Consider the following 56,982-nt stretch of genomic DNA (forward strand, 5'->3'; position numbering starts at 1 on the left):
CCTTCATGCTGTTTGGCCGCGACATCACCGTCATCCCGGTCACCCTGGGCACCGGCATCGACTTCGGCCCCTTTATTCTGGGAGTTGTCGCCATCGCGCTGGTTGCCACCGTCACCAAGCTCATCACCCTGGGTAGCGCCCGCTTCGCCAAAGTGGCGGCCATCGGCGGTCTCTCCGTGGTGGCACTCAACGTGTTGCTGCTGGTCGGCGGCGTCTTCACCTTCGCGGTGAGCGGCATGACTCTGCAGGAGCCCTTCACCCAGGCATCGCTGACGGCTTCTCCCAATGCCGCTTTCAACGACATCATCCCCTTCCTCGGCTTTATGGTGTTCGCCATCTTCGCCTACGGCGGGGTCGAGGCGATGGCCGGGGTGGCTGACGAGCTGGAAGATCCCGAGCGCGACCTCAAGCGCGGCATCTTCCTCTCCGGCGCCTTCATCGTGCTCTGCTACATCATCGGCTTTCTGGCGGTCGGCTCCATCATGCGCTGGAGCGACTTCCCGGCCGAGGGGATCACCTCTCTCTCCGCCCTCTTCATCATCATGCTGGAGCTGGGGCGCCATCTCGGTGGCGAGTGGCTGGGACAGGTGTTCATGCGCTTTGCTGGCCTTGGCATGTTCCTGAGCTATCTGGGTGCCTTTATCGCCCTCTCCTACGCGCCACTGCGCCAGTTCATCACCGGCACCCCGAGTTACTTCTGGCCGGAGCGTTTCCAACGCGAAAACGAGAATGGCGTGCGCATTGAAGCCCTCAAGGTGCAAGCCTGGGTGGTCTGTCTGTTCATTGCCGCCAAGTCCATCTTTACCCTGATCAACCCGGAAGGGGCCGCCACCCTCTATGAGCTGATCATCACCATGACCAACGTCGGCATGACCCTGCCCTACATGTTCCTCATCTACGCCTGGTATCGCTATCGCAACAACCCGGCGCTGGGCAAGGACCTGATCTTCTTCAAGAGCGCGGGCTCGGTACTGCTGGCCACCATCATCAGCCTGATCCTGGTCGCCTTCGGCAACGTCTTTACCGTGGTCGCCCCCTTTATCTCCGGCGATATCTCCACCGGCGTCTGGACCATCATTGGCCCGCTGCTGTTCGTGGTGATCGCCATGCGCTTCAAGATCAAGCAGGAAGATACCCACTAAACGGCAAGCAATGCTCCATGCCAATCGGGACCGTTCTGGTCCCGATTTTTTAGCGCCGGCTTCCGCTCGCCATCACGGCCAGCCCATAGTTTCAATGTAAAAAAAGACTCTATGGAGACCTGTTTTACGCTCTCCTCGCCGTCAGAGCGCGCTCAACGCCGTAAATTATCAATATCAAGGTGAGAATGATTGTGAAGCGCCAGTTCACGACATATAACTTAGCGAGATATCCCTGTATTTCGTCCGGTAGAGCTGATCATGATGATGCGTTCCCTTCTTCCCCTGTTGCTTGGCGCAGTAATGCTGCCGGCCACTATGGACAGTGCCCATGCCAACCCCTTTGCCGCCAGCAGCAAGAGCAGCGGCTTTCTCGAGCGACGGGATGTGCCCAACCTCAGCTCGGCTGCCTTCGTGGTGGCCAACCACAGAACCGGCGAGGTGATCTCCGAGCGCAACGGCAACCGGGTAATGCCCATCGCCTCACTCACCAAGCTGATGACGGCGCTGGTGGTGCTGGATGCCAACCTGCGCCTCAACGAAATGCTCACCGTGACCAATGCCGACATCGACCGCATCAAGGGAACCGGTTCACGACTGGCCATCGGCTCCAGGCTCAGCCGCGCCGAAATGCTCCATATCGCCCTGATGTCCTCTGAAAACCGCGCCGCCTCGGCGCTGGCCCGCCACTATCCCGGCGGCCAGCGTGCCTTTGTCGAGGCGATGAACGCCAAAGCCCGCATGCTGGGGATGTGGAATACCCGCTACGCCGACAGCACCGGGCTCAACCCGCGCAATGTCTCCACCGCGCAGGATCTCGCCAAACTCGCCGCCGCAGCGGCCTCCTATCCACTGATCCGCCAGTACTCCACCGACGAGCAGAGTTATGTGCGCACCAACAAGCGTCAGCTGCACTACCTCAACTCCAACCGGCTGATCCGCGAAGGGCAATGGGAGTTCACCCTCTCCAAGACCGGCTATATCCGCGAAGCGGGCCGCTGTCTGGTGCTGGGCACCAAGGTCAATCGTGAGCCGGTGATCATGGTGCTGCTCAATGCCGAGACCACCAACGATCGGGTCGCCGATGCCAAGCGGATCAAAACCTGGCTGGAGAGCTCGGGCAGAACCACCCTTGCAGCCAACCAGAGCAGCATGCTGACTCACCAGTAAGCTCGAGATCCCCAACCAAGCGAGGCACCTGCCTCGCTTTTTTTATCTGCATGAGCGCGCCCAAAAAATGGGATCCAGTTCCCGTTACAGGTAACACCTTCCGCCATCCCGTTACAAAACGTAACTACTCAACAGTGTGATTCACACTAATAGAATCAATTGGTTGTAAGTTTTCGGCAAGAATTTTAGCGTGCCATCACAACCCCTGTAACGACGAGCCACCATGCGTATTTCCAGTATCGAGTGCGGGCGGGTACTGGCCATTCTGGCCGTGATGACCATTCACGTATCCCCCTTCGCCAATCCGTTCAATCCCGCCCTGTGGGGAAGTGGATCCTGGCTCTGGCTGAGCGGCACCATCAACCAGTTATGCCGCTTTGCCGTGCCGCTGTTTTTCCTCTGTGCCGGTTACTTTCTGCAGCCGAGACTGAGCCGCGAAGCGCCACTGACCGTTGCCTGGCGCTACTGCCACCCCTTGCTGCTGCTCTGGCTGGTATGGAGTCTGGTCTACCTGCTGGTGCCGTTCAATCCGCTGGATGCCGTGCAGCAAGGCTATCTGGCCTCCCTGCGCGGGCAGTGGCAATTCCAGCTCGGCGACCCCCTCAATGGCTGGCTGGTGGGCGGCATGATCCACCTCTGGTTCCTGCCAGCCCTGGTGATGGCGGTGGCCCTGCTGGCACTCTGCTATCGGCTTGGCAGACCATCGCTCGCCCTCTGGCTGGGTCTTGGCCTTTACCTGCTGGCGCTGCTGGGGGGCTCCTATGCCAAGCCGCTGCTGGGCACCGAGTGGCCACTACTCACCCGTAACGGCCCCTTCTTCTCCCTGCTGTTTGTGGCGCTCGGGGCCCTGCTGCGCCAGCGTCAGTGGCAGCCCGATGCCCGCACCGGCTGGCAACTGCTGCTGGCGGGCGTGGCGCTCTATGGCTGTGAAGCCTGGGCGCTGCAGCACTTCGCCGCAGTGCCGCTCACCCGCCACGACTTCCTGCTTGGCTCCCTTCCCTGGGCTATCGGTCTGTTTGGACTACTGCTGGCCAACCCCGAGTGGGGCAAGGGCAGCTGGCTTGAGCGCCAGGCCCCCAAAGTGCTCGGGATCTACTGCCTGCACATGATGCTGGTGGTCTGGCTCTTCGTGTTCGGCCCGCAGGGCGCATCCATCCTGTGGGAGATTGCCAAAGTGCCGCTGCTGCTGGGATCGTCTCTGCTGGCCTATCGCCTGCTGGCGGCCCAACCCCTCACCCGCCGACTGCTGCGCACCCACTGAGTCCGATATCCGGCCCGTCCTATCGGGCCGGATGCCTCTTCACGTTTTGTCCCTTTCTCTTCCGCTACGCCCTTTTTCCCTCGCTTCGTTCGCGCGGTTTGCTGCAATGGCTCTGCTTTTCAGCCGAGCTCCCCCGACCGCACAACCCGCCTCCAATACCCCTATCCATTTTCACCTTGCCAGACAAATGAAAATCAATATCATTGGCATCCCGCTTTGGCGGGTCAGGCTAATTATAATTAAATCAATATGTTCGAGCCGTCAGGTCGACATCCAAAGAGTCAATATTGAATATGCAGCACCCTCACTTTCGCAGAACGCTGGTCTCGCTGGCACTGCTGGGCACCGGCTTCACAGCCCAGGCCGCCGATGAAACCATGACTGTGGTTGGCAAACGATCCCAGCATCAGGAAGTTGCCACCGCAACCCGTACCAATACGCCAGCCAAGCTGGTTCCCCAGACCATCGACAGCGTCAAGGTCAGCGAGCTGACCGCCTTCGGCCAACCCACATTGAGCGAAGCTCTGGTCGGCATTCCAGGTGTTGATGCAAGCGGTGATACCCGCTTCGACGGCGTCACAATCCGCGGCTTTAGCGCAGGCACGGATTTCTATCTCGACGGATTCCGCGACGACATGCAGTACACCCGGGATCTCGGCAATATCGAACGGGTAGAAGTGCTAAAGGGCCCGGCAGCAGTACTCTACGGACGTGGTAGCAGCGGCGGCATCATCAACCGCATCAGCAAAAAACCGCAGAAAGGGCAGGAGTCCAGCGTCACAGTACGCGTGGGCAGTTACGATTACCAACGCATGGCCGCAGACCTGAGCGCCGAGCCGAGCGAGGCGGTGCAACTACGACTCAACGTCGCTCAGGAAGACAACGACAGCTTCCGTAATGGCGTACACGGCAGACGTACTATGGTGGCACCAGCCATGAACTGGGATATCACTGATCGATTGAGCTGGCTGCTGCAATACGAACGCAATGAATCGCACCGCACGCCGGACCGCGGTATCCCCGGCCTTAACGGTCGTCCAGCAGATGTGCCACGTGACGCCGTCTATAGCGATTTACGGCGCGACTACATCAACGATCTGGCACAATCGGCACGTTCTCGCTTCACTTGGGATGTAAACGACGACTGGCAGGTGCGCCAGCAACTGAGCCTGATCGATCTCTCGAGCCAGTTCGACAATACCTACATCACCAAAATGGAAGGTGAGCAAATAACTCGAACTCGCTGGCAGCAAGATTTACAAACCCGTAATCTCGCCTCCAGTCTTGAGGTCGAAGGACACCTGCAGAGTGGCCCCATTGCCCACACCCTATTGGTCGGCACCGATCAGGGGTGGCAGGAACGTTATCCCAAACTATGGAAAAGTCCTGATCTTAAATCTTTCAACCTTTACAACCCTGAGGCCCTACCGACCTACGACGGCAAGATGTCCCTTTCCTCTGACAAGCAACATAAAATCCGCAGTATCGGGACTTATGTACAAGATCAGCTCTCAATGGGCGACTGGACACTGCTGCTAGGACTGCGTTATGACCAATTCGAGGTCAACAGTCGTGACAATAAAAACCCGGCTGAGGAGACAATCTCAAACCACAGCCTGAGCCCGCGCGCAGGATTGGTATGGAATCCGATAGAAGAACACTCTTTCTATCTCTCTTACAGCAAAAGCTTTATGCCCAATGGCGGTGGCGTGACAGGCCTTAACCAGATCGGTGATAAAAACAACACTCTAGACCCAGAGCTGACCCGTCAATATGAGACCGGCGTCAAGAGCGACTGGCTAGATGGCAAACTGGCAACCACCCTCTCCATCTACCGGCTGGAGATGTATAACAAGCGAACCAAAGATCCACTCGATCCCAGCAAGATACTCCTCACTGGCCTGCAACGTACCGACGGTATCGAACTCAGTACACGAGCTCAGCTGAACGACGAGGTTTATCTCCGCGGCGGCATAGCTCTGCAAGATGCAGAAATGGTGGAAGACTCCATCAATAAGGGCAATCGCCCAAGCAGCGTATCACGCCTAAATGGCGAACTGTTTGCCGGTTATCAGCAAGGAAAGCTCGGCTGGTTCGGCGAGAGCGGTGTTACCGCTGTGGGTGATCGCTTTGCTGACAATGCCAATACCACGTTGCTCCCCGGCTATGCACGCGTTGATGCCAGAGCGGGCTATCGCTGGCAACATTGGGAAGCGCAGTTCGGTATGGAGAACCTGTTTGACACTCACTACTACGTAAGTGCTACCGGCGCCTCTCAGATCATGCCCGGCTCCCCACGGCAGGTTAATTTGACTACGTCCTACCGTTTTTGATCCAGTGACAACCACCCCGACTGGCCAGCCCCTGCTGGCCAGTTTTTTTATGAAGCAACCACGATGAAACGCAGAAGAGTTCCCCTTCACAACAACAAATGGGTACGCCGCCTCCATGCCTGGGCCGGTTTTTTTACCCTTGCCCTGATGCTGATGTACGGCATCACCGGTCTCTGGCTGCAACACCGTGCTGTGTTGCCCATCCCCGGCCCCCACACCGACAAATCGAGTGAAGAGATAGTGCTCAAGGCGCCGCTCGCCAGCCCGGAGCAGCTGAAAATCCTGCTGCAACAGCGCTATCCCGATACTTTTGCCGACGGGCGAACCATGCTCACCCCGGCCCAGACCCTGCCCACCCCGAACGGCCCGCTCACCCTGCCCGCCAAGTGGGAGATGCGCGGCGTTACCCTCAGCCAGAGCGTGGCCGCCAGCTATGTTGAGGGTACCTTGCTGGTACGTACCGACCTGCAACTGGCCAACTTTGCCGCCAGCCTCAACCGGCTGCACCGCGGTATGGGCACCGGCCTCGGCTGGCAGCTGTTTGGCGATATCGCCGCCCTGGCCCTGCTGCTGCTCGCCCTCACCAGCCTGTTTATGTGGACCAAGCTGCACGGCACACCCAGAGCCATCATCGCGCTGACACTCGCTGGCAGCCTCGGCACCCTGCTGTTTGCCCTGCTGGGATAGCACGGCAACCATGTTCTGATGCAGCAAGGTTTGGAAAAAAAACCGCAATAGAAACAGGCCGCTGGCGGTGATGCCGTCAGCAGCCACATCAAGAAAAGGAAATAACGGAGAGCGGAAAAAGAGAAGGGATACCAAGAGGTAACGGGAAGTACTGCCAGCTCAACAGCAACGCTCCAACACGCAGGAACGCCAAAAAACAAAAGGCCATCATTACTGATGGCCTTTTGTCATAAATTTGATGGTGCCGGGATCTCTATCGAATCAAGCAGATAACTCATTGTTTTTGATGATTAAACAAATCAAGGCATTGTCTTTATACCCCCATAAGTACCCCCATCTCTCTCACTCTGGGTACCCTGTCGCGGATAACTTCAATTGCTCACTTCCGTCTGCCCATCGCCTGCTTTCCTCGTCATGCCCATTGCTTTTCGTTTTTGGCTGGATTGCGCAATTTGCGCAGTTCCCTAACCAGCTAAATCCACCGCAATCCCTTGTGCTGCTTAGGCTGCCAGCTAATTAGCAACAGTTTTGCGCAGCCCGCAGTTGTTATTCGTTTTTGGATGAATTGCGCAATTTGCGCAGAATGAAGATCAGCAAGATGCCATCCAGATGAGAGGGGGCCCTTGGTCGGCTGGGTTTGTAGCTGGTTCAGCTACGTTGTAGCCATTGTGGTTCCCCGGTTGGATGAGGGTAGAGCTTAGAAGCGGGAATGCCCGTTTTCATCTGGCTCGTATGCCGGTTTAACTGCGGAGTTTGCGGCCAGTAGTGGCGAGGGGTGTGGCGGTTTACTGCCGATTTGGGCGCGGAGTTACTGTCATGGTTACCCGGACACTGTCCGGGAAACCGTGACTCGGTGGCTACCTGGTTAATCGGCTTGAATCTCAGCCAATTGGTGCGCTCTAACCAGGAAGATTTGCGGCCAGTGGTCGCGCGGGAAATCCAATGTTGGAGTTGTCGAAGCTGTGAATGGGGTGAAACCTTCCCCAATTCGGGGAGGCTGGATGCTCACAACCTGAGTATTCTGCCCTTGGTCAGGATCTCCGTGCGCTCGTCCTGTTCCCGATAGGGATCTTCCCATGGCTTCACGTAGATGACTTGATACGCATCCCCCACCTCCTCCTTAAGCAGCCTGGCCAGATACAGGCCGCGCTCATGGAAGGCAGGCCAGTCCCAGCCGTTGGGATCAACGCAATCCCCTTCAAACCTTGTGCGGTCAAAGGCTATGGCCCAGTAGGAGAACTGCCGCCACAGCTCCTCAGACATGAGGCAACTCTCGTGCCAGTGCGTCCCATCGCATAAGTTGCCACCAACCCCACACATAACTGACGGGTCTCTGTTGATCCACAAAAACGGCGCATTCCCGTAGTCAGGCATGACTGTCAGGATCGGCACAGCGGTCTGTTGGCTGGTCATGTTCTGTTTCTCCTACGAAGGTGTCTCACCCTCTGCTTCACTGGGTATCAGGTGGGAGAGATCCATCGTCTCGAGCGCTTTCATGTTCGCCTCGTGCCGGCGCCGCATATCCTGCCGCAGTGACTCGATCTCTTCCGGTGTGAGGTGCCTGGGTGTAAATGGTGGCGTCTTTGGTTTAGCCATAATGTGCTCTTATCCACTGGCGTAACCGTGTCCAGGCCGTAGCGGCCCAACACTTCATGACATAACGTGGCGAGGCGATCCGCTTTCGCTCCAGCGCCGCCAGTCGAGCGCGCTCCCGCGCGGCCTGCTCCTCTTCCATCTCGGCTGACCTCTCGGCCTGCCTCCTGTCCAGCTCAGCCCGTACCGCCTCGTCCATCAACGTCAGGCTGTGGGGCCAAGGTAGCGGCAGATACCCCTGCGCGTAGGTTGTCAGCCTCTCGAACAGATATGTTTCGAACGGGTGCGGCGGCGGAAATATCGGTGCCATCCTAAGTTCGGCATCGGGCCTTCCCTGAGACGATGGCGAAGCGGCCTCTTGAATGGGGGCGGGCTCCTTTGATTTGGTCATGGTATTTCCTCAATCGCACATGCTGGCAGGCGTCTGGGTTGGCGTACCGGTTGGAGGGATATCATACACAACCCAAGTCAGCAGCAGCGCGGCTTTCAGCGTACCGGTCGGCGTACCGGTCGGCATACCGCCTACCACGCAGACATGACGGAGTTGGTTTTCGTCTGCCCACACTTGTTCCTGTTGGTAAGAGTGTCTCGCTAGCTGGGCAAAACTGCCCTGTTTTCTGGGTAAAACTACCCGGATTCGCGGGCAGAGCTAGCCGACCAGGTTATCCAGGATCCGCTCAGCCTCTGGGGCGTCGTCCCGCTCACTGCCCATCAGATAACGCAGGGTTGCCCGCGCCTCTTCCCTGTTTCTCGGTCGCAGTTCAGCCAGCAGACCAAACACAAACCAGTCGCGGGCGTGCGCCTCTATGCTGTTCTCGTAATAGCCCTGGGTGTCGCAAGAATGTCGAAGCCGGTACAGCTCGTTCCAATAGGCCAGCTCGTGAAGGCAGTCGCTTAGGGTGTGCGGCATCAATTCCGGCACTGCCTTGAACCGCTCCGCGACCTGTTCAGGTGGCAGTTGCCAACTGTCTTGCTCCAGCCCTCTCAGTACCTCCTGACAAAACGCCTCCGCCTGGGTGTCGTCCCACAGCGCATCCCCGAACCGGCCGATGGCTTCGGCCTCATTGGCTCGCCGTTCAATGGAACGTTTGGCGAGGCCATCGAGGTTAGCAAACCCTATGCTGCCCAGTCCGGCCAGCACATGCCCACCTTTGGCCACCAGCCATTTGCCGTAGCGCTTCTCCAACTCATCTGATGGGGTGGTGATCCGCCCTGCTGCCTCTCTGGCTTGTTCAATACGCGTCGGCTCTCCGGTCTCTATCACCTGGCGCAACCAGAGTAAGGCATCTATCTCCCTGTCCCCTGTAACAACCTGCTGGGGTGGCAGATCTTGAACCGCTGGCAACCTCTCCCCGCTGCTCCCGATGGGCGGCAAGGTGAACATGGCCCGATGTCTCGGGTTATCGGTGAACAGTCCTGATCGGCTGACAATGGCTTTCACCGTTCCCAGAGAGAGGCCAGCCAGAGAAGCTACCTCACTCAATGAATGCTGGCGACGCAGTTCAATCACCTGCTCGCGCTGTTCGTTGGTCAATCTCAATGCAACCCCCTGTTGCGGCAAAAGAGTGATCTTGATCGGCTCGTACCGCTCTATAGATGAAAAAAAACAGTGGTTCCGGTGGTTCTGTGGTTCCAACTCCTCGCCAGCCCGCGCCATAGCAGGGTTTATTGGTGAACCACTTGTGACTTACCCACTGGTTCTTAGACCCCCGTCACTGGTTCTGACCTAATATCGACCCCATTTAGGAACCAGTGGAACCAATGCGGAACCAGTCGATTCTTATACAGTGGTTCCGTCTCTATCCCTTATGTCGTAAGGGTTTGAGGATGTTAGGAACCAGTGAACCAGTAGAACCACTGTTTTTCCTTTGTGCTCGCGCATGAGGCTGGCAAGAAAAGGGCGCACTCGGCAGCCCATTGCTTACCTCTGGCTGGCTTAGTCGCCCTGTTGCCCTTCGGCATCGTCGGCCAATACCAGATCGGTCAGCACATAGACCCGTGCCCTCTTTCCGGTCGGGAGCCGCCTCAAAAGCTGATAACGCCCCTCACCGCCGAGCAAGTATCCCGCTTTGGCTGACAGCTTGGCGGCCTTCTTAGCATCGCGTCCGCTGGTGATCTCAACCCAGCCCGATGGGTCAACCCAAAACTCCAGTTCATCATCGGTACCATGCCTAGGGTTACGCCTGTAACCAACCACATTTGCCGGTCGGTGGTTCGGGTCGCTCACATCCACAAAGCGGGTGTACTGGTGAGCCCGCATAAAGGCCCGGATCTGCGCCAAGGTTGCAGCGTCCTCCTTATTGCCGAGGTGACCACGCTCCGCCAGCCACGCCTTGAGGCAGACCCGCACCGCTCGCAGCGCCTCCCCATCGGGCCAGCCAGTGACCCCCAGCCGGGTTGCCAGCTCACCGGCAGCCGCCACCAGCGCGAACCGGTTGATGGCGCGGCCTACCTGATTGCCCGCCTCCTTCGGCGTCAGTTCGGCGGCAAGGCGCTTTATCTCGCCCCGCAGGCGCTCTCTGTGCGTATCCAGACCCCCGGCCAATGCCTCGGCATAGGTTCGAAACGCGCTGCCGTGCTGGCTATCGCTGTTAGCTTTGAGCGTGTCGGCGAAGGTGCGCCCGCTCTCCATACCATGAAGCCACTCAAACGCCCCATGGTGGCCTGTATCGCTCGGGATCTGGATTGTGCGTACCTCCATCCCCGCCTGGGTACGCTGGCCCGCGCTGGCGGCGTGATCTTCAAGGCTCAATTCCCCGGTGGAGAGGAACAGCAAGCGCCACGCCTTGCGCTCTCTAAGCTCCCCATCCTGCTTGCTACGGCCTTTGCCTTGCCCGTTGGCCAACATGTAGGCCACTTGCCCAGCCTCTTTGCCGTCCAGCTCTCCCAGCTCATCCAGACAGAGCAAGGCATCATTGCGCCGGCTGGCGATCCCCTCGATGGCATTACCGGTTGCCCGCCATGTCTGGCTGTAGCGATCCGGGTTACCGTAGACACTGGCCGCGGCCTTCATGATGGTGGTCTTGCCATCAGTGCTCTCACCTTTTAGGTGAAAGCCTCCCCCTTCCATGCCTACCAGAGAGAGAAGGGGAGCAGCAAAGGCCAATGACAGGGCAAAGCAGAGGCGGGAGTTACCCACGGCCAACGCCGCAACCCCCTGTTGCCACTCGGCCAGGGTACCCCGCTCGGTGAAGTCGCTGGCGGCATACCCGGCCGTTTGCAGGATCACCCCTTCGGCATCAGGTCCGATAGCGCACTGAGGCAATACATAGGCCCGCCCATGCCAGCCGGTGCGCTCCACACAGGTGATCCGCTTGTCGGGCCGACAGGTCATCAGGTAGTCGGCCAGCTTGCGCTTGTGGCCCAGTTCAATAAACGGCAGACCCGCATCCAGCAGGGTTGCAAATACCTCTTCGCAATTACGGTATGCAAGCTCCTTCATTGGCATTGTCCAGCTACGTTTGCGCCCAATGGTGTCTTGCCACTCCAATAGGCGGCCATAGCTACGCCCATGCTCATCACTGGTTTCAGCCAGTACCCGTACCGGGCTGGATATGGGTACCAGCTCTTGCCGAGCATCGTCTCCCTTTCCTATCAATTCCCAGACACAGAGGCGATCACCCCGGATCTCGTATCCTACCGGCAGGTCTTGCCCTTTATCTGTCTCGTCATCACGAACCGGGTGAAGCGGTACCACTTCGGCCTGCCAGGGAGCCCCTTCCTTCTGGCTGGCGCCTTGGGCCTGCTGTGCGGTTTCGCCAAGGGTCTGCTCAATGGACAGACCCTTTTCGCTCATCTGATTGCTGGTGACTGGTGCTGTGCTGGCGCTCATGATGGCCTCTTTGGTTGCGGTCAGCCCGTGGGCTTGGTGGTAGTCGTTCCAATCTCCTGAAAACTCAGGCGGTAGCGCCACCAGCCCGCCCACGGCTGCGGCGGCGTGCTCGGCCTTGGCCTTACCGGGGTTGCCCTTGGTGCCTTCGTCATTGTCGCCACAGAGCAGGAGCCGGGCCTTCGGGTGCTGGCGGCGGGCAATCTGGGCCACGGCCAGCAGGTTACCGGCATCCATGGCGCAATAGACGGTCGCCCCGATAGCTAGGTGAACAGATAGCCCGGTTGCGTACCCCTCCACCACGGCCACCAGCTCCCCACCATCGATACGGTGGAAAGCCCCGGCCTTCTGCCCACCAGCCAGATAACGCTTGCTGCCGTCATGGCCGATCAGCTGTACGTTCACCAGTTCGCCCGCCTCATTGGTCAGCGGGATCACCAGGCTGCCGGCTGGGTAGTTCTCACCCCCTTCACGGATCAGGGTTCGATTCACTGCGTTCAGGTGCGAGCCAAAGCCCTTACGCTCAACATAGGGGGTGTTCCCCTGCTCACAGTCGCTGATGATGGCAGCAGCACGACGGGCAGCCTTCTGGCGCTGTTGCTCCTCCTGTTTGCGTTCTTGCTCTGCCCTAGCCTGTTGCTGCTGGTGGATACGCTCCCGCTCTACAGGGTCAAGCCCACCGGCAGACAGGCCCACCAAAGGGGCAACCAGTTCGGCGGCCTCCTTGGGGTTCTTGCTTGTCACCCGGCACACCAGATCCAACCCATCCCCAGCACCGCATTGCCCACAAATGAAAGTGCCGCGACCTCCTTTGTCATCCAATCGGAATCGGTCTTTGCCACCACAGGCAGGGCAGGGGCCATGTTTGCCGCGGCACGGGGTCTCGATACCAAGACCCGCAAGCACATCAGGCCAGTGGCCGGCAGCCGCCGCAACTACGTCAGAAACAAATCGGGGGCTTGCGCCCCCTGTTGTTTTCATCATTGTGTGGCCCTCCGCTCGCGCTCTCTCGCCAGCTCCACCATGGGGTCCTTGCCCTCATCCAGCATCTGCCGCACATCGGCACAAAAGGCACGGTTCATTTCGTCCAGCACCAGACTACCCAGCGGCGTTAACTCATCGCCAGCCAACATATGGCGCAGCATCAGCAAGGCATCATCGCGCCCTTGCTTACCACCGGCATGTTCCAGGTGGGCGCCCACGATTTGGTTACTGATCGCGATGGTCAGCACCTCCTCACCCATCGGCAGACGCACCCCCAGGTGCGTGAAGCTATCACCACGCACCGCCAGATATGCCCGTGCCACCGCCTTCACCAACTTATCGATCTCGGTCATGGCAACCCCCTATTGCATGGTGTTCACCTGGCTGTTTCTGTGCCTTGGATGCCCGCTTGAACAGTTCTCGCAATACCGAGGGACGCAGAGGGTTGCGTGATAGCTCACCCCAGATCCGGCTGCGTAGCACAGTAATAAGGTAATGGCTCATGCTGCTACCTCCAGAGAGATGCCGACCTCAGTCCGCATTGCCCCCAGCAAGACACAGAATTGAGCCCTTTCCTCAACGCTCAGATCAGTCTGTTCCAGGATGTCGGCAAGCTGTTCAAGTAGCGCATTCATCTTGGGTTGATTGGTCGGGTTCATGCGGCGGCCCTCCCAGTCGGAGTGCGGGACAGGAACACCAGAGGCAGGCCAGCCAGAGCAATACGGGCTTGGGCTTCGGTGTCAGCAACGGCGGTAACGGTGCGGATACGGCGCAGGTCTGCCAGTCGGCAGGCGCTCGAGGCGATCAGGAAGGTGAAGATCATGGTATGAATCCTTGGTTTTGATGGACCAAGGCGGATCGGGTAGCCGCAAAGCAGTGCCAAACCAAGGAAGGCACAGTGGGGGCGTTTTCTTTGGCTCCCGACCCATGCCCCCAAAACTGGATAGATCCCCGGCAGGGAGCCGGAGACGGGGGAAGAGGTGCGAATTGTCCTTGGTTTAGTCACAGCCTGCGGGTGCTTAATCCGCCAGCCACGCCGCCACTTGCTTAAGGTGACGACTGGGAAGATCGTACCGTGTCGCACAGTATCAGGCAACCCCGTCCGGCTGAATTTGGGCAAGGCTTCGCCTTGGGCAGTTCGCCCCATGGGTTTCATCATCATGGTGATCCTTAGCGGAGAGAGTCTAGCAGGAGGGTCGTTGCGACCAAGTCGAACGCCAGAATGGCAAGGAGGATGACATCAAGCATAGCTGGCCTCCTCCTCTACCATGCCGGGGTAGCGTTCGAGCAACGGAGTCAACCAATCCGGCGCAAGGCAAAGGCCATTCTTTGACAGTTTCTCACCCACCCATGAAGCAAGTTTGACCGCATCTTCATAGCAAGCAAGGCTGTAAATTGTGAAGCCCCCCTCACCCCCACGGACACCAATACGAGCATATTTTTGCCATGCGCGCACCAGAAGATCATCGGAATAACCCTTGCCACTGCGATACGTCATCGAGAGCAGGCCGTTACTCGCGGTCATGCGATAACGCCGCAACTCAATTCCAAGGCGCCGCTCCCAGGCGCAGGGGTAATTACGCCCACTGATGAGACGGGCCAGATCCAGGATCTCCAGCTCACTTAGACCCACCGGATTAGCCAACATGTGGATTGCAGCGGATACTTCCTTCCCAACCGCTTTGGGCATAGAATTAGCAGTGATTTGAATAAATGCTTTAGCTGTGCCGTTCTCGGTGCGGCTATTTTTTTTGTCCATTTTTCAGTTCCTTATGCTGCTTTACCTTGAGAGCTGATCCACGCGTGGACCTCCTCACAGCGCCAGGCTGTGACACGCGGCCCCAATTTGATGGGCTTGGGGAATTTGCCATCTCCAACCATCCGCCAAAGCGTTGACTTGCTGAACGGCAACGGACCCACCTTGCTCGCAGTGGTCACAAGTTGAGCCTCTCGAATAAACCCTGTTTCCGGTATTGCCATATGCGTTCTCCTGAAATGAAAAAACCCGGCGCAACGGCCGGGTTTGATGGGTATAAAAACAACTATCGGGGATTAGGGGGTATGTTCTGGGCTTAAGTTCCTCCAACGAAAAAACCCGGCACAATGGCCGGGTCTGGAAATGAAAAGGCCCAATCTCGAAAGACTGGGCCATGATGGGGAAATCCTAACGTTGGCAGATTAATAAATCAAGAGGTTTGTTGGCGTGTCACTGACTCCCACTAGCAACCCTCTGGAAATTCACCGGACGCACATTCCCTCCCTGCTGGGATTCGTAGAAATCAGCCAGCCACTGCAAGAGCTTGCGACGATCATCCAGGTACTCGGCTCGATGGTAGGCAGCCCGCACCTTATTGCGTTCAGCGTGGGCAAGCTGGCGCTCTATAACATCCGGATCAAAGCCCTCTTCGTTCAGGGTGGTAGATGCCAGCGCCCGGAAACCATGAGGAGTGGCAATGCCAGCGTACCCCATCCGCCCCATGGCATAGCTCAGAGTATTCTCACTCATGGGCTTGGTCAGGTTGCGCTCGCTCGGGAACAACAGATCACAATGACCGGTGACTTGGTGGAGCTCATCAAGGACGGCCAGCGCCTGCCTGGATAGTGGGACAATATGCTCTGATCGCATCTTCATCCTAGCAGCGGGGATCCGCCACTCGGCCCGCTCCATATCGAACTCATCCCAGCGAGCAAAGCGAACTTCACCCGGGCGGGTCATGGTCAGCATTAGCAGATGAAAGGCAAGGCGAGTCGCAGGGTTCAGGGGTTCAACAGCAAGACGGCGGTAAAACTCTGGCAGTTCCGCCCGGGGCAATGCCGGCCGGTGTTCTTTCTTGGCGGCCTTGAGTGCCCCTCTCAGGTCTTGAGCTGGGTTGTAGCTGGCTCGGCCTGTCTGGATGGCGTAACGCATGATAGCACTGATCCGCTGTAGCACTCGCCCAGCAGTCTCAGTGGCACCCCGCTTTTCCACTTTCCGCAAGGCATCCAACATCATGGGTGCCGTCAACTCAGCAACAGGAACAAGCCCAAGATCTGGGAAAGCATCCATCTCCAAGGACTCGATAACCCGGGTGGCATGGCCTGGACTCCAGAGAGCAAGTTGGCTTTGGTGCCATTCACGAGCCAGCACTTCAAAGCTGTTTTCACTGGCCAGCCGGTTGGCCGCCTTGCTTTGTTTGCGAAGCAGGCCAGGATCAACCCCCTCGGCAAGTAAGCGACGGGCATCATCCCTCTTTGTCCGCGCTTCTTTGAGTGACACCTCAGGATACACCCCCAAGGCAAGCATCTTCTCTTTGCCGCCATAGCGATACTTGAGCCGCCAATATTTACCAGACTGGTTAACCAGCAGGAACAGCCCCTTCTCATCGGAGAGCTTCTGAGGCTTGCCGGTGTATTTGGCCTGCCGGGTGGTGATATCGGATAGCGGCATGGGGTATCTCCCGTCTCTGCTTGGGGGTACTTACACACGCTGGGGACAATAAGTGGACACTCAGCAAACCAGTCATGGTGCTAGCCGATGGCCATATGGGGGTAGTTTTTACCCCCCATCTGAGCCACTACCCCCAGAGATACCCCCGAATAATGGGGTATGTTATGAGGCTATATGATACGACAAGGAACAACAAAAAACCCGCAGAGCCTTAAGCTATGCGGGTTTCTGGTCTGCCGTGGTACGGCATGAAACTGTAATATGGTGCCCGGGGTCGGACTCGAACCGACACGGTTATTCACCGGCGGATTTTGAATCCGCTGCGTCTACCGATTTCGCCACCCGGGCAACTGCGAGGGATTATACGAATGGCGCGATGCCATGCAAGGTGTTTTTCGATTGAACACTCCCGTTTGTTCATTTATTCAACGCCTTGCCGATGCGGGGCCAGTTACATAGAATGCCGCCATCATCTTAATGGAATAAAAACGATGGCCAAGCCTAAAAAAGTCCAACAAAAATCCCCCTCTCCCGCCACTCAGCCATACCCGTCAGCGGGTCTGATGCGTCGCCTCGGCGCCCTCATCTATGATGCGCTGGTGGTGACTTCGCTGCTGATCATCGCCGGCTTTATCGGTATGGGTGTCGCCAAGCTGTTGCTGGTCACCGGCATGGCCAGCGTACCAGCGGGTGAAGACACCGTCTGGTTGCTGACCCGCCACCACCTGAGCCTGATCTACACCCTGTGGCTCGCCTTCGTCATCTGCGGTTTCTACACCTGGTTCTGGACCCGTGCTGGCCAGACCGTCGGCATGCGCGCCTGGCGGCTGCGTATTCAGAACGAGGATGGCAGCCACATCCGCGTTACCCAGGCGCTGATCCGTCTCGCTACCGCCGCCTTTGGTCTGGGCAATCTGATGTGCCTGTTCAACCGCCAGCGTCCGCGGGCGTTTCAGGATATCTGGGCCGAGAGCGAAGTGATCGTGCTGAGCAAGCAGGAGAATCTGGAATTGCTGAACAAGTAATACCGGGTCAATGCAGCAACGAAAGAGGGCACCAACAGGTGCCCTCTTTGCATTTCCTCATAACCTCGTGCGGATTACTGCTTGCGGCTGAGGATGTAGAAGGAGATGCCGCCAAACAGCAGACTGGGCGCGATAGCCGCCAGAATGGGCGGTACCGCATAGACCAGACTGATGGGGCCAAACACCCGATCACTCACATAGACGGCAAAGCCGGTCATGATCCCCATCAGCATCCGCGCCCCCATGCTCACCGAGCGTAGCGGGCCGAAGATGAAGGAGGAGGCCAGCAGGATCATCGCCACCACCGAGAGCGGTGACAGCAGTTTGCGCCACATTTCCAGCTTGTAGCGACCGGCATCCTGCTTGTTGGCATCGAGATAACCGATGTAGTCGAGCAGACCGGAGACCGAGAGGTTCTCGGGGTCGATACTTACCACCCCCAGCTGCTTGGGCGTCAGCTCCGAGCTCCATTCCATCTTGTCATGCTGCTCGCTGTGGATCTGCGCGGGATCGTCGAAGCGGGTAACCTGGGTCTGCTTGAGCAGCCAGTGGTGACGCTCGAACACCCCCTCCTGCGCCTGCACCACGTCGATCAGCTTGCGCTCGGGGGTGAAGCGATAGAGGGTGATGCCGGTGAGGGCGCCATCGTTACGCACCCCGTTGATATTGACGAAGTTGTTGCCATCGCGAGCCCACACCCCGTAGGCGGAAACCGTCAGACGACCTTCTGACAGCGCCCCCGCTTTGACGTCATCTGCCATCCGCTTGGCGATAGGGGCCACATATTCCCCCATCAACCCCACCATGATCATCAGCGGGATCGCCGTCTTGAGCGCCGCCATTACAATACTGATCTTGGAGCGACCCGCCGCCTGCATCACCACCAGCTCGGAGCTGGTCGCCAGCTGACCCAGACCAATCAGGCCACCCAGCAGCGCGGCCAGCGGGAAGAAGAGCACCGCCTCCTTGGGCATGGAGAGCAGCACATAGTAGAGGGCGTTGATCATGTCGTAGTTGCCGTCACCGACCGACTTGAGCTGCTCCACATATTTGATGAGCGCCGCCAGACCAACCAGCGTGATTTCACACAGCAGGATCGACATAAAGATGACCCTACCGATATATCTATCGAGAATGCCAAACATCAGCAGAAGTTCCTATGTTGCAGCATCATGCTGATTTTCTGTTGAAATAGCGCCCTTTCACCCCGTTCCACCAGCTGGTGCCCTGCAGATTGAGGGGCAGGCCGATAAACAGCAGGTAACCGAGCGGCACCAGGAACATCCCCGGCCAGTAGGGCAGCCGACCGCTGTCGATGGCCGAACGGGCGGCGCTGAGCAGCAGGAAGTAGGAGAGATAGAGCATGATGGCCGGCAACAGCTTGGCGTAGCGCCCCTGACGGGGGTTGACCCGCGCCAGCGGTACCACCAGCAGGGTGAGCACCGGAATGGAGAGGGGCAGCGAGATACGCCACTGCAATTCCGCCATCATGGCGTTGTCCTGGGTACCGAACAGTTCCATGGTCGGCTTGGCCGCCGCCTTGCGGTTGGAACGCTCCATCTCTTGCTGGCGGATCACCAGACCATATTCGCGAAAATCGGAGATCTGGAACTGCTTGCCGGAGAAGTTCCCTTCGTAGCGGGAACCATCCATCAGGGTCAGCCACTGCAGACCGTTCTCGTCGACCGTCACCACCCCTTCGGTCGCCACCACCACCGAGGGAGGATTGTTCCCCTCCGCCCGCTGCAGCACGAAGATCTTTTGCAGTTTTGAGCCGTTGTCGTTCAAATCCTGGATATAGGCAACCAGACGCCCCTTATCAAGCTCCATAAAGCGGCCAGCCTGCAGGAAGGAGATACCCGGGTCCGACTTGAACTCGTCGATCACCTGATACTCGCGCTCCTTGGCTTGCGGGGCGATCCAGCCGGTGTTGAACGCCGCGACCACTGCCGTCAGCAAGGCCAGCAACATGGCGCTGCGCATCACGAAACGGTGGCTGAAGCCGACCGCATGCATCACCGTCATCTCGCTTTCGGCGTAGAGGCGACCATGGGCAAACAAAATGGCTAAAAAGAGACTGATAGGCAGCATCAACAGCGCCATATTGGGCAAGTTGAGCAGCAGCAGGGTGGAGACCAGACGTGTCGGCACCTCGCCATCGGCGGCGTCACCGATGATCTTGATAAATTGTTGGCTGACAAAGATAAGCAGCAATACGAATAACACTGCCAGCTGGGTTTTCAGGGTTTCCCTGAACAAATATCGGAAAACGATCACAGTCATTCCCAAGTAAACTTGTGTTTTTAGTCGAATGCCTGAAAAATAGGGCCGTATATTGGATTTTTACCAGTTTGAACTGCGGAGCCTGTGGCTGTTCGCTCCGCCTCTGATACCCCAACAAGCACCGCATTATTCAATAAAAGGTGCCTTTTGTCTTTAGGATGTAGGAGATTCCATGGAGTTCAGTGTAAAGAGTGGCAGTCCAGAGAAGCAACGGAGCGCCTGCGTCGTAGTCGGCGTATTTGAGCCTCGTCGCCTCTCTCCGGTTGCCGAACAACTGGACAAGATCAGCGATGGCTATATCAGTTCGCTGCTGCGCCGTGGCGACCTGGAAGGGAAACCAGGCCAGATGCTGCTGCTGCATCAAGTACCGGGCGTGCTCAGCGAGCGCGTACTGCTGGTCGGATGCGGCAAGGAGCGGGAACTCGACGAACGCCAGTACAAGCAGATCATCAACAAGACCATCACCACCCTGAACGAAACCGGCTCCATGGAAGCGGTCTGCTTCCTCACCGAGCTGCACGTCAAGGGTCGGGATACCTATTGGAAGGTGCGCCAGGCGGTAGAAACCACCAAGGCGGGCCTCTACAGCTTCGATCAGTTCAAGACCAACAAGGCCGAGCCACGTCGCCCGCTGCGCAAGCTGGTATTCAACGTGCCGACGCGTCGGGAACTGACCATTGGTGAAAAAGCCATCGCTCACGGTCTGGCCGTGGCCAAGGGTGTGCGGGTCTGCCGCGACGTGGCGAACATGCCGCCCAACGTCTGCAACCCGGCCTATCTGGCCTCCCAGGCCCGTCGTCTGGCCGATGCCTACGACAACATCACCACCAAGGTGGTGGGCGAGCAGGAGATGGCCGAGCTCGGCATGAACTCCTATCTGGCGGTGGCCCGCGGCTCCGACAACGAAGCCATGATGGCCATCATCGAATACAAGGGTCATCCGGATGCCAAGCCCATCGTGCTGGTCGGCAAGGGTCTGACCTTTGACTCCGGCGGCATCTCCATCAAACCGGCCGACGGCATGGACGAGATGAAGTACGACATGGGTGGCGCCGCCTCCGTGCTCGGTACCATGCATGCGCTGGCCCAGCTGCAACTGCCGATCAACGTCATCGGCGTACTGGCTGGCTGCGAGAACATGCCGGGTGGCAACGCCTATCGTCCGGGTGACATCCTTACCTCCATGTCCGGCCAGACCATCGAAGTGCTCAACACCGATGCGGAAGGTCGTCTGGTGCTGTGTGATGCACTGACCTATGTGGACCGCTTCGATCCGGAAACCGTGATCGACGTGGCGACCCTGACCGGTGCCTGTGTCATCGCGCTGGGCCACCACACCTCGGGTCTGCTGGCCAACCACAACCCGCTGGCCCACGAGCTGCTCAACGCCTCCGAGCAGGCTGGCGATCGCGCCTGGCGTCTGCCGCTGTTTGACGAGTATCAGGAGCAGATCGACAGCCCGTTCGCCGACATGGCCAACATCGGCGGTCGTCCGGCCGGCACCATCACCGCAGCCGCCTTCCTGTCACGCTTCACCAAGAAGTACAACTGGGCCCACCTGGATATCGCCGGGACCGCCTGGAAGAGTGGCAAGGATAAAGGCTCCACCGGTCGTCCGGTGCCCCTGCTGACCCAGTTTCTGCTGAACCGGGCTGGCGTGGATATCGAAGAGAAAGAGTAACTCTCCGGCCCCTGCCGATGGCTGCATCGGAAGGGTTGGCGTTACCCTGAACCACAAGGAAGAGGCCCGCCTCTTCCTTGTTTCATTCTTGAATCAGTGAGCTGCGGACGGGAAACGCCCCGTCAGCCTCATGAGGCGGTCAACAGTCCGTCACCGCAAAACGGGATCAACCTGATGAGCCAAGTGACCTTTTACCTGATGAGCGAACAGGATGACGCGCAGGCCTCTGCGGTCGAGCGACTGGCCTGCACTCTTGCAGCCGAGTCGTGGGGCGCGGGCCATATCTACCTGTTCTGCGACGATGAGGCTCAGGCTCTGCGCCTGGACGAGCTGTTGTGGCAACTGCCGCCGGAGCGCTTCGTGCCGCACCAGCTGCAAGGCGAAAGCGGCATGGCCCCGGTGGAGATCGGCTATCAGCCACCGAAACGGCGCTACGCCCGCCTCATCAATCTGGCCACTGCGACACCTTTGTTTGCAGGACACTTCGCTCAAGTGGTAGATTTTGTCCCCACTGACGAAACACAAAAGCAGCAAGCCCGCGAGCGCTACAAGCACTATCGCCAGGCAGGCCATACCCTCGAAATGAGGGATCAGCCCGTCCTTGCCGCACCGGATCCGGCGCAGCCCTGACTGCAACCAATTGATCCATAAAGAATCAACACCAGACTCCATCCATCCAGATTACGGCGAGACCATGGAAAAGACTTTTAATCACAACGCCATCGAACAGGCGCTCTATCAGCACTGGGAAGCCCAGGGTTACTTCAAGCCCCACGGCGACACCAGCAAAGACTCCTTCTGCATCATGATCCCGCCGCCGAACGTCACCGGCAGCCTGCACATGGGTCACGCCTTCCAGCAAACCCTGATGGATACCCTGATCCGCTACAACCGCATGCAGGGCAAGAACACCCTGTGGCAGGCAGGTACCGACCACGCCGGTATCGCCACCCAGATGGTGGTTGAGCGCAAGATCGCCGCAGAAGAGGGCAAGACTCGCCACGATTACGGCCGTGATGCCTTCATCGACAAGATTTGGCAGTGGAAGGAAGAGTCCGGTGGCACCATCACCCGCCAGATGCGCCGTCTGGGCGACTCCGTGGATTGGGAGCGCGAGCGCTTCACCATGGATGAGGGTCTCTCCGCCGCCGTGCAGGAAGTGTTTGTCCGTCTTTACGAAGATGGCCTGATGTACCGCGGCAAACGTCTGGTGAACTGGGATCCGAAACTCAACACCGCCATCTCCGATCTGGAAGTGGAGAACCGCGAGATCAAGGGCCACATGTGGCACCTGCGCTATCCGCTGGCCAACGGCGCCAAGACCGCCGAAGGCAAAGATTACCTGATCGTCGCCACCACCCGTCCGGAGACCATGCTGGGCGATACCGCCGTGGCAGTGAACCCGGAAGACCCGCGTTACAAGGCGCTGATCGGCCAGCACATCCTGCTGCCACTGGTGAACCGCCTGATCCCCATCGTTGCTGACGAACACGCCGACATGGAGAAGGGCACCGGTTGCGTGAAGATCACCCCGGCCCACGACTTCAACGATAACGAAGTGGGCAAGCGCCACAGCCTGCCGATGATCAACATCTTCACTCTGGACGCCCATGTGCGTGCCGAGGCCGAAGTGGTCGACACCAACGGCAACCCGAGCACCGCCTATGACGCCGCCCTGCCGGCCGAGTTCGCCGGTCTGGAGCGCTTCGCCGCTCGTAAGGCGATTCTGGCCAAGCTGGAAGAGCTGGGTCTGCTGGACGAGATCAAGGATCACGTGCTGCAACAGCCTTACGGCGATCGCGGTGGCGTGCCCATCGAACCGATGCTGACCGACCAGTGGTACGTGCGCGTGGCACCGATGGCCAAGACCGCCATCGAAGCGGTAGAAGATGGCCGCATCCAGTTCGTGCCGAAGCAGTACGAAAACATGTACTTCTCCTGGATGCGCGACATTCAGGACTGGTGCGTCTCCCGTCAGCTGTGGTGGGGTCACCGCATCCCGGCATGGTATGACGACGCCGGCAATGTCTACGTGGGCCGCAGCGAAGATGAAGTGCGCGCCAAGCACAGCATCCCGTCCGTGACCACCCTGCGTCAGGACGAAGACGTGCTCGACACCTGGTTCAGCTCCGCCCTGTGGACCTTCTCCACCCTGGGCTGGCCGAACAACACCGAGGCACTCAAGACCTTCCACCCGACCGACGTGCTGATGAGCGGCTTCGACATCATATTCTTCTGGATTGCCCGGATGATCATGATGACCATGCACTTCATCAAGGACGAAAACGGCCAGCCGCAAGTCCCGTTCAAGACCGTCTACATCACTGGTCTGATCCGTGACGAAGAGGGCCAGAAGATGTCCAAGTCCAAGGGCAACGTGCTGGACCCGCTCGACATGATCGACGGCATCTCGCTGGAAGATCTGCTGGAGAAGCGCACCGGCAACATGATGCAGCCGCAGATGGCCGAGAAGATCGCCAAGCGTACCGCCAAGCAATTCCCGGAAGGGATCGATGCCCACGGCACCGACGCCCTGCGCTTCACGCTGGCAGCGCTGGCCTCTACCGGTCGTGACATCAACTGGGACATGAAGCGCCTGGACGGCTACAACAACTTCTGCAACAAGCTGTGGAACGCCTCCCGCTATGTGCTGATGAACACCGAAGATCAGGACTGCGGTTTTGCCGGTGGCGAGATGCAGTTCAGTCTGGCGGATCGCTGGATCCAGTCCCAGCTGCAAGTGGCCATCCGTGACTTCCGTACCGCCCTCGATACCTACCGCTTCGATATCGCGGCTGGCGTGCTGTACGAATTTATCTGGAACCAGTTCTGTGACTGGTATCTGGAGCTGACCAAGCCGGTACTGACCAAGGGTTCCGAGGCCGAGCAGCGCGCTGCCCGCCACACCCTCGTCAGCGTCCTCGAGACCCTGCTGCGTCTGGCGCACCCGATCATCCCGTTCATCACCGAGACCATCTGGAAATCTGTCGCCCCGCTGGCTGGCGTACACGCCGATACCATCATGATTCAGGCCTTCCCGGAGTTCGACGCCACCAAGGTGGACGAAGCCGCGATGGCGGATCAGGAGTGGGTGAAGGAGTTCATCGTCAGCATCCGCAACATCCGCGCCGAGATGAACGTGGCCCCGAGCGTGCCTCTCAACGTGCTGCTCCAGTGCGATGCCAAGGATGCCCAGCGCGCCGCTGACAACGAGGCCTTCCTCAAGTCGCTGGCCCGTCTGGAATCTATCCGCGTACTGGCGGACGGTGAAACCGCCCCGCTGTCAGTGAAGAAGCTGATCGGTGCCACCGAGCTGATGATCCCGATGGCCGGTCTCATCGACAAGGATGCCGAACTGGCCCGTCTGGCCAAAGAGGTTGCCCGTCTGGTGGGCGAGTGCGGCCGCATCGAAGGCAAACTCGGCAACGAAGCCTTCGTCGCCAAGGCGCCGGAAGCGGTCATCGCCAAAGAGCGCGAGAAGCTGGAAGATTACCGTCTCCAGCTGACCAAGCTGGAAGCCCAGCAGGCCGAGATCGCCGCGCTGTAAGCGCAGCGTCCAACCGATACAACAAAGCCCCCTGCCAAGGGGGCTTTTTCATATCCGCGCTTCCCGCTTCAGCTCACCAGCAGCCAGCCGCAAAAACCGAGATAGAGCAAGCCCACCAGCGCCAACCGCCCGGCGGTCATCACTCCCTTTCTGAACCCCCACCAGAGCAACCCGACCGCCAGCAGCGTCACCAGCGAGGAGGCCATCATGGCGCCATCCAGCAACCAGGGGGTAAAGAGCAAGCAGAACGCCTTGGGGATGGTGCCCTGGATCATCATGGCCCCGGAGATATTGGCCAGCGCCAGCCGGTTCTTGCCCTGCCGCACCCAGATCAGCACGTTCATCAGCTCCGGCATCTCGGTCGCCACCGGACTCAGCAGCAGGGCCGCCAGTACCGGCGAGAGGCCAAACAGCTCGCCCATGCTCTCCAGCTGATGGACAAACAGCTGGGCCGCCAGCGCCACCACCACCAGCGCTGCCAACGTCTGCAGCAACACCTTGCCAAGGGGCGGGATCTCGGCATTTGGGGCCAGCTTGAGGGGCTCCGGCAATTCGACTTCGTGGCTGTCACTCTGTTTCAGCTCGCGCCTTACATAGACGAGGTAAATCAGCAGGAAGAGCGGGGCCAGCCAGCTCTTGCCGGTAAAGGCGACCAGACCCAGTACAGTGGCCACCAGAAAGATACCCATAAACCAGCGTTGATCCCGGCCAATCTCGCGCTGCACCTCGCCGTCGATGGCCCGTTCGGTACGCCCCATGCAAAGCAGCAGGGTGAGGCCGACTGCCGCATAGCCGATGGTCGCCAACACCAGCGGCCCACCAAGAGCGGCGCCAATGCCGATCTCCTGCTGGGCGGTCGTGTTGCCCATCAGCAGGGCGGTCAGGGTCACGATGCACTCGGGCAGTGCCGTGCCTAGCGCTGCCAACAGCGAGCCAGTGGCACTTTGGGAGAGTTTGAAGTGGTGGCCGGTCCACTCGATGCCATTGACGAAATATTCGCAGGCAAGGTAGATGGTGACCGCAGAGACGAGAAATAACAGCAGGGTAATCAACATAATAGATACCGCCAGGCGAGCAAAATAACCGATGGACCCGACATGGCTCGCCCGGCTGGCGTGCATATCGAGGCCAAAGGTCTTGCAGAGCGATAGTGCCTATCGCCGCCCATGCCATGGATACGAGGCTCCAAGAGTGTTGACATGGGCCCGGCCCGGAATGCGGGCGGGTTGCTACTCCCCAATGACTGAGGGGACGTTTTAGCAACTCGACCGCCGCCTCACGAGGCAAATTAATGACAACCCATTCAATAAGTTGTAAGGGAATGTAACCTCGCCAGCGTCCCCTCCCCGCCGCCATTGCGCTGTTGGCACACCGATTGCTGTAGGTAGTTCACTATCCACAACAGTTTGGGAAGGATGAACAATGAAACGGTGGATCCAACATTTCTATCAACTGAACCGCCTCAATTGGCTGATGGTCTGGTTGTTGCTCTGCTGCAGCATCATTCTGCTGTTTCCGGCCGGGCTGATGAAAGGGGCCGTCAGCCAGTGGGCTGCGGATCATGCGGCCTGGCTGGGGGTCGGCATGCTGATCGCCATCTCCTACTTCTGCAGTCAGGGCTTCCTGATCGCTTGGGAGTGGGCATGCGAAGAGTGGCAGGCGCGCCGTCAGCAGGACCAGCTGGCCCAGATGATCGGCTTCCTCGACTTCAACGAGAAGGCGGTGCTGCGCGAGTTCGTGCTGCAGCGTAAAAGCGTCATAAACTTGCCGATCACCGAGCCCGCCGTCAAAAACCTGATGGATGCCGGCGTCCTCACCTACGCCTACGGCAAGCCGACCCGGGAGAAGGATGACGAGAACCAGATCCGCGCCCTGATGATCGCCCTGCCCGCCCGACCGCTGCTCACCTACAAGGTGCTGGGGTTGTCGCGCGGCAAGATGAGCGACGAGCAGGTGGAGCAGATCATGAATGCCAGACCCAAGTTCGCCCAGAAGGGGTTCCAGCGCTAACCGCCGCCCAACCGCCAGAAATAAAAGAGCCGGACATTGTCCGGCTCTCTTATTTCTGCGCGACATGATGTACCGCTCAGCTTCCCCTTCTGCGCCCTACCCCTTGAGGCTGGAGCAAAAGCTGACATCGTCCTGCACCGGATCATCGCTCATGCTGTGATAGAGTTCGAAGCAGGGACCATTGCCAAACTCCAGCCCGGCAGCAACGATGTCGCCGATATGTTCCTGCCAACGCGGGCCATACTGACTGCGGTCGGTAATAAGATAACGGGACTGGGCGTAACGACCGGCGGGAATAAGCTGGATCTCGACCGCTCCCATCCCCACCGTCCCCGCAGGCACCGTCACCCCGATGTCAGTGCGACACTGGGCTGGCGGGGTCACCTCGGGGTTATCGTGATAGATGAAGATCCACTCCCCACCTTCCAGACCGCGGGCGCTGGCCCACTGATGCAGCTGGCTGCAGACGGGGTCATACCCCTCGCCATAGGGGCCGGTGACACGCATATAGGCCAGAGTGCGGGCGTCCATCTCGATGGTTTTCATGGTATTGCTCCTTGCTGATGAGTGACCCTCAGCATAAGGATTAGGCTGCACAAGTGCGTGTCCATCCTTGCTCATCAAGTGTCCATTCTTGCTCTTGTCGCGGCGAAACTCTCCCGGCGTGCAACCATAGTAACGGCGAAATACCTTGGCAAACGCCTGGGAGCTGGCGAGCCCCGCCCCCAACGCAATGGCCGTGACACTGGCATCGGTATAGCAGAGCTGCCAAGCAGCCCGCTGAATGCGCAGACGACGACACATCTCCCCGGGCGTCTCCCCCGCCACAGCCGTAAACACCCGGTGAAAATGGTAGAAAGACAAGCAGGCACTGCTTGCCAGCGTTTCGATGGAGAGATCGGGATTCTGCTCCAGCGCCCGGATCACCGGGCGCAATCTGGCCTGATAATCGACCATACCGTTAGCGACTGGCGCCCCCCGCGACTCTGGCCATATAGAGCGCATCCACATAACGCCCTTGGCGGAAGGCATAGTCACGGGCTCGCCCCTCCTCGGTAAAACCGAACTTGCGATAAAGCGCCTGTGCGGCCTCATTGTCGGTATAGACGGTCAGCTCAATCCGGTGCAGGTTGAGCCAGTTATCGGCCAGATCCAGCGCCGCAGCCATCAGGGCAGAGCCCACCCCCTTGCCAGCCCAGTCATCCCGCACTCCCATGCCAATCCCGGCCACATGCTTGCGTCTGGGATTGGGCTCAACCAGCAGCGAGAGCTGGCCTACCAGCAGGCCGTCAACGTCGGCGACCAGTGCCACCACGCTGTCGCTCTCCAACCGCTTCTGCCACTGGCTAAGGGGTGGCATAGGCAGGTGCAAAGTGCCCGCCTGGGCATTAGGCATGGCGTAGAGATCCCGTAAGGCGGGGGCATCGGTGGGTTCGGCATGACGGATAGTAATCTGCATATGAGGCTCCTTCTCGAAACCTCCATCATGCAATATCCGGCGCGGTTACACATCCCCTAACTGTACCCATTTGTCTTGCCTATCAAAGGGCGAGGAAAGGCCCATTGGCCGAATACGGCGCAGATCCGTAGGCTGACCCCATATCAACAAGGAGAGAAGCCATGACTGACAAGACTCTGCACAGCGCCAACGGCGCCCCCGTCGTCGACAACAACAACAGCCTCACCGCCGGTCCGCGCGGCCCCATCCTGATGCAAGACATCTGGTTGATGGAGAAACTCGCCCACTTCGACCGCGAGCGCATTCCCGAGCGGGTGGTTCACGCTAAGGGCTCGGGCGCCTACGGCACCTTTACCGTGACCCACGACATCAGCCAGTTCAGCAAGGCCGATCTGTTCAGCGCCATCGGCAAGCAGACTCCTGTATTCCTGCGCTTCTCCACCGTGGCCGGTGAGAAAGGCGCCGCCGATGCCGAGCGCGACGTGCGCGGCTTCGCCCTCAAGTTCTATACCGAGCAGGGCAACTGGGATCTGGTGGGCAACAACACCCCGGTCTTTTTCATCCGCGATCCGCTGAAATTCCCTGACTTCATCCACACCCAGAAGCGGGATCCGCGCACCAACCTGCGCAGCGCCACCGCCGCCTGGGACTTCTGGTCACGCCATCCGGAATCCCTGCATCAGGTCACCATACTGTTCAGCGATCGCGGCATCCCCAAGAACCTGCGGGAGATGAATGGCTACGGCAGCCACACCTTCAGCTTTATCAACGACGCCAACGAGCGCTTCTGGGTCAAGTTCCACTTCAAGACCGAGCAGGGCCACAGCTTCTACACCGATGAAGAGGCCGCCACCGCCGTCGGGCAGGATCGGGAGACCAGTCAGGCGGACCTGTTCAACGCTATCGAGCGGGGCGACTTCCCACGCTGGAAGGTCTATGTGCAGGTGATGCCGGAGGCCGAAGCCCAGACTTACAACATCCACCCGTTCGACCTCACCAAGGTGTGGCCACACAGCGACTACCCGCTGATCCCGGTGGGCGTGCTGGAGCTCAACCAGAACCCGGACAACTACTTCGCCCATGTGGAGCAGGCCGCCTTTACCCCGGCCAACGTGGTGCCCGGTATCGGCTTCTCGCCGGATCGCATGTTGCAAGGGCGGCTCTTCTCCTACGGAGACACCCAGCGCTATCGCCTCGGCGTCAACCACGGTCTGCTGCCGGTCAACGCCCCGCGCTGCCCGTTCCATCACGGCGCCCATCGTGACGGTGCCATGCGGGCAGACAGCAATGGCGGCGCCAGCCCCAACTACCAGCCGAACCGTTTCGGTACCCAACAGCCGAGCGAGCAGCACGAACCGGCGCTGAGTCTGGAAGGGGCCGCCCTGCACTACGATTTTCGCGACTACGACAGCGACTATTACAGCCAGCCGGGCAACCTGTTCCGCATCATGGACGAGGGGCAGCGTTCACGGCTCGCCGCCAACCTGGCCCGATCCCTTGTCAATGTGGAGGATGACGCCATCGTCGCGGCCCAGCTCAAACACTTCGAGCAGGCCGACCCCGAGTACGCCAAACGAGTCGAACTGGCACTGGCCGCCTTGCAGCGCTAAGTCGCAAGCAGGCAACATCTGCAAAAACAAAACGGGGGCCTGATGGCCCCCGTTCTCGTCATGACGGTATTTGATAAATAAAAAAACAGAGCCCAAGGCTCTGTTTTCACTGCTGTATCAATCCCGGACGGAACGCGCTTCACGCTCTTCCCGCTCCCTTGCCAACAGGCGTTTGTACCACCAGCTACTGCGACGACGTTGTGCATTGGAAGAGCGACGAGCCATTTCTTAGGTTCCAGCCAAGAGAAGAAAGGAGCTGCATTATGCGACAGGGATCACGTCCATGTCTTTAGCTGGATCAAGAAAAGCCTCACTGACCCACGGAAATCGTCTTTTGATCTTTCGCACCACGGGTGGCAGGCAACACCACCGCAGGAGAGCGCCAGGCCAACGGGCCATTGCTCTCGAGGTCGTTCTGCGGGCCGCACTCCAGCCAGATATCGCCCTGCAGAATGCGGGCCCCTTCGGAATATTTCTGATCCGCAAACCAGCAGACCCGCTCGGGCAATGAGCCCAGCGGCAACACCAGCTCGGGACTGGCAGACTCGCCCACCACAATGGTTTTGGACGCGGCCAGAGCGGGGGCGAGCCAGAGGGAGGCCAGCAGGCAGAGCAGTACATTTTTCATGAGAGGGATCCTGTTTCGATGGAAGGCATTCTCGAAGAGTCTGACCAGCCCCGGGGTTTACTTGACTGACAATCATACTGCCTGCTGGCATTGTGGAACCAATATGGTAGCCTGCCAGCGCCTGCGGGCAGTCTCTCGCTGCCACGCGCAAACTTCCGGTGAATTTGTCACGTCCTGACAAAATATAACCTTATTTATCAAATCGTTATTTGGATATTATCCCAATGCGTATCATGCCGTTGCTTCAGGCGGCCTGCCTGAGCCTGATGTTGTCCGCCTGCGTTGCCCCATTGCTGATGATGAGCCCCACCAGCCAACTGATGTGGGCCCTGCTCAAGCCGCTGGTCGGCTTTGACCCGAACGAGGTCAATCTGTTCGAACAACCCCTGATCAAGGATCGGATGACCGCCATCCTTGGCCCCAATTACGACAGCACCATGCAGTTGCTCAAGACTGCCGACAAGTTACAGCAGGAAGGGCCGCTTTTCTATGTGGTCTCCGAGTATGCGCCGGTGCCGGATATCGCCAAGCAGGCGGGGATGGTGTGGAACTCGCAAACCAACCAGATGTCGGTATTGCTGCAAAAAGGGGATGGCACCACCCTGACCTTCGGCGAAAATCTGGCGGGCACAGCACCGACATGGCCAACCGCCATGCAGGGCTGGCAGACCCCTACCAGCCAGCTCACCCCGGCGACCAATGCCCTGACCGGCGCGGCGACCAGTCAGAGTGGCGCCTCCCCCTTCTCCCTTGGCAGCGCGCTGGGCACAGTGACTCGCGGCGTCACCGGCTCGCTGACCAACAGCGCCAGCCAGGCCATCAGCGGCGCAGCCGCCAACGTCACAGGACAGGCAACTCAAGCGGTGAGCCAAAGCACGACCGCACTTACCCGCACTGCAACCACCGCAGTCACTGCCCCCGCCAAACAGGCGGTGAGCAGCACCACCGCCACCGCGGCGCAAGAAGCTACCAAGGCCGTTGTCACACCTGCCAAACAGGCTGTCAGCAGCGCCGCTGCGACCGCGACGCAAGAAGCCACCAAAGCCGTTGCCGCTCCTGCCAAGCAAGCCGTCAGTAGCGCCGCTACGGCCGCGACCCAAGAAGCGACCAAGGCCGTTGCCGCTCCTGCCAAGCAAGCCGTCAGCAGCGCCACTGCGACCGCGACCCAAGAAGCCACCAAGGCCGTTACCGCTCCGGCCAAACAGGCCGTCAGCAGCGCCGCTGCGACCGTGACGCAAGAGGCCACCAAGGCTGTTGCCGCTCCTGCCAAACAAGCTGTCAGCAATGCCGCCGCGACCGTGACGCAAGAGGCAACCAAGGCTGTTGCCGCTCCGGCCAAGCAAGCCGTCAGCAGCGCCGCAGCAACCGCGACGCAAGAGGCAACCAAGGCCGTTGCAGAACCAGCCCGGCAGGCCGTCAGTGCCGCATCCCATACGGCCGGAGAGAGCGTCGCCGATGCCGCCAGAGCGGCGGAAGCCAAGGCTCGCGCCAAGGCAGAGGCGGAGATGGAAGCCCTGCTCAAATAAACCGACAGGCCACCGCAAGGTGGCCTGTTTTTTATCCCGCTACCGGATCATGACGTTATGGAAAAGGCCACATAGACTGTTATGTAACTACCCGCACAAGGAGTGCATCATGCGTCGTCTGCTCCCTGCTCTCGCTTCTCTCGCCCTGTTTATCGCGCTCCCGGCTCCGGCACTTATCTACTATTCGGAGCAGAACATGCCACTCAATGGCCAGGATAAAAATGGTCAGCCTGTGGGGTTGGCGGTCGAGTTGCTGCGCCTGATGTGGCGTGAAATGGGGGAGCCGGAGCAACCCATCCACTTTCTGCCCTGGGCCCGCGGCTGGTATCTGCTGACCCAACAGCAAGAGGCCGTGCTCTTTACCACGGCGCATACCAAGGAGCGGGATCCCCACTTCCTCTGGGTCTGCCCCATCAGCCACTCCAGGGTCGCGCTGGTCGGCCGCAAGCAGGATGCCCCCAAAGTGGCCAGCAAAGCGGATCTCGCCAAGCTGCAGATTGGTGTGATGCAGGCGGATGTCGGGGAGCAGTTGCTGCTCAACCGCGGGATCAGCCCTGGCAATATGATGTCGGTAGAGCGCATGGATCAGGTGGTGCGCCAGCTCATCATGGCACGCACCGATCTGGTGGCGGGCAACGAGGTGATGCTGCGCCATCAGGCCAAGGAGCTGGGTTTTCCCAGCGAGGATTTTGTCACCGTCGCGATCATTGAAGAGCAGGATAACTGCTTCGCCTTCAACCTGAGGGCAGACAAGCAACAGGTTGCCCGCCTGCAACAGGCGCTGGACAAGGTCAAACAGGGGGATGAATACAAGCAGCTGATGAAGCGCTACCAGTTGCTCAGTATCCTGCCCGAAACCACTCCCACCCTCCCGCGCATCGAGTAACTCCGGCCCACCCTATGGCGGGCTCTCTCTATCTCCCGCCGATGACGCCTGCGATGCCTCCACCGGAGCAGTAATGAGGTGGTTCAGAAAGAGATTGAACAGCTCGGCCCGCGAGCCGAGCCGCAGCTTGCCATAGAGATGCTTGCGGTGATTCTTCACCGTGCCGCTGCCAATCCCGAGCTCCGCGGCAATCGCCTCCGTATCCAGCCCCTGCAGCAGCAACTCCGCCACCTGCCGCTCGCGCCGGGTAAGCCTATCGCCCCCGACACTCGACATAGCCTGCTCCACCGAGCTCCGGAGGCTGGCGCTGTCTGGCTGCGCCGTGCTCTGGGCCAGCAGCGGCTGGCTCTGCCGCCACTGCTGACGACAGAGCGAATGTACCAGCGGGAACAGCTGCTCCAGCCTTGCCAGCTCGTCACGGCTGAGGGTGCTGCGCTTGTCGAGTCGCCCCAGAAACAGCATCAGCGTCAGTCCGTCCCGCACCGGCAGGATCAGTCCCACCTCTTCCTGCCAGCCGGTGGCCTGATAGAAGTGGTGGCGATATTCGGGATCGAGCCGCCCTTGGGAGACCTGCGCCAGGGTCCAGACGCCGGCAGGCAAGCCCTGCTCCAGCGCCTGCATAAAGGGATCCTGACTGAAGTGGCTGGTGAGGTAGCGATCAAACAGCAGAGCCCGCTGATGGTTGAGGTTGTCGTAGAGGTAGACGGGGCGCTGTCCCACACCGAGCAGCAGCGCGCAATCAAACGCCACCTGTTGCTGGATCAGCCGCACCAGCGCCGCCGGAAAGGCGCTGTTGTGCAGGGCATCGACCACCTCGGTCATGCTGCGGGTCAAGGCATCTGTGGTGAATGGCTGGGTCATGGTGGCACGTTTCCGGTGACGGGGAGCGATTTCCCGCTATGGCTGAATGTTAGCACGAGAGTGGCAAAACTGTCCCTCAGGGGACATATCCGCTACCGGCCAGAACGGCGAGGATGACGGCTTTTCCCCTGTTGTTGGAGCACACATGATCAACCCCCACCTGCTCGATGAGCTGACCGAGCGCGGCCTTGTGGCCCAGAATTCCGACCCGGCGGCCCTGGCCGATCATCTTGCCACCCCGCGCACCGTCTATTGCGGGTTCGATCCCACCGCCGGCAGCCTGCATATCGGTCATCTAGTGCCGCTCTTGATGCTGCGCCGCTTCCAGCTGGCGGGCCACACCCCGGTGGCACTGGTGGGCGGAGCAACCGGCCTTATCGGCGATCCCAGCTTCAAGGCGACCGAGCGCAGCCTCAACAGTACCGATACCGTGCAGGGTTGGGTCGCCAGCCTGTCTGCCCAAATCAGGGCGCTGCTGCCCGCCGATGAGGGCCTGTCGGCCCCGCAACTGGTCAACAATGGCGACTGGATGGGGCAGATGTCCGCCCTCGATTTTCTGCGGGATATCGGCAAGCACTTCTCGGTCAATGCCATGCTGGCGCGGGAATCGGTGCGCCAGCGGCTGGCCCGTCCGGATCAGGGCATCTCGTTCACCGAGTTCTCCTACGCTCTGCTGCAATCCTACGACTTTGCGGTGCTGCACCAGCGGCTCGGTTGCACCCTGCAGATTGGCGGCAACGACCAGTGGGGCAATATCACCAGCGGCATGGATCTCACCCGTCGCCTCCATCAGGCGCAGGTGCACGGCATGACCCTGCCCCTCATCACCAAGGCAGACGGCACCAAGTTCGGCAAGACCGAAGGGGGCGCGGTCTGGCTCGATCCGGCGCTCACCTCCCCTTACGCCTTCTACCAGTTCTGGCTCGGCACCGCGGATGAGGATGTCTACCGCTTCCTGCGCTACTACAGCTTTATGTCGCTGAGCGAGATTGATGCACTGGAGGCGGAAGACGCGAAGCGGCAGGGGCGCAAGCAGGCCCAGCAGGTGTTGGCGAACGAGCTGACCGAGCTGGTACACGGCAAGGCGGCGCTGGCTGCGGTGCAGCGCATCAGCGAGCTGCTGTTTAGCGGCGATGTGGCCCGCCTCGGCGAGAGCGATCTGGCCCAGCTGGCGCAGGATGGCATGCCGTGTAGCACCGTCAGCGGCGAGACGGATCTGGTCAGCCTGCTGGTCAGCTGCGGTCTGGCGAACTCCAGGCGTATCGCCCGCGAACTGCTGGCGGTGGGCGCCATCAGCCTCAATGGTGTGCTCAAGCAGGATGATCAGCTGAGCGCCACTGATCGGCTGTTTGGCCGCTACCTGCTGCTGCGCCGGGGCAAGAAGCAGTATCAACTGGTGGAGTGGCAATAAGCCGCAGGGCGGGGAGTTCAACCTCCCCGCCCGCCCCCTGAATCCCTTTTGAATCCCGAGTTGCGATCCCCCTCACAGCCTCTCCCGTCAGCAGCCACCATACTGGCACCGGCGAACATGGAGTACGCCACACAATCTGTTCCTCACGATTCAACAAGGATGCTGATGATGAAGAGATGGCTTCTGGTGCTGCTCTGCACCCTGCCCATGCTGGCACACGCCAGCGGATACACCCAGACCCGCTACCCCATAGTACTGGTGCACGGCCTGTTCGGCTTCGACAAGCTGCTCGGGGTCGATTACTTCTACGGCATTCCGCAGGCCCTGAGCCGGGATGGTGCCAAAGTCTACGTGGCTCAGGTGTCGGCCACCGCCAGTTCGGAACAACGGGGGGAGCAGCTGCTCGCCCAAGTTGAGCTGCTGCTGGCGGCCACCGGCGCCGAGAAGGTCAACCTGATCGGCCACTCCCACGGCGGCCCCACCATCCGCTATGTCGCCTCGGTCGCCCCCGAGCTGGTCGCCTCCGCCACCAGCGTCGGCGGGGTCAACTACGGCTCCGAGATTGCCGATCTGGTGCGGGCCAATGCCGCCCCCGGCAGCGCCGCCGAGAAGCTGGCTGCCGCCGCGGCCCACGCCCTCTCCGGCATGATTTCACTGCTCTCGGGCGGGAGCCAGCTACCGCAAGATCCGGTCGCCGCCCTCGATGCCCTCACCAGCAAGGGGGCCAGCCAGTTCAACCAGCGCTACCCGGAGGGGCTGCCCAGCCGCTATTGCGGCGAGGGGCCGATGCAAGCAACCAACGGCGTCTACTACTTCTCCTGGAGCGGACGCGGCAACCTGACCAATCTGCTGGATCCGGTGGATCCTGCACTGGCGCTGACCGGCGCCTTCTTCAAGGAGCCCAATGACGGGCTGGTCGGGGTCTGCAGCAGCCACCTTGGCAAGGTGATCGGCACCGACTACCGGATGAATCATCTGGACGAAGTGAACCAATCCTTCGGCATCCACCATCTGTTCGAGACCGATCCGGTCACCCTCTATCGCCAGCATGCCAACCGACTCAAGGAGCTGGGACTATGAAGATAGCCACCCTGCTCGTCGTGCCCTGCGCCATCACCCTGCTGCTTGGCGGGGTGTTGCTCTGGCCCACGGCACCGACGACAGACTCATCCCCTGCTCAAGCCAGCCAGCATGCACAGAGCCACCCGCACGATCCCGAGCAGGAGGCCGCCGATGCCCTGCAGGCGCGCTATCGCACCTTTGTCTCCGCCCAAAGCAGCCTGACGGTGCCCACCGAGATCTCCCTCGCCAGCTTGCAGATCCTGTTTGACGAGCGGGAGCAGCTGCGCCAGCAGAGCTTTACCCCGGCCGAGCAGGCCCAGCTGTTTGCCGAGGATCGGCTGATGGAGCAGTTGACCCTGCGCCGCAGGGCGCTGGCGGAAGCAAGAGACAGCGACAAGTCGCAGCTGGCCAGCGAGCTGGATCTCTGGCTGGCGGAGCAACCGGGCTGGTTTCGCGAGGCGGAGGCCAACAGCCGTCTGCTTGAGGAGTTGCAAGAGCTGGCGCAGATGGACCCGGCCAAACGGGAGGCTCTGCTGCTGGAGACGGGGGGGCCGGAAGCGGTGGATCGGATGCGCCAGCTGGAGCAGAACCGGCAAGGGTTCGAGGAGCAGCTCAGCGGCTTTCTGGCCGAGCTCAGACAACTGCCAAACGAGGCCAGGGCCGAACAGCAGCAGGAGCTGCTGGCACGCTGGTTCGAGCCCGGCCAGTGGCGCCGGGTCGAGGCACTCACCCGGCTCAAGCTGGGGGAGCCACACACCAAATGAGAAAGGGGCCCGTGATGGGCCCCCTTGCTATTACGCTTATTGCGGCTTGTTGGCCCCCGGCAGCGGCTGCCAGGTGAGGCGGGTTACCTGAGTGCCCTGCACCTCGCACTTGAGGCTCAGCTCCTGCCACCCCTTCTCCTGACGCAGGGAGACCTCCCCTTCGATCCCCTGCTCGCCAATCTTCAGCTTGTCCTGCTCGAAGATCACCTTGTCGCCATGGGCGAGATCCATCAGTTTGCCGTTGCAGAGCCAGTGAGCGAGATCCGCCCCCTTCAGCTTGACGCCACCCTTGGCCGCCTTCTGTTCGGCCGCGCTCACCACAAACAGCTTGCTCAGCTCGGCAGCCCGCTTGGTGAGCCACTCCTGACGCTGCTGCATGCTCATCTTGCTGATGAACTCGGCGGGCTGGCCCTTCTCGTCCAGCCATTGGGTCAGCTTGCCGCTGTCATCAAAGGCGAACTGGGCGGCGGGCTCTTTGACCCCGAACAGCTTGCCGCCCTTGAAGTAGTAGCGGCTCTCCCCTTCCAGCTTGCCCAGCTCGTTCATGATGGGCACGGCGATGATGACGGGGGCGCCATCGATCCAGGCTTTGATATCGACGCCGTCATGGCTGAATTGACGGGTATCGAGGGCGCTCTCGGCCCCCTTCTCCATCAGGGTAAACTGCTCGGCGAGAGAAGCGGCCAGAGAAGGGAGGGAGCAGAATCCCAGGGTCAGCGCGATCGCTGTGTTGCGCATTGAGTTGTACATAACACTCCTGTGATGGGCCATCCGGCCCGTGGTTAACTCTCTGTCAGCCAGGCCCGCAGACCTTCCCGGTGAGCATCGCTCAGGGGCAGGGATTGGCGGGCCCGGTAGTCAAAATGGATCAGGGTCGTTTCGGCGGTGACGGCCAGTTCGCCGCCCTGCCAGGCCTCCTGCCAGACCGTAAAGGAGCTGGTGCCGATGCGGCGTACGCCGGTCTTGATGGTGACCGGCTGGCCGTAAAACAGCTCCCGTTTGAACTGCACCGTATAGCCCGCGATGATCAGGTGCCAGTTATGCACATCCAGATCGGGGGAGAAGATCCGGAACAGGGGATCCCGCGCCGATTCGAACCAGACCGCCGGCACCGTATTGTTGATATGGCCAAGGGCATCCGTCTCCTGAAAGCGGGGTTGGATCTGCATTTCCAGCATGAGTTGACTCCTTGTCTCTTTGTTTCTGTCCTTGTCCTGTTGATTGGACATCAGTGGCCAATGGGGTGGCTGCCGGGCATCACCAGCGGATCAGCATGTTACATGATACTGCTGGCCCAAGCACAGGGATGCCCACGACCCTGCGATACCGGCCAGCAGGTGTCGCAGTGCGGCGAGTTTTGGTGCTCTGCAAAAAAAGCGGGCAGTAAAAAGCCCCGCACATCTTGGGTGTGCGGGGCTAGTGCAGATAACCAAACGGCTTGGGGACTAGCCGAGCAGATCGAAGCGATCCGCATTCATCACCTTGTTCCAGGCGGTGATGAAGTCACAGACAAACTTCTCCTTGTTGTCATCCTGGGCATAGACCTCGGCATAGGCGCGCAACACCGAGTTGGAGCCGAACACCAGATCCACCCGGGTGGCCGTCCATTTCAGGGCGCCGCTGCGGCGATCGCGGATCTCGTAGAGATTGCTCGCTTTCGGCAGCCACTGGTAGCCCATGTCGGTCAGGTTGACGAAGAAGTCGTTGCTGAGTACCCCGACCCGATCGGTAAAGACCCCGTGCCCGGTACCGCCGTGGTTGGTGCCGAGCACCCGCATCCCGCCGACCAGCGCCGTCATCTCGCAGGCGGTGAGCCCCATCAGCTGAGCGCGATCCAGCAGCAACTCCTCCGCCGTCACCACATAGTCCTGCTTCAGCCAGTTGCGGAAGCCGTCGGCCAGCGGCTCCAGCACCTCGAACGAGGCCACATCGGTCTGAGCCTGAGTGGCGTCCCCCCGGCCAGGCGCAAACGGCACGCTCACCGTCACCCCGGCTGCCTGGGCAGCCTGCTCGATGGCGAGGTTGCCCCCCAGCACGATGAGATCCGCGACGCTGACGCCACACTCGGCCGCGAGCTTGTCATAGACCGCCAGCACCTTCGCCAGCCTCGCCGGTTCGTTGCCCGGCCAATCCTTCTGCGGCGCCAGCCGGATGCGGGCACCGTTGGCTCCGCCCCGCTTGTCGGAGCCACGGAAGGTACGGGCACTATCCCAAGCGGTAGTGACCCGCTCGCTGATGGAGAGGCCGCTGGCGGCAATCCTGGCCTTCACCGCCGCCACGTCATAATCGGCACGTCCGGCTGGCACCGGATCCTGCCAGATCAGATCTTCTGTCGGCACATAGGGGCCGACATAGCGGCTCTTCGGCCCCATATCCCTGTGGGTCAGCTTGAACCAGGCGCGGGCGAAGGCGTCGGAGAAGGCCGCCGGATCATCGCGGAAACGCTCGGCAATCTTGCGGTACTCGGGGTCGAATTTGAGCGCCATATCGGCATCCGTCATCATGGGTTTGCAGCGGATCGACGGGTCCTCCACATCCACCGGCATATCCTCTTCAGCGATATTGATCGGTTCCCACTGATGGGCCCCCGCCGGCGATTTTTGCAACCACCAGTCGTACTTGAACAGCAGATCGAAGTAGCCGTTGTCCCATTGGGTCGGGTGGGTGGTCCAGGCCCCTTCGATGCCGCTGGTCACAGTGTTGCGGCCGATGCCGCGGCTGTGGTGATTGATCCAGCCGAGCCCCTGCTCCTCGAGGCTGGCCCCTTCCGGCTCGGGCCCAAGCTGTTTGGCATCGCCGTTGCCGTGAGCCTTGCCGACGGTGTGGCCACCGGCGGTCAGCGCTACCGTCTCTTCATCATCCATCGCCATGCGGGCGAAGGTGACTCGCATATCTTGCGCGGTTTTCAGCGGATCGGGCTGGCCATCCACCCCTTCCGGGTTGACGTAGATAAGCCCCATCATCACCGCCGCCAGCGGGTTTTCCAGATCCCGCTCGCCGGAATAACGACCACCCGGCTTGCCGCTGGGCGCCAGCCACTCTTTCTCCGATCCCCAGTAGATATCCTTCTCCGGGTGCCAGATATCCTCGCGGCCAAAGGCGAAGCCGAAGGTCTTGAGCCCCATGGACTCATAGGCCACGGTGCCCGCCAGAATGATCAGGTCGGCCCAGCTGATCTTGTTGCCGTACTTCTTCTTGATGGGCCACAGCAGGCGACGGGCCTTGTCGAGGTTGGCGTTATCCGGCCAGGAGTTGAGGGGGGCGAAACGCTGGTTTCCGCTGCCACCGCCGCCCCGGCCATCGGCGATGCGGTAAGTCCCGGCCGAGTGCCAGGCCATGCGGATCATCAGGCCGCCGTAGTGGCCCCAGTCGGCGGGCCACCACTCCTGACTGTCGGTCATCAGGGCGGTCACATCCTGCTTGAGGGCCGCCATATCGAGCCCCTTCAAGGCTTCCCGATAGTTGAAACCGGCCCCCAGCGGATTGGTCTTGGTATCGTGTTGGTGAAGAATGTCGAGGTTGAGGCTCTGCGGCCACCACTCCATTCTGGACGTCTCGACGGAGGTGGTTCCCCCGTGCATGACCGGGCATTTTCCTGCGGAACTGTCTGAATTGTTGCTCATCGTTTTCCTCATTTGCTCTGCTGTCCATAACCTGAAACAGCATGGCACAGAGGCGTGACACAAACTGTGCAGCAGCGGCCGATTTACGGATCTTTCACGCAAGCGGCCACGGAACGCCCGTCAGCCGCGACAGAAATTGGACGAACTATGGAGCCTCTGCGGGCTGATGGGTCGGCTCGGGCCGCAGCCAGGCGCTGCGAAAATCGAACCAGCCGAGCGCCGTCATCCGCACCCCGTGCACGCCGACCCGGCTCTCCAGCTCCAGCCAGTGGTGAAACAGCGGCACAAACCAGCTCTGCTGCTGCACCCTTGCCAGCAGGGCGCGGGGGCCAGGCACCTCACCGCTGGCGCGCCACTGCATCAACCCCTGCCACAGCTCATGCTGACTGCTCCACACCTTGCGCAGCAACGGAGTGCCCTGCAACCAGGCGTAGGGGGCAAAGGGGCCGGCATGCTCGAGGTTGAGGGTGCCGAGCCAGAGATCCACGTCTTCATCCTCGCCACTCACCCAGCGACCGTAATCGAGGGTGCGCACCTCCAGCCGGATCCCCTGTTCGGCCAGCAGGCTGCTCATGGCGTTGGCGCACTCGTTGAACTCCAGATGCTGGTTGAAGCAGGCAAGCACCAAGGTCGTCGGCAACTGCGCCGGTGTGGGCAAGGGGGCGGGCAGTGCTTCGCGCCAGTGGGGCAGCAGGCCGAGGGCGCTGGTCCAGCCCCGTTGCAACTCGGGGGCGACCCGCCCCATCAGAGCCACCGGATTGAGCAGCTGGCCGAGCCACTGGCGCAGGGCGGGATCCTGCAAGGATCCGGAACGATCGTCCTGCAGCAGGAAGTAGCAGCCCGACTCCAGCTCCGATTCGCCGCGCATGGTACCGAGCTCAGGGCTGTCGCGCCCAAGCTGCAGATGGGTCTCCAGCCGCTCTGCCAGCTCCGGCAACATCCAAATGTCGATCTCGTCGAGCAGGGCGCGCAGGCCGAAGTAGTCGTCAAACGCCGCAAGGCAAAGATGCAGGGGATCGTTGGCAGCCACCCGGTAAGGGCCAGTGCCCACAGGTTGCAGGGCAAAGCCCGCCTCCCCCTTGAGCTCCCGTGGCAAAATGGTCGCCACCGGCTCCGCCAGCAGGTGAGGCAGCCAGGGATCCGGGCTGTCGAGATAGAGATCCAGCGTGCGCGGCCAGGGGCTCTCCAGCCGGTCCAGATGGGCGAACAGCGGGCGATCCCGCAAAGCCAGCAGACTCTCCATCACATCCTCCACCACCAGCTCGCGGCCGTGGTGAAAACGCACCGCCGGGCGCAGGTAGAAGCGCCAGTGGCAAGGGCCCAGACACTCCCAGTGGTGGGCGAGATCCCCTTCGATTTCCCCATTTTCCTCATTTCGCCGGGTGAGGCCGTTGAAGATCTGGCGGCTCAGGTGAATTTCGGAGCGGCGCATAGGGCCGGTGGGCAGCAACTGCGGCAGCGGGCGATAGTAGGGCACCCGCAGGATCTGGCGCCCTTCGCGGGTGGCCTGACCGAGCTGTTCGATCAGCAACGGAGTGAGCAGATCGAGGCGATCCTCGGCCAGCCGCACCGCCTGTGCCAGCTGGCCCTGACTGAGCAGATCCCGCAAGCGGCGCCGGGTCAGGCTCTCCTGACTATCGAGCAGGGTAAGTCGGGAGCGCCGCCCCCGCCCCGCTTCCGCCGACCAGCTGAGCCAGCCCTGATCCTGCATCCGCCGCAGCAGCAGACGGGCGTTGCGTGGGGTGCAGCAGAGCAGATCCGCCACCTCGGCGAGGCTGATCTCCCGCTCGTCGCTGCCAAGCAGCTGGGCGAGTCGTTGAAATTGCTGGTAGAGGCGACTGGTCGGCATAAAAGAGGAAATCCTGTTGCTGTAAGCCATCAGTTTTTACTTCCGCATTTTAGCTCAATACTGCTGATGAACGTGAGAACCACAGCAGAGGAGCATCATCATGAGCCACGCCAATCGCCTCAAACCGAACCGGATCCAGCAGACCCTGCGCCGTTACTTCAAGCGGATCCTGCCGCGCCCATTGGCGCTCATCGAGGATCCCATGCAGCAGCTCAACCGCCTGATGCAGTGGGATATGAACCAGATCGATGACAAGGAGTATCGCCGTCGCCTCTGAATGCGGGCCATGCCAACCACTCGGGACGCGCATCCCCTGCGGGCGACATTGCTTTGCCGGATCTTGCTGTTTACATCGGCCACGGGCCTGATAGATTGGACGTCTATCCATCTATAAATGCCATAAGCAACATCCAACAAGGAGTGTGTGATGAAAGATGCGACCCTGGCCCTGCACCACGGCTTTTCCAACGACCCCACCACCAAGGCGGTCGCCGTGCCCATCTACCAGACGGTGGCCTACGAGTTCGAGAGCGCCCAGCACGGGGCGGATCTGTTCAATCTGGCGGTGCCGGGCAACATCTACACCCGCATCATGAACCCCACCAACGATGTGCTGGAGCAGCGGATGGCCGCGCTGGAAGGGGGGATCGCCGCACTGGTGGTCTCGGCAGGTTCCGCCGCCATCACCTATGCCATTCAGGCGCTGACCGCCGCCGGTGACAACATTGTCTCCACACCCCAGCTCTATGGCGGCACCTATACCTTGTTCGCCCACATGCTGCCGAGTTTCGGGGTCGAGGTGCGCTTCGCCAAAGATGACAGTGCCGAAGCCATCGCCGCCCTGATCGACGACAAGACCAAGGCGGTCTACTGCGAGAGCATCGGCAACCCGGCGGGCAACATCGTCGATTTGGCCGCGCTGGCCAAGGCAGCCCACGCCCGTGGTGTGCCGCTCATCGTCGACAACACGGTCGCCACCCCGGTGCTCTGCAAGCCCATCGAACACGACGCCGACATCGTGGTCCACAGCCTCACCAAATATGTCGGCGGCCACGGCAACTCGCTGGGTGGCGTCATCGTCGACTCGGGCAAATTCCCTTGGGCGGATCACGCCGAGCGCTTCCCCCAGCTCACCAAACCCGAACCCTCCTACCACGGGGTGGTCTACACCGAGGCCTTTGGCCCGGCTGCCTTTATCGGGCGGGTGCGTACCGTGCCGCTGCGCAATACCGGCGCGGCGCTGGCGCCGATGAACGCCTTTCTACTGCTGCAAGGGCTGGAAACTCTCAGCCTGCGCATGGAGCGCCACGTGGATAACGCCCTGCGGGTCGCCAATCACCTCAAGCATCACCCCAAGGTGGCCTGGGTCAGCTACGCCGGTCTGCCGGGCCACCCGCACTATCTGCTGGCAGAGAAGTACATGGCCGGTCGCCCCTCGGCCATCCTCTCGTTCGGCCTGAAAGAGGGTTACGAGGCGGGCGTGCGCTTCTACGATGCACTAAAGATCTTCAAGCGGCTGGTCAACATCGGCGATGCCAAGTCGCTGGCCTGCCACCCAGCCTCCACCACCCATCGCCAGTTGAGCGAGGAGGAGCAGGCCAAGGCTGGCGTGAAACCGGAGATGATCCGGCTGTCGGTCGGGATCGAGGCGATCGAGGACATACTGGCGGATCTGGATCAGGCGCTGGAGGCCTGAGTCAGTCAGCAAGGGAGCGGGCATCAGCCCGCTCTTTTTTAGCCATCGGTGAACCGCCCCCCTCGCCTGCTCGTATACCCCATCCTGCCACCGAATCGAGGTCGTTATGATAGTCCTGCACCACCTGAACAAATCCCGCTCCCAACGCATCATCTGGCTGCTCGAAGAGCTGGGTCAGCCCTATGAGATCAAGGCGTATCAGCGCGATGCCGCCACCTTTCTGGCGCCGCCCGAGCTGAAAGCCATCCACCCTCTCGGCAAGTCGCCAGTCATCGAGTTCGACGGCCGGGTGCTGGCGGAATCGGGCGCCATCACCGAGTACCTGATCGCCCGCTATGCTGCCGATCGGCTGGCACCGGCACCAGATAGCCCGGAGTATCCCGAATACCTGCAGTGGCTCCACTTTGCCGAGAGCTCGGGCATTCTGCCGCTGCTGCTCGACATGTTCGTGCGCAAGGATGGCAGCCCGATGCGCTTCCTGCCGGACTACGCCAAGGCGGAGTGTGCCAAGGTGCTGGGCTACCTCAATGAGGTACTGGCGAATCGCCACTATCTGGTGGGGGATCGCCTCTCCGGCGCCGACATCATGAACTCCTTCCTGGTGGATCTGCTGGCGCAAAACGGTCAGCTAGCCCACTTCCCGCATCTGCAAGCCTACTGGCAGCGCCTCAATACCCATCCGGCCCGTCAGAAGGCGGTAGAGCTGGAGCTGGAGCGTGAGCTGGATCAGCGCCCCTGACCCGAGTCGCCATCATGCAAAACGCCCCGACTGTCGGGGCGTTTTTGTTATGCAGCGGGCTGCGGTTTACTTGGTCGCTGGCACCTTGTCCCGGCGCGACTTCCACCACCAGCGCAGCCGGATCTGGGAGATGAGCATCCCCGCCAGCATCAGGGCACAACCGGCAATGGCGCGCTCATCCAGCGTCTCCCCCAACAGCAACACGCCACCCACGGCGGCAAAGACGGTCTCCAGACTGAGGATGATGGCGGCATGGGCCGGATGAGCACCCCGCTGCCCCACCACCTGCAGGGTATAACCGACCCCGACCGACACCAGCCCGGCATAGAGCAGCGCCTGCCAACCGGCCACAGCGCCGCTAACAGTCGGAGTTTCAATAACAAAAGCGGTGGCGAGGCTGAGCAGGCCGCAGACCACGAACTGCACTCCGGCGAGCTTGATGGGAGCAACACGGTTGGAATAGTGATCCACCAGCAGCAGGTGAACGGCCCAGAACAGGGCGCCGACTACCTGCAACAGATCGCCAAAGCCGATGGTGAACTCGTCGGTGACGCTCAGTACATAGAGACCGGCCAGCGCAATGACGGCGCCGATCCAGGTATTGAGACCACTCTTGTGGCGCAGCAGCAGCCCCAGTACCGGCACCAGAATGATGTAGAGCCCGGTGATGAAACCGGCCTTGGCGGCAGTGGTATAGAGCAGCCCCACCTGCTGCAGGGAGGCGGCACAGAACAGCACCAGCCCGGCCAGCACACCACCGATCAGCAGCTGGCGATGGTCGCCCGCAACGGCAACAGGTTGTCGGGATTTGAGCCACCAGAGCAGCGGCAGCAGGGAGAGGGCGCCGAGCAGAAAGCGCAGGCCATTGAAGGTATAGGGCCCCATGTGATCCATCCCGAGGCGCTGGGCGACAAAGCCCATACCCCAGATGGTGGCAGCCATCAGCAACATCAGATTGGAGCGCATGGCGATTCTTCCTTAAATCGGCGCGTGACGGGTTATCCGATCCAAGATACCCGCCTCCCTATCCTCTTGTCTCCACTCTTTGTCTTCGCTCTCGCTCTCAACGCGCTGCATCGCACTGCTTTTGAGCACAGCGAGTGTTACAGCAGCGAGGGCTTGGTGAACACGGCCAACAGGGCAATCAGTAGCAGATTGCCCCGCAGGATCCACACCACCCGGAAGTGCTGCTGGATGGAGATCATCGGCGCCTTGCCCAGACGCAGGGCGCGACGCCAGCGATAGAAGAGGCGGCTGGGATAAACGAGGGAGCCAACAATCAGCAGAAACAGCCCCATCTTGAGGCCGTGGGCAGGATGGGCAAAGATCTCTGCCACCGAGCTGGCATGCTCGAGGGCCAGCAGACACCCGGTGGCAAAGATGGAGAAGAGCGCCAGTGCAGCCACCCCATCTGCCAGCAGCAGGCGGCGCACTCGCAGCATGTTCAGGCCGCGCCGAAAGATCAGATACTCGACACAGAGGGCAAGGATTAGCACCGCTATGCTGCCATAATGAATCATTGAGAGCAGAGTGTGGTTCAGCATCGGAAACATCTCATTTTCTGCCTTTAGACGAGCCGCACAGCATCATATATGCTGGTGTCACCCGAGACGAAAAGGATCTGTTCATGTCCCCCGCCAAGCCCAAGAACACTTGGTCTTTGATCACCCGCATGCGGCTGGGCCTCCTCTTGCTCTTTATCCCTGTGTTGCTGCTCGGCAGCATCTACTACCTGCATATGGAGCGCACCCTGCGCCACGAGCAGCAACAGAACCTGATTGCTCGCAACACCCAGTATTTCCATACCCTGATCGAACCCTATCTGGCGACCCTCAAACGCCAGTTTACGCTCATTTATCAGCAGGTAAATTATCGGGATTTCAGCGGCCCGGAGATCCTTAACGGCGAGCGCTACCTGCAACAGTGGCAGGCCTATCACAAGGTGATGGAGCTCGATTACGTCTACGTGGGCACCGAGCATCGCAAGATGCTGATCCACCCCTCCTGGCAGGCCGACGAGAAGTTCGATCCCAGAACCCGCCCCTGGTATCTGCTGGCCGCCAGCCATCCCGGACAGATTGTCTGGACTGATCCTTATTACGACTACACCTTGGGCACCCTCACCATGGCGCTGGCCCGGGTAATTGAAGATCCTGACGGCAAGCGGGTTGGCGTACTCTCGCTGGATACCCAGCTCACCCCCCTCACCAGCTGGCTCAACAACAAGCATGATGAGACTCACCCTCTGGGGGCTGGCTATCAGATCCTGCTCAACCATGACGGACTGGTGCTGGCCCATCAGGATCGCGAAAGGGTATTCAAACCCCTCGCCCACCCCGACTGGCTGGCCCGGATGCAACTGCCGCAGGGCTTTTTCCTCGATGATGCCAGCGGCCTGATGGTCTCCTACTACCGCATCCCCGAGCAGCGCTGGATCCTGCTCAGCGTCGAGCCGACTGCCAGCATGCAGCAGGTGATCGACAGCGTCTCCATCAACGTGCAGTTGATGATTGCCGTCGCCTGCATTCTCTATCTGCTGCTGGCCCTGCTCTGGTCCCGCTACTTCCGCCGGATGCTGGGGGAGATCACCCTGCTGATCCGCGCCAGCCGCTCCGGCGGTATCGCCTACAACGGCCGCCGTATGCTGGAGCTGGCCAAGGTCTATGAAGAGATGGATGCCGCCAGCCAGGACTTTGCCCAGATCCGCCTGCAAGCCCATCAGGACAAGCTCACCGGGCTCTACAATCGTCGCTTCTTCGACGAGTGCCTGCAGAAGCAGCTCAACAGTGGCGCTCCCTTCGGGGTGGTGATGTTCGATCTGGATGATTTCAAGCGGGTCAACGATACCCACGGCCATCAGGCGGGGGATGTGGTGCTCAAGCGGGTGAGCAAGCTGGGCATGAATCTGTTCCACGAGTGGGGCTGGTTTTGCCGCTATGGCGGCGAGGAGCTGGTGCTGATCTTCCGTTACGGCGAAGAGCAGCCGATGCTCCCCTCCCTGCTGGAAGCGTTCCGGCTCGGGGTGGAGCAGCTGGAGTGGCGCGAACCCGATCTCACTATCACCATCAGTGGCGGGGTGGCCTTCAGCCGCTCCGGGCTCTCGGCCAAAGAGCTGGTGGAGCTGGCCGACAAGGGGGTCTATCAGGCCAAGCGGGAGGGGAAAAACCGTATCTGCTTCCCGCTGCGCCACACCCCTCACCAGAGTGCCGAGGAGGATATTCCCGCCTTTGGCGAGCCTCGGCAACAAACCAACGAGGGGTAGCCCCAGCGGCCAGCCTCAACCACAACGCCGTCAGCAAAAACAAAGAGAGAGGCTCCAGCCTCTCTCTTTGTTTATCGTGCTTCTTGCCGCACGTTAAGCCAGTGTGGCGCGCGACTCAGCGCTGCCACTCCCACACCGGCCAGCCCAGCTCCCCGGCCTGCTGGCGCAGCGCGGGGGCAGGATTGACCGCATGGGGATGGCTCACCGCCCGCAGCATGGGCAGATCATTGTGGGAGTCGCTGTAGCCAAAGCTCCCCTGCCAGAGATGCTCTCTGCCGGCAAAGAGCTGGTTGATGCGGGCCACCTTGCCCTCGCGAAAGCTGAGGGTGCCGCGGGTCTGGCCGGTCAGCATCCCCTCCTCCTCATCGAGCAGAATGGCGACGCAGTGATCCATCCCCAGCATCTTCGCCATGGGGGCCACCAGATGCTCGCCGGAGGCGGAGATGAGCACCAGGTCGTCGCCCCGCTCCCGATGCCATTCGATACGCGCCAACCCCTCGGGGTAGAGGCGCTCGCGCAGCACCTGCTCGGCAAAGCGGGTAGAGAGCGAGTCGAGCCACTGGCGCGTCTTGCCCGCCAGCGGTTGCAGGGTGAAGGCCATGTACTGGTGCATATCCATCTTGCCCTGATGGTAGAGGGACATCATGGCCTGCTCCTCCGCAATCATGCTGGCGGGGGCCAGCTCCTCGGCCACCATGTACTCCAGCCAGAGGCTGGCGGAATCCCCGGCAATCAGGGTCTCGTCCAGATCAAACAATGCCAGTGCCATGAGAGCTCCTTGCGGTAACAACGAAAATGAAACGAGGCGTCATGCTACCTCACAGAGTTGATCCCGGGCCACCGCCAGGGTCACGGCACTGCCGGGTGCCAGCAGATCGCCAGCCGAACGGTTGAGGCAATCCACCGTCAACAGCCCCGCCTCGCACTCCACCTGATAGCGGATGACGTTGCCGAGCAGCTGTTGCTGGCGAATGATGCCGGGCAGGCTGGGCTCGCTGCTGGCCGCCCCTGCGGGCAGCAGGGTAATGGACTCAGGCCGCAGCGCCAGCTTGCCCTGAAAACGGGGGCCAAACAGCGACTTGCCCTGCTCGGCGCCAAGCAGGTTGTAGTTGCCGATAAAACCCGCCACAAACTCGCTGGCGGGACGGGTATAGATCTCCTCCGGCGTGCCACTCTGGACGATGGATCCCTTGTTCATCAGGAAGATCCGATCCGACATGGTGAGCGCCTCCTCCTGATCGTGGGTCACGAAGATGGTGGTGAGCTCAAGGCGCTGCTGGATCTCGCGGATCTGCTGGCGCAGGCTGCGGCGGATGCGGGCATCCAGCGCCGAGAGCGGCTCGTCCAGCAGCAGGATCCGCGGCTGCACCACCAAAGCCCGGGCCAGTGCCACCCGCTGGCGCTGACCGCCGGAGAGCTCGGCCGGATAGCGGCGCTCGAAACCGGTCAGCTCCACCAGCGCCAATGCCTCCTGCACGCTGGCCGCCAGCTCCCGCCCCGGCTGGGGTTTCATCTTGAGGCCGAAGGCGACGTTGTCCCACACCGTCATGTTGGGGAACAGCGCATAGCTCTGGAACACCATGCCGATGCCCCGCTTCTGGGGTTCCTGCCAGGTGATATCTTCACCGGCCACCCGCACCTGACCGCCATCCACCGGAGTGAGCCCGGCCAGCGCCCTCAGCAAGGTGGACTTGCCGCAGCCGGAGGGGCCGAGCAGGGTCACCAGCTCCCCCTTGCGGATGCCGAATTCGATCCCCTCGAACACCGGGGTCTCGCCATAGGATTTGTGCAACTGATTGACTTCTAAATGGAACATCTTGGATCACCGATGAAATCTGTTGGCCGCCCAGGTGAGCAGCAGGGTCAGCAGGAAGTAGCTCATCACCAGCGCACTGGTGAAGTGGCCAGAAGTGGCGCGCATGTTGTAGAGGTAGACCTGCAGGGTCTCGTAACGGGTGCCCACCAGCATGTTGGCAAACACGAACTCGCCGAGCAGGAAAGATAGAGAGAGAAACAGCGCCGCCAGCAATCCCTTGCGCAGGCAGGGGATCACCACCAGCAGGAAGGCGCGCCGACTACTTGCCCCCAGCAGATGGGCGGCATCCATCAAATCCCTGAGCGGTACCCCTTGCAGGCTGTTGGCCAGCGCCCGATACATAAAGGGGAGCACCACGGTGAACCAGGTGCCGATCAGGATCCACGGCGTGCCGATAATCGGCAGAACACCATCGGCGTAGATCTGCAGCAGCCCCACTGACGAGACCACAGGTGGCACCGCGAAGGGGAGCAGGATCAGCAGGTTCATCCAGGGATCCAGCTTTGGGAAGTAGTAGGCCACCACCAGCACGGTCGGTACCAGCACCAGCGTCCCCAGCAGCAGGGTAGCGAAGCAGACCAGGAGGCTGCGGCCAAACGCCGCCAGAAAGCGCGGATCGCCCCACAGCTTGAGATACCAGTCGAGGGTAAAGCCATCCGGCAGCAGGGTCGCCCCCCAGCGGGTGGAGATGGAGTAGAGAAACGTGGCCAGCAGCGGTAGCAGCAGGGTGGCGACCAGCCCACCCAGCACCCACTTGGGCCAGCGCGGCGTCAAATCATGCATGGGATTGCCCCTTGTTCACATAGCTCTTTTTCAGCAGCCACTGGTTGGCGGCCGTCACTACACCCAGCAGCACCATCAGGATCACCGCCAGCGCCGCCGCCATATTGGGCTCGAGGAAGATATCGCCGGAGACCAGACTGGCCACCCGGATGGTCACCAGATTGAAGTTGCCGGTGGTGAGGGCGTAGGCGGAGGCATAGGCCCCCACCGCGTTGGCAAACAGGATGATCAGGGTGCCGAGCAGCGCAGGCGTCAGCACCGGCAGTGCCACGTGCCACACATACTGCCCCTTGCTCGCGCCGAGCAGCGCGGCCGCTTGCGGCCACTCATCCTGCAGCGCATCAAACGCCGGGTAGAGCAGCAGCAGGGCGAGCGGGATCTGGAAGTAGGTGTAGATGAGGATAAGGCCGCTACCCGAGTAGAGGTTGAAGCCGTCGATCAATCCCCATGATTTCAGCAGCAGGGTCACCGCACCATTGATGCCGAGAATGATGATAAAGGCGAATGCCAGCGGCACCCCGCTGAAGTTGCCGGTCATGGTGACGAAGGCCAGCAGCAGCCGCTTGACTCGCTCGCCGCTGTGGCGCAGCGCCGCCGCCCCGAGAGTACCGATGGCAAGCCCCGCCAGACTGGCGATACCGGCAATGCGCAACGAGTTGCCGAACGATTGCAGGTAGAAGGGGGAGCTCAATATCTCCAGGTAGTAGTCGAGGCCCCAGCCATCCGGGGTCTGAAAGCTGCCCACCAGCACCCACACCATGGGGGCAAGCTGGAACAGGATCATCAGCAGGATAAACGGCAGCAATACCAGCGCGGGCAGCCAGTGACGGCGCACCCGGCGCCGGGTTACCACGGGTTGATCCAGCAGGATCTCGGTGGTGGCGGGCATCATCAGTGCACCTCACGCATAAAGGCCGCCTTGAGCAGCGGGGGAGCAACCGGTTTATCGTGGGGAACGCCCAGCAAGTCGGCCATCAGGGCGCAAAGTTGGGTCTGGGCGATAACAACGCCATCCGGCCAGTGTTCGATAAAGGCATCGCCAAACAGCCAGAGCGGCACGGTGCGCTCCTCGGGCAGGGTGCCGCCGTGGCTCAGGTCGTTGTTCATACCGTGATCCGAGGTGATCACCACCTGATACCCCTCTGCCAGCCACTGGGGCAGCAGATCGGCCAGCAGGCTGTCCATCCGGCGCGCCTGATTGCGGTACTGGCGCGAATCGAGGCCAAACTGGTGGCCAGCGTCATCCACCCCCATCGGGTGGATCAGCAGAAAGTCGGGATCATGTTGGGTTCTGAGCCACTCGCCATCCATCAGCAGATGGCTGTCGGGGTAGTTGTCATCCCAGTAGAAGCAGCCGTGCTGGATGGGTAACTGCTCGTCATGGGTGTAACGATCTCGCAGCGCCAGCCAGGGGCTGCGGTTGTAGAGTTCGCTCACCCAGTAATAGGCCGCCGCTGCGGTGCGTTTACCCGCGGCGCGGGCCAGATGGAAGATGGCGTCGTGCAGACTGAGGCGACTCACCCCGTTGTGTGTGATGCCGCTGGTTACTGGCGGTACGCCGGTCAGGATGCACTCGTAGAGCGGTCGGGAGAGGGAGGGCAGGGCACAGCTCAGGGTCGTATACAAGCCGCGCTTCGCCTCCACCATGCCACCGAGGTAGCCCATGGTGTGGGCTACCTCGGCTGCCAGACCATCCACAAGTACCACTATCACCTTGTGTTGCACTGGATTCCCTTACTGCATGTTGATCATGACGGTTTCTTGCCACTGGCGCGGCAGGGCTTTGGAGCTCTGCTCCCAGGCGGCATGGTCGCTGACCGGCTTGGCATTGGCATACTGCTCGGCGGGCAGCAGCTTGGCCTTCACGTCATCCGGCAGGGTCACGTTGCTGCGGATGGGGCGGGCATAGCCACGGGCCAGGTTGATTTGACCGGCATCGGAGAGGATGTATTCGCGCGCCAGCTTGGCGGCGTTGGGGTTCTTGGCCCACTTGTTGATGATGGTGGTGTAACCGGCGATGACGGAGCCGTCGCTCGGGATCACTACCTCAAACTTCTTGGGGTCAATCTGGTCGCGGTAGTTGAGGGCGTTGAAGTCCCACAGCACACCCACTTCCACTTCGCCCTTCTCGATATTGGCGATGGTCGGGTCATTCAGCGACAGACGACCCTGCTTGGCCAGCTGGCCGAACAGCTCCAGCGCAGGCTTGAGGTTCTTCTCGCTGCCGCCGGTGGCATAGGCCGCCGCCAGCACGCCGTTGTTGGCCTGGGAGGCGACACCCACATCACCCAGGGTCACCTTGTAGTCGCCACCCAGCAGGGATTGCCAGCTGGTGGGGGCGGCCTTGACCAGATCCTTGTTGATCAGGAAGGCGATGGTGCCGGTATAGGCCAGCATCCAGTGACCGTCCGCATCCTTGGCCCAGTTGGGAATATCGGCCCAGGTGGAGGGTTTGTAGGGCTGGGTGACCCCCTGCTTGACCGCAACCGGACCGAAGGCACCACCCACGTCGCCGATATCGGCGGTGGCGTTGGCCTTCTCGGCGGCGAACTTGGCGATCTCCTGCGCCGAGCTCATGTCGGTATCCTGATGCTTGATGCCGTAGATGCTGCCCAGCTGCTGCCAGGTATCCTTCCAGTTGGCCCAGCTGTCGGGCATGCCGATGCTGTGGAGCTGGCCTTCGCCACGGGCGGCCTTTTCGAGATCCGCGATATTTTCGGCTGCATAGCTATTTGTGGCAAACAACGGTTGGCTGATGGCCACCATGGCCAGTGCACTTGCGATCACGCTTTTCATCATCCCATCCCTCTGGACTAGGTCAGTTAAGGTTCGAGAGGGATGCTAGAGGGGAATTGTGACGGTGGCGGGGCGCTTTAATGGCAGTTTGATGACAATCACCCTGTCATGGCGCTGTCATCCACAGCGGTTACAACTCTGAACCCGAGTGAGGCTGGACTATTCCAGTAAGGGATTGGCCAGCCACCCGCCTTCTGAATAAGCAACAGGGACAAGAGTGTGACCGAGCCGAGATTGAGCGAGCAGAGAGTGAACGAACAGAGCATGGCCGATGGCCGCGTCTCCTCCAAGTGCGAACAGATTTGCCAGACTCTGCGCCGCTATATCGGCAGCGGCCAATTGGGGGCCGGGCAGCAGCTGCCCGCCGAACGGGCACTGAGCGAGCGTTTCGCCACCACCCGCATCACCATCAAGGAGGCGCTCTCCAGCCTCGAAGCAGACGGCCTTATCTACCGTGCCGAGCGGCGCGGCTGGTTTGTGGCGCCACCCCGCCTCACCTACGATCCCGCCATCCACACCCACTTTCACCAGTGGATCGGCGAACAGCAGCGCACCGCCGAAACCCGGGTGCTGGCCCACGGCAGCGAGCTTGCCAGCAGCGAACTGTGTCGCTGGATGGGGCTGGAACCCTTCACTCCACTTTATGAGATCCGCCGCCAGCGACTAATCGACGGCCGCCCTGTGCTGCATGTCAGCCACCACCTGCTGGCGAGCCGCTTTCCCGATATCGCCAGCGCGCCGCTGGCCAGTTCCCTCACCGAGCTCTATCAGCAGCGCTATGGCATAGGCCAGGGTGGGGCGAGTCTCGAGATCACCCCCTCGGCGGCGCGCGGCGCCATCGCCCGCGCCCTCAATCTGGCGGAGGGGAGCGCGGTGCTGCGGCTGGTGCGGGTCAACTACGACGAGCGAGGCGGTCTGGTGGATTGCGATATCGAGCACTGGCGGCCGGATGCCATTCGTATCTGTCTCGATACCCGGGCGCTGCAACCCATCATCGCCACAGCGCAGCCCATGCAACTGGCAGAGTAACCACGCTCAGACTCACGAGCAGACACGGATCCCGCAGGATCCGCCGGGATCAGTTGTCGATATTGGGGATCATGTCGTCAAAGCTCTGATAGCCGCAGTCGGCCAGTTGCAGCGACATGGTGTAGGTCTTGGCGTGCTCCTGCTGGCCGATGGCGGGGCGGTTGAGCTTGATCTCCTGATGCCAGTACTCCTTCATCCGGTCGATCAGCGCCATCGCCTCCCCCTCGTTGAGGTGCAGCTGGCAGAGCGCCATATAGTTGTTCGACTTGTGCATGTTCTCCACCAGATACTCCCCCAGCACCGACATTGCCTGCCGTGCCTGCTGGCGGGCGAAACGGCTGTGCTGCTCGAAGCTGATCCGCTCGCTGATCAGGAAGTGGTAACTGTTGTCGATACCAAGCTGCAAAATGCCGAGCTTCTCCAGCTTGCGCAGATAGAGGTAGCAGGAGGCATCGGTCAGGCCGTACTCCCGCTTGAGATCGATCAGCGTCTTGTCGCGCCAGAAGATATTGGCGAGAAAGGCGTAGAGCCCCGGCTCGTTGTGAAACGCCTCATCCTGCTCCTGAGTGAAGACGGCGCGGCGGCTCTGGGCGTCCTGAGTGCGATCCAGCAACTCCTCGAACGAGAGCCCCACCAGATGGCAGATCTCCAGCAGAGTATCGAACGGCAGCGAGGGCTTGTTCATCATCCGTTTCACGGTCGCGATGGAGACACCCATGGCTTCTGCCAGGGTCTGATAGCGGATCCCCTTGTCGGTCAGGGTCTTCTTCAGGGTGTCGAGAATATTGTTGGCCAGGGTCTGGCTGTAGGTCATGCCACTCTTCCTTGTTATCGCACTTTCATTGCATGGTTATGCCGAGTCAGCTTCTGACCTGTTTTTACCTTCAAGGCTCAGATATTGACACCGAAAAAACAGCCTAGAGAAAAAATCGCCTATAACGCCCATCAGGACAGACCAGTTGAACGATGAGGTCGCAAAATCTGACACCAGACAGTGCATATCTTTCAACCCGCAAACATTTTGCTAGTGCTGCATAGAACATCGCGCATAATCGAAACGTATCGAATTCAAGACCCTTCCTGGTTGAGAAATCGATTGTTTGCTTCCAAATTTTTATCTTTTAAACCGTAAGGTTTTTTCTCTTTCCTGGCATTGGGCGGCGCTGATAGCACCGCCCTTTTCTTTTCCCTGAATTCGCAGGTCAGGTCAAGGGCCCCGGCAAGGGGAAGTGTCACCGGCCACCCGCCGCCCACTGATGCACCAGCCACCACGACCTCTCTGGCAAGGTATTCTAAACGGTCGTCAATACCGTGTTATTGCTATGCAATATATTTAAATGGCTTGATTGGAAAGCTTCATTAAATATAAAAACGAATATAATAAAGTTATTTAAACCTCCAAAAACCTATCTTTTAAATGGCTTGTGTATATAAGCAGACGAAATTAATCAGGCCGCACGACCCATATCTGCTTATCGCGCCTAATGCCCACCCCAACAACTGCGACCGGGTAAAGAGAAAAGCCACCCATAAGAACCCACCCACTCATCTGGTGGGCAACATAGCCCACGCAAAAACAGCCTCAAAAGACCACCAAAAGTCACAATGGGAACAATCCCAAACCTCAAAAAGAGCAAAAAACAGGCAAAAAGATAGATTTTTTTCTCACGGTTTCACCTTGTGATACGTTCAAAAAATCATCGAAAAGAACCTGATGCCAATCAGTGACATCTGAGATGCCAATTTTTAGACAACTCATCACGGCCACGCTCGAATGAAAAATTAATACCTAGACAAATCAATCACATAGAATCAAAATCGAACTCTCAGCCTGTCATTTGCCTCACCAGTTAATTATTTAAACCTCAATAAAGCTAAAACTCTAATAACACCATTTATTAAACAAAATGACCCTGCTTGCAGCCAGTCATATTTAGAAGAATGGGGAAATCACTCTCTTGTTATTCAGAAATGTGCTGACTATACTGCGGCCCCTCTGTGAAAGCAGAGCAATGACGGAAATATAAAAAGCTTCATGGATTGAGCAATATAAATCACACGCAGTTCACGCAACACAAGGTTATTTATCCATGAACAAGTTTAATAAAATTGCCGCTTTCTCCCTGCTTGCTCTGGCCATAAATGGCGGCGCCCATGCCGAAGGCTGGTATGCAGGTCTGGATCTGACCACCTCCAAGATGGATCTCGATGGT

52 protein-coding genes, 1 tRNA gene and 1 riboswitch (2 of these 54 cut by a window edge) are annotated in these 56,982 nt (G+C 60.3%); of the genes, 22 read left to right on the forward strand and 31 right to left on the reverse strand.

The window, feature by feature from the left end:
* The 5 genes from yjeM to ACB040_RS04440 all read left to right on the forward strand — a co-directional run.
* A protein-coding gene (yjeM, locus tag ACB040_RS04420; RefSeq protein ID WP_371153383.1) for a glutamate/gamma-aminobutyrate family transporter YjeM crosses the window boundary here: on the forward strand, window positions 1-1,142 show its 3' portion. The gene continues 325 nt to the left of window position 1, outside the view; the window shows 1,142 of its 1,467 coding nt (coding positions 326-1,467); the start codon falls outside the window, past its left edge; the stop codon is at window positions 1,140-1,142.
* 258 nt (window positions 1,143-1,400) lie between these two features.
* Entirely contained in the window at window positions 1,401-2,309 is a 909-nt protein-coding gene (gene pbpG, locus ACB040_RS04425) for a D-alanyl-D-alanine endopeptidase (RefSeq protein ID WP_371153385.1), read from the forward strand.
* Between the two features lie 223 nt (window positions 2,310-2,532).
* Entirely contained in the window at window positions 2,533-3,570 is a 1,038-nt protein-coding gene (locus ACB040_RS04430) for an acyltransferase (RefSeq protein ID WP_371153387.1), read from the forward strand.
* Between the two features lie 293 nt (window positions 3,571-3,863).
* Entirely contained in the window at window positions 3,864-5,903 is a 2,040-nt protein-coding gene (locus tag ACB040_RS04435; RefSeq protein ID WP_338774953.1) for a TonB-dependent siderophore receptor, read from the forward strand.
* Between the two features lie 63 nt (window positions 5,904-5,966).
* On the forward strand, window positions 5,967-6,590 hold the full coding sequence (locus tag ACB040_RS04440; protein WP_338773431.1) for a PepSY-associated TM helix domain-containing protein: 624 nt from the start codon (window positions 5,967-5,969) through the stop codon (window positions 6,588-6,590).
* Between the two features lie 1,005 nt (window positions 6,591-7,595).
* On the opposite strand, the gene ACB040_RS04445 is transcribed toward ACB040_RS04440, so the two are convergent.
* From ACB040_RS04445 to ACB040_RS04495, 11 genes are all read right to left on the reverse strand, one after another.
* The gene (locus ACB040_RS04445; protein WP_236319976.1) at window positions 7,596-8,003 is read right to left on the reverse strand and encodes a hypothetical protein; all 408 of its coding nucleotides are present in this window, start codon (window positions 8,001-8,003) and stop codon (window positions 7,596-7,598) included.
* A 175-nt stretch (window positions 8,004-8,178) separates the two neighbouring features.
* Entirely contained in the window at window positions 8,179-8,493 is a 315-nt protein-coding gene (locus ACB040_RS04450) for a hypothetical protein (RefSeq protein WP_236319975.1), read from the reverse strand.
* 339 nt (window positions 8,494-8,832) lie between these two features.
* Window positions 8,833-9,723, reverse strand: a complete 891-nt coding sequence (locus tag ACB040_RS04455; protein WP_371153390.1) for a hypothetical protein — start codon at window positions 9,721-9,723, stop codon at window positions 8,833-8,835.
* A 396-nt stretch (window positions 9,724-10,119) separates the two neighbouring features.
* Entirely contained in the window at window positions 10,120-12,993 is a 2,874-nt protein-coding gene (locus ACB040_RS04460) for a DUF927 domain-containing protein (RefSeq protein ID WP_371153447.1), read from the reverse strand.
* Entirely contained in the window at window positions 12,993-13,349 is a 357-nt protein-coding gene (locus tag ACB040_RS04465; protein ID WP_236319972.1) for a hypothetical protein, read from the reverse strand. The genes ACB040_RS04460 and ACB040_RS04465 overlap by 1 nt, the downstream gene beginning before the upstream one ends.
* Window positions 13,350-13,496: 147 nt before the next feature.
* Window positions 13,497-13,655, reverse strand: coding sequence for a hypothetical protein (locus ACB040_RS04470; RefSeq protein WP_236319971.1), 159 nt, complete (start codon window positions 13,653-13,655; stop codon window positions 13,497-13,499).
* Complete coding sequence (locus ACB040_RS04475; protein WP_157161806.1) at window positions 13,652-13,819, reverse strand: hypothetical protein; 168 nt, start codon at window positions 13,817-13,819, stop codon at window positions 13,652-13,654. The genes ACB040_RS04470 and ACB040_RS04475 overlap by 4 nt, the downstream gene beginning before the upstream one ends.
* Window positions 13,820-14,236: 417 nt before the next feature.
* Window positions 14,237-14,755 (reverse strand): hypothetical protein, encoded by a 519-nt coding sequence (locus ACB040_RS04480; protein ID WP_236319970.1) that lies wholly within the window; start codon window positions 14,753-14,755, stop codon window positions 14,237-14,239.
* 11 nt (window positions 14,756-14,766) lie between these two features.
* Window positions 14,767-14,976 (reverse strand): AlpA family transcriptional regulator, encoded by a 210-nt coding sequence (locus tag ACB040_RS04485; RefSeq protein WP_157161804.1) that lies wholly within the window; start codon window positions 14,974-14,976, stop codon window positions 14,767-14,769.
* Between the two features lie 226 nt (window positions 14,977-15,202).
* Window positions 15,203-16,423 (reverse strand): tyrosine-type recombinase/integrase, encoded by a 1,221-nt coding sequence (locus tag ACB040_RS04490; RefSeq protein ID WP_236319969.1) that lies wholly within the window; start codon window positions 16,421-16,423, stop codon window positions 15,203-15,205.
* A gap of 262 nt (window positions 16,424-16,685) precedes the next feature.
* Window positions 16,686-16,771 (reverse strand) — tRNA-Leu (locus tag ACB040_RS04495).
* 143 nt (window positions 16,772-16,914) lie between these two features.
* Between ACB040_RS04495 and ACB040_RS04500 the strand changes: the two genes are divergently transcribed.
* The gene (locus ACB040_RS04500) at window positions 16,915-17,448 is read left to right on the forward strand and encodes an RDD family protein (protein ID WP_338773427.1); all 534 of its coding nucleotides are present in this window, start codon (window positions 16,915-16,917) and stop codon (window positions 17,446-17,448) included.
* Window positions 17,449-17,522: 74 nt separating this feature from the next.
* Here the strand turns inward: ACB040_RS04500 and lptG are convergent, their stop codons facing one another.
* Window positions 17,523-18,593 (reverse strand): LPS export ABC transporter permease LptG, encoded by a 1,071-nt coding sequence (lptG, locus tag ACB040_RS04505; RefSeq protein WP_338773425.1) that lies wholly within the window; start codon window positions 18,591-18,593, stop codon window positions 17,523-17,525.
* 25 nt (window positions 18,594-18,618) lie between these two features.
* Window positions 18,619-19,731: an LPS export ABC transporter permease LptF gene (lptF, locus tag ACB040_RS04510; RefSeq protein WP_005356742.1), complete on the reverse strand. Its 1,113-nt coding sequence runs from the start codon at window positions 19,729-19,731 to the stop codon at window positions 18,619-18,621.
* A 172-nt stretch (window positions 19,732-19,903) separates the two neighbouring features.
* Between lptF and pepA the strand changes: the two genes are divergently transcribed.
* From pepA to ACB040_RS04525, 3 genes are all read left to right on the forward strand, one after another.
* Window positions 19,904-21,412, forward strand: coding sequence for a leucyl aminopeptidase (pepA, locus tag ACB040_RS04515; protein WP_005336423.1), 1,509 nt, complete (start codon window positions 19,904-19,906; stop codon window positions 21,410-21,412).
* 174 nt (window positions 21,413-21,586) lie between these two features.
* Complete coding sequence (locus ACB040_RS04520) at window positions 21,587-22,042, forward strand: DNA polymerase III subunit chi (protein ID WP_005336425.1); 456 nt, start codon at window positions 21,587-21,589, stop codon at window positions 22,040-22,042.
* A 64-nt stretch (window positions 22,043-22,106) separates the two neighbouring features.
* The gene (locus ACB040_RS04525) at window positions 22,107-24,959 is read left to right on the forward strand and encodes a valine--tRNA ligase (RefSeq protein WP_338773422.1); all 2,853 of its coding nucleotides are present in this window, start codon (window positions 22,107-22,109) and stop codon (window positions 24,957-24,959) included.
* 68 nt (window positions 24,960-25,027) lie between these two features.
* Here the strand turns inward: ACB040_RS04525 and ACB040_RS04530 are convergent, their stop codons facing one another.
* Window positions 25,028-26,014, reverse strand: a complete 987-nt coding sequence (locus ACB040_RS04530) for a sodium:calcium antiporter (protein WP_338773420.1) — start codon at window positions 26,012-26,014, stop codon at window positions 25,028-25,030.
* Between the two features lie 88 nt (window positions 26,015-26,102).
* A riboswitch (yybP-ykoY riboswitch) is annotated at window positions 26,103-26,209 on the reverse strand.
* Window positions 26,210-26,381: 172 nt separating this feature from the next.
* Between ACB040_RS04530 and ACB040_RS04535 the strand changes: the two genes are divergently transcribed.
* On the forward strand, window positions 26,382-26,969 hold the full coding sequence (locus ACB040_RS04535; protein ID WP_005336432.1) for a superinfection exclusion B family protein: 588 nt from the start codon (window positions 26,382-26,384) through the stop codon (window positions 26,967-26,969).
* 96 nt (window positions 26,970-27,065) lie between these two features.
* Here ACB040_RS04535 and ACB040_RS04540 read toward each other — a convergent pair whose 3' ends face one another.
* Entirely contained in the window at window positions 27,066-27,926 is an 861-nt protein-coding gene (locus ACB040_RS04540) for a GyrI-like domain-containing protein (RefSeq protein ID WP_115522186.1), read from the reverse strand.
* A gap of 4 nt (window positions 27,927-27,930) precedes the next feature.
* Window positions 27,931-28,428, reverse strand: a complete 498-nt coding sequence (locus ACB040_RS04545; RefSeq protein WP_144716078.1) for a GNAT family N-acetyltransferase — start codon at window positions 28,426-28,428, stop codon at window positions 27,931-27,933.
* Between the two features lie 161 nt (window positions 28,429-28,589).
* Here ACB040_RS04545 and ACB040_RS04550 point away from each other — a divergent pair, with 161 nt between their 5' ends.
* The gene (locus ACB040_RS04550) at window positions 28,590-30,038 is read left to right on the forward strand and encodes a catalase (protein WP_371153397.1); all 1,449 of its coding nucleotides are present in this window, start codon (window positions 28,590-28,592) and stop codon (window positions 30,036-30,038) included.
* A 310-nt stretch (window positions 30,039-30,348) separates the two neighbouring features.
* Here the strand turns inward: ACB040_RS04550 and ACB040_RS04555 are convergent, their stop codons facing one another.
* Window positions 30,349-30,666, reverse strand: coding sequence for a YnjH family protein (locus tag ACB040_RS04555; RefSeq protein WP_236356118.1), 318 nt, complete (start codon window positions 30,664-30,666; stop codon window positions 30,349-30,351).
* A gap of 224 nt (window positions 30,667-30,890) precedes the next feature.
* Here ACB040_RS04555 and ACB040_RS04560 point away from each other — a divergent pair, with 224 nt between their 5' ends.
* Together ACB040_RS04560 and ACB040_RS04565 are read left to right on the forward strand one after the other, a co-directional pair.
* Window positions 30,891-32,192, forward strand: coding sequence for a hypothetical protein (locus ACB040_RS04560; RefSeq protein WP_371153399.1), 1,302 nt, complete (start codon window positions 30,891-30,893; stop codon window positions 32,190-32,192).
* A 109-nt stretch (window positions 32,193-32,301) separates the two neighbouring features.
* Complete coding sequence (locus ACB040_RS04565; protein ID WP_064339200.1) at window positions 32,302-33,078, forward strand: ABC transporter substrate-binding protein; 777 nt, start codon at window positions 32,302-32,304, stop codon at window positions 33,076-33,078.
* A gap of 12 nt (window positions 33,079-33,090) precedes the next feature.
* Here the strand turns inward: ACB040_RS04565 and ACB040_RS04570 are convergent, their stop codons facing one another.
* Complete coding sequence (locus tag ACB040_RS04570) at window positions 33,091-33,939, reverse strand: LuxR C-terminal-related transcriptional regulator (RefSeq protein ID WP_371153402.1); 849 nt, start codon at window positions 33,937-33,939, stop codon at window positions 33,091-33,093.
* A gap of 145 nt (window positions 33,940-34,084) precedes the next feature.
* Here ACB040_RS04570 and tyrS point away from each other — a divergent pair, with 145 nt between their 5' ends.
* From tyrS to ACB040_RS04585, 3 genes are all read left to right on the forward strand, one after another.
* Window positions 34,085-35,350 carry a tyrosine--tRNA ligase gene (gene tyrS / locus ACB040_RS04575; protein WP_371153404.1) on the forward strand — a complete coding sequence of 422 codons (1,266 nt, stop codon included), beginning with the start codon at window positions 34,085-34,087 and terminating at the stop codon, window positions 35,348-35,350.
* A 168-nt stretch (window positions 35,351-35,518) separates the two neighbouring features.
* Window positions 35,519-36,430 (forward strand): triacylglycerol lipase, encoded by a 912-nt coding sequence (locus ACB040_RS04580; RefSeq protein ID WP_005355232.1) that lies wholly within the window; start codon window positions 35,519-35,521, stop codon window positions 36,428-36,430.
* Window positions 36,427-37,176 carry a lipase secretion chaperone gene (locus ACB040_RS04585; protein WP_371153406.1) on the forward strand — a complete coding sequence of 250 codons (750 nt, stop codon included), beginning with the start codon at window positions 36,427-36,429 and terminating at the stop codon, window positions 37,174-37,176. The genes ACB040_RS04580 and ACB040_RS04585 overlap by 4 nt, the downstream gene beginning before the upstream one ends.
* A gap of 36 nt (window positions 37,177-37,212) precedes the next feature.
* Here ACB040_RS04585 and ACB040_RS04590 read toward each other — a convergent pair whose 3' ends face one another.
* From ACB040_RS04590 to sgrR, 4 genes are all read right to left on the reverse strand, one after another.
* Window positions 37,213-37,914 (reverse strand): hypothetical protein, encoded by a 702-nt coding sequence (locus ACB040_RS04590; RefSeq protein ID WP_371153449.1) that lies wholly within the window; start codon window positions 37,912-37,914, stop codon window positions 37,213-37,215.
* Between the two features lie 44 nt (window positions 37,915-37,958).
* A complete protein-coding gene (locus ACB040_RS04595; protein WP_005336457.1) occupies window positions 37,959-38,354 on the reverse strand; it encodes a thioesterase family protein in 396 nt (131 codons plus the stop codon).
* A 267-nt stretch (window positions 38,355-38,621) separates the two neighbouring features.
* Window positions 38,622-40,799: a catalase/peroxidase HPI gene (katG, locus tag ACB040_RS04600; protein ID WP_371153408.1), complete on the reverse strand. Its 2,178-nt coding sequence runs from the start codon at window positions 40,797-40,799 to the stop codon at window positions 38,622-38,624.
* A 145-nt stretch (window positions 40,800-40,944) separates the two neighbouring features.
* The gene (sgrR, locus tag ACB040_RS04605; protein ID WP_371153410.1) at window positions 40,945-42,648 is read right to left on the reverse strand and encodes an HTH-type transcriptional regulator SgrR; all 1,704 of its coding nucleotides are present in this window, start codon (window positions 42,646-42,648) and stop codon (window positions 40,945-40,947) included.
* A 100-nt stretch (window positions 42,649-42,748) separates the two neighbouring features.
* On the opposite strand from sgrR, the gene ACB040_RS04610 reads away from it, so the two are divergent.
* The 3 genes from ACB040_RS04610 (at window position 42,749) to ACB040_RS04620 (ending at window position 45,083) form a co-directional block, all read left to right on the forward strand.
* Window positions 42,749-42,925, forward strand: a complete 177-nt coding sequence (locus tag ACB040_RS04610; protein WP_371153412.1) for a hypothetical protein — start codon at window positions 42,749-42,751, stop codon at window positions 42,923-42,925.
* Window positions 42,926-43,075: 150 nt separating this feature from the next.
* The gene (locus ACB040_RS04615) at window positions 43,076-44,344 is read left to right on the forward strand and encodes an O-acetylhomoserine aminocarboxypropyltransferase/cysteine synthase family protein (RefSeq protein WP_371153414.1); all 1,269 of its coding nucleotides are present in this window, start codon (window positions 43,076-43,078) and stop codon (window positions 44,342-44,344) included.
* A gap of 106 nt (window positions 44,345-44,450) precedes the next feature.
* Window positions 44,451-45,083 carry a glutathione S-transferase family protein gene (locus tag ACB040_RS04620; protein ID WP_371153416.1) on the forward strand — a complete coding sequence of 211 codons (633 nt, stop codon included), beginning with the start codon at window positions 44,451-44,453 and terminating at the stop codon, window positions 45,081-45,083.
* Between the two features lie 66 nt (window positions 45,084-45,149).
* On the opposite strand, the gene ACB040_RS04625 is transcribed toward ACB040_RS04620, so the two are convergent.
* Together ACB040_RS04625 and ACB040_RS04630 are read right to left on the reverse strand one after the other, a co-directional pair.
* Window positions 45,150-46,049, reverse strand: a complete 900-nt coding sequence (locus tag ACB040_RS04625) for a DMT family transporter (RefSeq protein ID WP_005356804.1) — start codon at window positions 46,047-46,049, stop codon at window positions 45,150-45,152.
* A 137-nt stretch (window positions 46,050-46,186) separates the two neighbouring features.
* Window positions 46,187-46,627 carry a DUF2214 family protein gene (locus ACB040_RS04630; RefSeq protein ID WP_005355246.1) on the reverse strand — a complete coding sequence of 147 codons (441 nt, stop codon included), beginning with the start codon at window positions 46,625-46,627 and terminating at the stop codon, window positions 46,187-46,189.
* Between the two features lie 83 nt (window positions 46,628-46,710).
* Here ACB040_RS04630 and ACB040_RS04635 point away from each other — a divergent pair, with 83 nt between their 5' ends.
* Complete coding sequence (locus ACB040_RS04635; protein ID WP_338773402.1) at window positions 46,711-48,345, forward strand: diguanylate cyclase; 1,635 nt, start codon at window positions 46,711-46,713, stop codon at window positions 48,343-48,345.
* 115 nt (window positions 48,346-48,460) lie between these two features.
* Here the strand turns inward: ACB040_RS04635 and ACB040_RS04640 are convergent, their stop codons facing one another.
* The 6 genes from ACB040_RS04640 to ACB040_RS04665 are packed head-to-tail and all read right to left on the reverse strand — an operon-like array spanning window position 48,461 to window position 53,740.
* Window positions 48,461-49,114, reverse strand: coding sequence for an HAD family hydrolase (locus tag ACB040_RS04640; RefSeq protein ID WP_338773401.1), 654 nt, complete (start codon window positions 49,112-49,114; stop codon window positions 48,461-48,463).
* Between the two features lie 39 nt (window positions 49,115-49,153).
* Window positions 49,154-50,161, reverse strand: a complete 1,008-nt coding sequence (locus tag ACB040_RS04645; RefSeq protein WP_338773399.1) for an ABC transporter ATP-binding protein — start codon at window positions 50,159-50,161, stop codon at window positions 49,154-49,156.
* Between the two features lie 6 nt (window positions 50,162-50,167).
* Window positions 50,168-50,944, reverse strand: coding sequence for an ABC transporter permease (locus ACB040_RS04650; RefSeq protein WP_005355251.1), 777 nt, complete (start codon window positions 50,942-50,944; stop codon window positions 50,168-50,170).
* Window positions 50,937-51,836, reverse strand: a complete 900-nt coding sequence (locus ACB040_RS04655; RefSeq protein ID WP_194495684.1) for an ABC transporter permease subunit — start codon at window positions 51,834-51,836, stop codon at window positions 50,937-50,939. Before ACB040_RS04655 ends, ACB040_RS04650 begins: the two co-directional genes overlap by 8 nt.
* Window positions 51,836-52,669 (reverse strand): alkaline phosphatase family protein, encoded by an 834-nt coding sequence (locus ACB040_RS04660; RefSeq protein WP_338773396.1) that lies wholly within the window; start codon window positions 52,667-52,669, stop codon window positions 51,836-51,838. Before ACB040_RS04660 ends, ACB040_RS04655 begins: the two co-directional genes overlap by 1 nt.
* 9 nt (window positions 52,670-52,678) lie before the next feature.
* A complete protein-coding gene (locus ACB040_RS04665; protein WP_194495704.1) occupies window positions 52,679-53,740 on the reverse strand; it encodes an ABC transporter substrate-binding protein in 1,062 nt (353 codons plus the stop codon).
* Between the two features lie 264 nt (window positions 53,741-54,004).
* Between ACB040_RS04665 and ACB040_RS04670 the strand changes: the two genes are divergently transcribed.
* Window positions 54,005-54,769, forward strand: a complete 765-nt coding sequence (locus ACB040_RS04670) for a UTRA domain-containing protein (RefSeq protein WP_371153451.1) — start codon at window positions 54,005-54,007, stop codon at window positions 54,767-54,769.
* Window positions 54,770-54,818: 49 nt separating this feature from the next.
* Here ACB040_RS04670 and ACB040_RS04675 read toward each other — a convergent pair whose 3' ends face one another.
* Window positions 54,819-55,583 (reverse strand): helix-turn-helix transcriptional regulator, encoded by a 765-nt coding sequence (locus ACB040_RS04675; protein ID WP_005336490.1) that lies wholly within the window; start codon window positions 55,581-55,583, stop codon window positions 54,819-54,821.
* A gap of 1,276 nt (window positions 55,584-56,859) precedes the next feature.
* Here ACB040_RS04675 and ACB040_RS04680 point away from each other — a divergent pair.
* Window positions 56,860-56,982, forward strand: the 5' portion of a protein-coding gene (locus tag ACB040_RS04680; RefSeq protein ID WP_371153422.1) for a porin family protein. It continues 504 nt past the right edge of the window; 123 of the gene's 627 nt are visible here — the first part of the coding sequence; the start codon lies at window positions 56,860-56,862; its stop codon lies beyond the right edge, outside the window.

The organism is Aeromonas sp. S11(2024) (assembly GCF_041402345.1).
Lineage (GTDB): Bacteria > Pseudomonadota > Gammaproteobacteria > Enterobacterales > Aeromonadaceae > Aeromonas > Aeromonas veronii.

Bases quoted from the DNA above. Each gene is read 5' to 3' on its own strand.
- pepA (WP_005336423.1), top strand. From the start codon at position 19,904: ATGGAGTTCAGTGTAAAGAGTGGCAGTCCAGAGAAGCAACGGAGCGCC.
- ACB040_RS04640 (WP_338773401.1), bottom strand. From the start codon at position 49,114: ATGGCACTGGCATTGTTTGATCTGGACGAGACCCTGATTGCCGGGGAT.
- lptF (WP_005356742.1), bottom strand. From the start codon at position 19,731: ATGACTGTGATCGTTTTCCGATATTTGTTCAGGGAAACCCTGAAAACC.
- ACB040_RS04470 (WP_236319971.1), bottom strand. From the start codon at position 13,655: ATGAACCCGACCAATCAACCCAAGATGAATGCGCTACTTGAACAGCTT.
- sgrR (WP_371153410.1), bottom strand. From the start codon at position 42,648: ATGCCGACCAGTCGCCTCTACCAGCAATTTCAACGACTCGCCCAGCTG.
- lptG (WP_338773425.1), bottom strand. From the start codon at position 18,593: ATGTTTGGCATTCTCGATAGATATATCGGTAGGGTCATCTTTATGTCG.
- ACB040_RS04590 (WP_371153449.1), bottom strand. From the start codon at position 37,914: ATGCGCAACACAGCGATCGCGCTGACCCTGGGATTCTGCTCCCTCCCT.
- katG (WP_371153408.1), bottom strand. From the start codon at position 40,799: ATGAGCAACAATTCAGACAGTTCCGCAGGAAAATGCCCGGTCATGCAC.
- ACB040_RS04615 (WP_371153414.1), top strand. From the start codon at position 43,076: ATGAAAGATGCGACCCTGGCCCTGCACCACGGCTTTTCCAACGACCCC.
- ACB040_RS04670 (WP_371153451.1), top strand. From the start codon at position 54,005: ATGGCCGATGGCCGCGTCTCCTCCAAGTGCGAACAGATTTGCCAGACT.
- ACB040_RS04665 (WP_194495704.1), bottom strand. From the start codon at position 53,740: ATGAAAAGCGTGATCGCAAGTGCACTGGCCATGGTGGCCATCAGCCAA.
- ACB040_RS04560 (WP_371153399.1), top strand. From the start codon at position 30,891: ATGCGTATCATGCCGTTGCTTCAGGCGGCCTGCCTGAGCCTGATGTTG.
- ACB040_RS04485 (WP_157161804.1), bottom strand. From the start codon at position 14,976: ATGGCAATACCGGAAACAGGGTTTATTCGAGAGGCTCAACTTGTGACC.
- ACB040_RS04550 (WP_371153397.1), top strand. From the start codon at position 28,590: ATGACTGACAAGACTCTGCACAGCGCCAACGGCGCCCCCGTCGTCGAC.
- ACB040_RS04655 (WP_194495684.1), bottom strand. From the start codon at position 51,836: ATGATGCCCGCCACCACCGAGATCCTGCTGGATCAACCCGTGGTAACC.
- ACB040_RS04630 (WP_005355246.1), bottom strand. From the start codon at position 46,627: ATGCTGAACCACACTCTGCTCTCAATGATTCATTATGGCAGCATAGCG.
- ACB040_RS04450 (WP_236319975.1), bottom strand. From the start codon at position 8,493: ATGGCACCGATATTTCCGCCGCCGCACCCGTTCGAAACATATCTGTTC.
- ACB040_RS04435 (WP_338774953.1), top strand. From the start codon at position 3,864: ATGCAGCACCCTCACTTTCGCAGAACGCTGGTCTCGCTGGCACTGCTG.
- ACB040_RS04645 (WP_338773399.1), bottom strand. From the start codon at position 50,161: ATGTTCCATTTAGAAGTCAATCAGTTGCACAAATCCTATGGCGAGACC.
- ACB040_RS04635 (WP_338773402.1), top strand. From the start codon at position 46,711: ATGTCCCCCGCCAAGCCCAAGAACACTTGGTCTTTGATCACCCGCATG.
- tyrS (WP_371153404.1), top strand. From the start codon at position 34,085: ATGATCAACCCCCACCTGCTCGATGAGCTGACCGAGCGCGGCCTTGTG.
- ACB040_RS04610 (WP_371153412.1), top strand. From the start codon at position 42,749: ATGAGCCACGCCAATCGCCTCAAACCGAACCGGATCCAGCAGACCCTG.
- ACB040_RS04650 (WP_005355251.1), bottom strand. From the start codon at position 50,944: ATGCATGATTTGACGCCGCGCTGGCCCAAGTGGGTGCTGGGTGGGCTG.
- ACB040_RS04595 (WP_005336457.1), bottom strand. From the start codon at position 38,354: ATGCTGGAAATGCAGATCCAACCCCGCTTTCAGGAGACGGATGCCCTT.
- ACB040_RS04445 (WP_236319976.1), bottom strand. From the start codon at position 8,003: ATGACCAGCCAACAGACCGCTGTGCCGATCCTGACAGTCATGCCTGAC.
- ACB040_RS04570 (WP_371153402.1), bottom strand. From the start codon at position 33,939: ATGACCCAGCCATTCACCACAGATGCCTTGACCCGCAGCATGACCGAG.
- ACB040_RS04585 (WP_371153406.1), top strand. From the start codon at position 36,427: ATGAAGATAGCCACCCTGCTCGTCGTGCCCTGCGCCATCACCCTGCTG.
- ACB040_RS04565 (WP_064339200.1), top strand. From the start codon at position 32,302: ATGCGTCGTCTGCTCCCTGCTCTCGCTTCTCTCGCCCTGTTTATCGCG.
- ACB040_RS04465 (WP_236319972.1), bottom strand. From the start codon at position 13,349: ATGACCGAGATCGATAAGTTGGTGAAGGCGGTGGCACGGGCATATCTG.
- ACB040_RS04530 (WP_338773420.1), bottom strand. From the start codon at position 26,014: ATGTTGATTACCCTGCTGTTATTTCTCGTCTCTGCGGTCACCATCTAC.
- ACB040_RS04520 (WP_005336425.1), top strand. From the start codon at position 21,587: ATGAGCCAAGTGACCTTTTACCTGATGAGCGAACAGGATGACGCGCAG.
- ACB040_RS04525 (WP_338773422.1), top strand. From the start codon at position 22,107: ATGGAAAAGACTTTTAATCACAACGCCATCGAACAGGCGCTCTATCAG.
- ACB040_RS04545 (WP_144716078.1), bottom strand. From the start codon at position 28,428: ATGCAGATTACTATCCGTCATGCCGAACCCACCGATGCCCCCGCCTTA.
- ACB040_RS04460 (WP_371153447.1), bottom strand. From the start codon at position 12,993: ATGAAAACAACAGGGGGCGCAAGCCCCCGATTTGTTTCTGACGTAGTT.
- ACB040_RS04480 (WP_236319970.1), bottom strand. From the start codon at position 14,755: ATGGACAAAAAAAATAGCCGCACCGAGAACGGCACAGCTAAAGCATTT.
- ACB040_RS04475 (WP_157161806.1), bottom strand. From the start codon at position 13,819: ATGATCTTCACCTTCCTGATCGCCTCGAGCGCCTGCCGACTGGCAGAC.
- ACB040_RS04490 (WP_236319969.1), bottom strand. From the start codon at position 16,423: ATGCCGCTATCCGATATCACCACCCGGCAGGCCAAATACACCGGCAAG.
- pbpG (WP_371153385.1), top strand. From the start codon at position 1,401: ATGATGATGCGTTCCCTTCTTCCCCTGTTGCTTGGCGCAGTAATGCTG.
- ACB040_RS04675 (WP_005336490.1), bottom strand. From the start codon at position 55,583: ATGACCTACAGCCAGACCCTGGCCAACAATATTCTCGACACCCTGAAG.
- ACB040_RS04555 (WP_236356118.1), bottom strand. From the start codon at position 30,666: ATGAAAAATGTACTGCTCTGCCTGCTGGCCTCCCTCTGGCTCGCCCCC.
- ACB040_RS04535 (WP_005336432.1), top strand. From the start codon at position 26,382: ATGAAACGGTGGATCCAACATTTCTATCAACTGAACCGCCTCAATTGG.
- ACB040_RS04500 (WP_338773427.1), top strand. From the start codon at position 16,915: ATGGCCAAGCCTAAAAAAGTCCAACAAAAATCCCCCTCTCCCGCCACT.
- ACB040_RS04540 (WP_115522186.1), bottom strand. From the start codon at position 27,926: ATGGTCGATTATCAGGCCAGATTGCGCCCGGTGATCCGGGCGCTGGAG.
- ACB040_RS04440 (WP_338773431.1), top strand. From the start codon at position 5,967: ATGAAACGCAGAAGAGTTCCCCTTCACAACAACAAATGGGTACGCCGC.
- ACB040_RS04625 (WP_005356804.1), bottom strand. From the start codon at position 46,049: ATGCGCTCCAATCTGATGTTGCTGATGGCTGCCACCATCTGGGGTATG.
- ACB040_RS04580 (WP_005355232.1), top strand. From the start codon at position 35,519: ATGAAGAGATGGCTTCTGGTGCTGCTCTGCACCCTGCCCATGCTGGCA.
- ACB040_RS04620 (WP_371153416.1), top strand. From the start codon at position 44,451: ATGATAGTCCTGCACCACCTGAACAAATCCCGCTCCCAACGCATCATC.
- ACB040_RS04430 (WP_371153387.1), top strand. From the start codon at position 2,533: ATGCGTATTTCCAGTATCGAGTGCGGGCGGGTACTGGCCATTCTGGCC.